This is a genomic window from Streptomyces sp. NPDC096323, assembly GCF_040302845.1.
Taxonomy (GTDB): Bacteria; Actinomycetota; Actinomycetes; order Streptomycetales; family Streptomycetaceae; genus Streptomyces.
In genome coordinates this window covers 171,748-228,269 of record NZ_JBEOSI010000004.1, presented here as the reverse complement: position 1 = coordinate 228,269, position 56,522 = coordinate 171,748, and the positions used below count along the sequence as shown (strand labels likewise).

54 protein-coding genes (2 of these 54 only partly in view) are annotated in these 56,522 nt (G+C 68.5%); 26 read left to right on the top strand and 28 right to left on the bottom strand.

The genetic code is table 11. The annotated features are described in order from the left end of the window. Positions 1–304 carry the 5' portion of a helix-turn-helix domain-containing protein gene (locus tag ABTX18_RS12370; RefSeq protein ID WP_352122673.1) on the bottom strand. 1,214 nt of this gene lie to the left of the window's left edge, so only the first 304 of its 1,518 coding nucleotides appear in the window; the start codon lies at positions 302–304; its stop codon lies beyond the left edge, outside the window. 431 nt (positions 305–735) lie between these two features. On the opposite strand from ABTX18_RS12370, the gene dnaN reads away from it, so the two are divergent. Further along, entirely contained in the window at positions 736–1,860 is a 1,125-nt protein-coding gene (dnaN, locus tag ABTX18_RS12365) for a DNA polymerase III subunit beta (RefSeq protein WP_352122672.1), read from the top strand. An 89-nt stretch (positions 1,861–1,949) separates the two neighbouring features. On the opposite strand, the gene ABTX18_RS12360 is transcribed toward dnaN, so the two are convergent. The 3 genes from ABTX18_RS12360 to ABTX18_RS12350 form a co-directional block, all read right to left on the bottom strand. Beyond that, positions 1,950–4,034 carry a serine/threonine-protein kinase gene (locus ABTX18_RS12360; RefSeq protein ID WP_352122671.1) on the bottom strand — a complete coding sequence of 695 codons (2,085 nt, stop codon included), beginning with the start codon at positions 4,032–4,034 and terminating at the stop codon, positions 1,950–1,952. Between the two features lie 131 nt (positions 4,035–4,165). Further along, positions 4,166–4,654, bottom strand: a complete 489-nt coding sequence (locus ABTX18_RS12355) for a MarR family winged helix-turn-helix transcriptional regulator (protein WP_352122670.1) — start codon at positions 4,652–4,654, stop codon at positions 4,166–4,168. Continuing rightward, a complete protein-coding gene (locus tag ABTX18_RS12350; RefSeq protein WP_352122669.1) occupies positions 4,651–5,244 on the bottom strand; it encodes a DJ-1/PfpI family protein in 594 nt (197 codons plus the stop codon). Before ABTX18_RS12350 ends, ABTX18_RS12355 begins: the two co-directional genes overlap by 4 nt. 168 nt (positions 5,245–5,412) lie before the next feature. Here ABTX18_RS12350 and ABTX18_RS12345 point away from each other — a divergent pair, with 168 nt between their 5' ends. From ABTX18_RS12345 to ABTX18_RS12335, 3 genes are all read left to right on the top strand, one after another. Next, the gene (locus tag ABTX18_RS12345; protein ID WP_352122668.1) at positions 5,413–6,774 is read left to right on the top strand and encodes an aspartate aminotransferase family protein; all 1,362 of its coding nucleotides are present in this window, start codon (positions 5,413–5,415) and stop codon (positions 6,772–6,774) included. 64 nt (positions 6,775–6,838) lie between these two features. Continuing rightward, positions 6,839–7,594 (top strand): GntR family transcriptional regulator, encoded by a 756-nt coding sequence (locus tag ABTX18_RS12340; RefSeq protein WP_352122667.1) that lies wholly within the window; start codon positions 6,839–6,841, stop codon positions 7,592–7,594. Between the two features lie 132 nt (positions 7,595–7,726). Then, complete coding sequence (locus ABTX18_RS12335; protein ID WP_352122666.1) at positions 7,727–8,377, top strand: putative DNA-mimic protein; 651 nt, start codon at positions 7,727–7,729, stop codon at positions 8,375–8,377. 83 nt (positions 8,378–8,460) lie between these two features. Here the strand turns inward: ABTX18_RS12335 and ABTX18_RS12330 are convergent, their stop codons facing one another. Next, positions 8,461–9,255, bottom strand: coding sequence for an SLATT domain-containing protein (locus tag ABTX18_RS12330; RefSeq protein ID WP_352122665.1), 795 nt, complete (start codon positions 9,253–9,255; stop codon positions 8,461–8,463). A 380-nt stretch (positions 9,256–9,635) separates the two neighbouring features. Here ABTX18_RS12330 and ABTX18_RS12325 point away from each other — a divergent pair, with 380 nt between their 5' ends. The 7 genes from ABTX18_RS12325 (at position 9,636) to ABTX18_RS12295 (ending at position 16,235) form a co-directional block, all read left to right on the top strand. Beyond that, complete coding sequence (locus tag ABTX18_RS12325) at positions 9,636–9,971, top strand: YbaB/EbfC family nucleoid-associated protein (protein ID WP_352123083.1); 336 nt, start codon at positions 9,636–9,638, stop codon at positions 9,969–9,971. A gap of 79 nt (positions 9,972–10,050) precedes the next feature. Next, positions 10,051–10,650 (top strand): recombination mediator RecR, encoded by a 600-nt coding sequence (gene recR, locus ABTX18_RS12320; RefSeq protein WP_352122664.1) that lies wholly within the window; start codon positions 10,051–10,053, stop codon positions 10,648–10,650. Between the two features lie 101 nt (positions 10,651–10,751). Continuing rightward, positions 10,752–11,411, top strand: a complete 660-nt coding sequence (locus tag ABTX18_RS12315) for a DUF5063 domain-containing protein (protein WP_352122663.1) — start codon at positions 10,752–10,754, stop codon at positions 11,409–11,411. A 249-nt stretch (positions 11,412–11,660) separates the two neighbouring features. Continuing rightward, on the top strand, positions 11,661–12,932 hold the full coding sequence (locus ABTX18_RS12310; RefSeq protein WP_352122662.1) for an aspartate kinase: 1,272 nt from the start codon (positions 11,661–11,663) through the stop codon (positions 12,930–12,932). Beyond that, entirely contained in the window at positions 12,929–13,993 is a 1,065-nt protein-coding gene (locus tag ABTX18_RS12305) for an aspartate-semialdehyde dehydrogenase (protein WP_352122661.1), read from the top strand. The genes ABTX18_RS12310 and ABTX18_RS12305 overlap by 4 nt, the downstream gene beginning before the upstream one ends. Before the next feature lie 359 nt (positions 13,994–14,352). After that, positions 14,353–14,928, top strand: a complete 576-nt coding sequence (locus ABTX18_RS12300) for a SigE family RNA polymerase sigma factor (RefSeq protein ID WP_352122660.1) — start codon at positions 14,353–14,355, stop codon at positions 14,926–14,928. 98 nt (positions 14,929–15,026) lie between these two features. Beyond that, positions 15,027–16,235, top strand: coding sequence for a hypothetical protein (locus ABTX18_RS12295; RefSeq protein WP_352122659.1), 1,209 nt, complete (start codon positions 15,027–15,029; stop codon positions 16,233–16,235). Positions 16,236–16,280: 45 nt separating this feature from the next. Here ABTX18_RS12295 and ABTX18_RS12290 read toward each other — a convergent pair whose 3' ends face one another. Then, positions 16,281–17,138, bottom strand: a complete 858-nt coding sequence (locus tag ABTX18_RS12290) for an SURF1 family protein (RefSeq protein WP_352122658.1) — start codon at positions 17,136–17,138, stop codon at positions 16,281–16,283. A gap of 82 nt (positions 17,139–17,220) precedes the next feature. Further along, positions 17,221–19,068 carry a S9 family peptidase gene (locus ABTX18_RS12285; protein WP_503061133.1) on the bottom strand — a complete coding sequence of 616 codons (1,848 nt, stop codon included), beginning with the start codon at positions 19,066–19,068 and terminating at the stop codon, positions 17,221–17,223. A gap of 62 nt (positions 19,069–19,130) precedes the next feature. Here ABTX18_RS12285 and ABTX18_RS12280 point away from each other — a divergent pair, with 62 nt between their 5' ends. After that, positions 19,131–19,970, top strand: coding sequence for a class I SAM-dependent methyltransferase (locus tag ABTX18_RS12280; RefSeq protein ID WP_352122656.1), 840 nt, complete (start codon positions 19,131–19,133; stop codon positions 19,968–19,970). Positions 19,971–20,045: 75 nt separating this feature from the next. Next, on the top strand, positions 20,046–20,459 hold the full coding sequence (locus ABTX18_RS12275; protein WP_352122655.1) for a nuclear transport factor 2 family protein: 414 nt from the start codon (positions 20,046–20,048) through the stop codon (positions 20,457–20,459). Positions 20,460–20,562: 103 nt separating this feature from the next. Here ABTX18_RS12275 and ABTX18_RS12270 read toward each other — a convergent pair whose 3' ends face one another. Both ABTX18_RS12270 and ABTX18_RS12265 read right to left on the bottom strand, forming a co-directional pair. Further along, positions 20,563–21,357: an SGNH/GDSL hydrolase family protein gene (locus tag ABTX18_RS12270; RefSeq protein ID WP_352122654.1), complete on the bottom strand. Its 795-nt coding sequence runs from the start codon at positions 21,355–21,357 to the stop codon at positions 20,563–20,565. 280 nt (positions 21,358–21,637) lie between these two features. Then, positions 21,638–22,753: a cobalt-precorrin-5B (C(1))-methyltransferase gene (locus ABTX18_RS12265; protein ID WP_352122653.1), complete on the bottom strand. Its 1,116-nt coding sequence runs from the start codon at positions 22,751–22,753 to the stop codon at positions 21,638–21,640. 11 nt (positions 22,754–22,764) lie between these two features. On the opposite strand from ABTX18_RS12265, the gene ABTX18_RS12260 reads away from it, so the two are divergent. Further along, complete coding sequence (locus tag ABTX18_RS12260; RefSeq protein ID WP_352122652.1) at positions 22,765–23,523, top strand: cobalt-precorrin-6A reductase; 759 nt, start codon at positions 22,765–22,767, stop codon at positions 23,521–23,523. A 12-nt stretch (positions 23,524–23,535) separates the two neighbouring features. On the opposite strand, the gene ABTX18_RS12255 is transcribed toward ABTX18_RS12260, so the two are convergent. After that, the gene (locus tag ABTX18_RS12255) at positions 23,536–24,162 is read right to left on the bottom strand and encodes a precorrin-8X methylmutase (RefSeq protein WP_352122651.1); all 627 of its coding nucleotides are present in this window, start codon (positions 24,160–24,162) and stop codon (positions 23,536–23,538) included. Positions 24,163–24,447: 285 nt separating this feature from the next. On the opposite strand from ABTX18_RS12255, the gene ABTX18_RS12250 reads away from it, so the two are divergent. Next, complete coding sequence (locus ABTX18_RS12250) at positions 24,448–25,479, top strand: LacI family DNA-binding transcriptional regulator (RefSeq protein WP_352123082.1); 1,032 nt, start codon at positions 24,448–24,450, stop codon at positions 25,477–25,479. A gap of 68 nt (positions 25,480–25,547) precedes the next feature. Here the strand turns inward: ABTX18_RS12250 and ABTX18_RS12245 are convergent, their stop codons facing one another. Next, positions 25,548–26,900, bottom strand: coding sequence for a cellulase family glycosylhydrolase (locus ABTX18_RS12245; RefSeq protein WP_503061132.1), 1,353 nt, complete (start codon positions 26,898–26,900; stop codon positions 25,548–25,550). Between the two features lie 490 nt (positions 26,901–27,390). Beyond that, positions 27,391–27,789, bottom strand: coding sequence for a VOC family protein (locus tag ABTX18_RS12240; RefSeq protein ID WP_352122650.1), 399 nt, complete (start codon positions 27,787–27,789; stop codon positions 27,391–27,393). A 106-nt stretch (positions 27,790–27,895) separates the two neighbouring features. Here ABTX18_RS12240 and ABTX18_RS12235 point away from each other — a divergent pair, with 106 nt between their 5' ends. Then, positions 27,896–28,927 (top strand): helix-turn-helix transcriptional regulator, encoded by a 1,032-nt coding sequence (locus tag ABTX18_RS12235; RefSeq protein ID WP_352122649.1) that lies wholly within the window; start codon positions 27,896–27,898, stop codon positions 28,925–28,927. A 3-nt stretch (positions 28,928–28,930) separates the two neighbouring features. Here ABTX18_RS12235 and ABTX18_RS12230 read toward each other — a convergent pair whose 3' ends face one another. Together ABTX18_RS12230 and ABTX18_RS12225 are read right to left on the bottom strand one after the other, a co-directional pair. Continuing rightward, on the bottom strand, positions 28,931–30,778 hold the full coding sequence (locus ABTX18_RS12230) for a DUF262 domain-containing protein (protein ID WP_352122648.1): 1,848 nt from the start codon (positions 30,776–30,778) through the stop codon (positions 28,931–28,933). A 544-nt stretch (positions 30,779–31,322) separates the two neighbouring features. After that, positions 31,323–32,045, bottom strand: a complete 723-nt coding sequence (locus tag ABTX18_RS12225; RefSeq protein WP_352122647.1) for a DUF1889 family protein — start codon at positions 32,043–32,045, stop codon at positions 31,323–31,325. A gap of 294 nt (positions 32,046–32,339) precedes the next feature. On the opposite strand from ABTX18_RS12225, the gene ABTX18_RS12220 reads away from it, so the two are divergent. Continuing rightward, positions 32,340–33,761, top strand: a complete 1,422-nt coding sequence (locus tag ABTX18_RS12220) for a hypothetical protein (protein ID WP_352122646.1) — start codon at positions 32,340–32,342, stop codon at positions 33,759–33,761. A 190-nt stretch (positions 33,762–33,951) separates the two neighbouring features. Here the strand turns inward: ABTX18_RS12220 and ABTX18_RS12215 are convergent, their stop codons facing one another. The 4 genes from ABTX18_RS12215 to ABTX18_RS12200 form a co-directional block, all read right to left on the bottom strand. Beyond that, on the bottom strand, positions 33,952–35,523 hold the full coding sequence (locus ABTX18_RS12215) for a caspase, EACC1-associated type (protein WP_352122645.1): 1,572 nt from the start codon (positions 35,521–35,523) through the stop codon (positions 33,952–33,954). Then, complete coding sequence (locus ABTX18_RS12210) at positions 35,513–35,866, bottom strand: effector-associated constant component EACC1 (protein ID WP_352122644.1); 354 nt, start codon at positions 35,864–35,866, stop codon at positions 35,513–35,515. The genes ABTX18_RS12215 and ABTX18_RS12210 overlap by 11 nt, the downstream gene beginning before the upstream one ends. A 111-nt stretch (positions 35,867–35,977) precedes the next feature. Beyond that, a complete protein-coding gene (locus tag ABTX18_RS12205; protein ID WP_352122643.1) occupies positions 35,978–36,166 on the bottom strand; it encodes a hypothetical protein in 189 nt (62 codons plus the stop codon). A 76-nt stretch (positions 36,167–36,242) separates the two neighbouring features. Continuing rightward, a complete protein-coding gene (locus ABTX18_RS12200; RefSeq protein ID WP_352122642.1) occupies positions 36,243–37,082 on the bottom strand; it encodes a GIY-YIG nuclease family protein in 840 nt (279 codons plus the stop codon). A gap of 117 nt (positions 37,083–37,199) precedes the next feature. Between ABTX18_RS12200 and ABTX18_RS12195 the strand changes: the two genes are divergently transcribed. The 6 genes from ABTX18_RS12195 to ABTX18_RS12170 all read left to right on the top strand — a co-directional run bounded on the left by ABTX18_RS12195 (position 37,200) and on the right by ABTX18_RS12170 (position 43,270). Continuing rightward, positions 37,200–38,516 carry a DNA cytosine methyltransferase gene (locus ABTX18_RS12195; RefSeq protein WP_352122641.1) on the top strand — a complete coding sequence of 439 codons (1,317 nt, stop codon included), beginning with the start codon at positions 37,200–37,202 and terminating at the stop codon, positions 38,514–38,516. Between the two features lie 140 nt (positions 38,517–38,656). After that, positions 38,657–39,301: a very short patch repair endonuclease gene (locus tag ABTX18_RS12190; RefSeq protein WP_352122640.1), complete on the top strand. Its 645-nt coding sequence runs from the start codon at positions 38,657–38,659 to the stop codon at positions 39,299–39,301. A gap of 1,276 nt (positions 39,302–40,577) precedes the next feature. Continuing rightward, on the top strand, positions 40,578–41,684 hold the full coding sequence (locus ABTX18_RS12185) for an AbeC-like domain-containing protein (protein ID WP_352122639.1): 1,107 nt from the start codon (positions 40,578–40,580) through the stop codon (positions 41,682–41,684). Then, entirely contained in the window at positions 41,684–42,082 is a 399-nt protein-coding gene (locus ABTX18_RS12180; RefSeq protein WP_352122638.1) for a hypothetical protein, read from the top strand. The genes ABTX18_RS12185 and ABTX18_RS12180 overlap by 1 nt, the downstream gene beginning before the upstream one ends. Positions 42,083–42,186: 104 nt before the next feature. After that, positions 42,187–42,606, top strand: a complete 420-nt coding sequence (locus ABTX18_RS12175) for a hypothetical protein (RefSeq protein ID WP_352122637.1) — start codon at positions 42,187–42,189, stop codon at positions 42,604–42,606. Then, entirely contained in the window at positions 42,590–43,270 is a 681-nt protein-coding gene (locus tag ABTX18_RS12170) for a hypothetical protein (protein WP_352122636.1), read from the top strand. Before ABTX18_RS12175 ends, ABTX18_RS12170 begins: the two co-directional genes overlap by 17 nt. A gap of 329 nt (positions 43,271–43,599) precedes the next feature. Here the strand turns inward: ABTX18_RS12170 and ABTX18_RS12165 are convergent, their stop codons facing one another. Beyond that, positions 43,600–44,550 carry an NAD-dependent epimerase/dehydratase family protein gene (locus tag ABTX18_RS12165; RefSeq protein ID WP_352122635.1) on the bottom strand — a complete coding sequence of 317 codons (951 nt, stop codon included), beginning with the start codon at positions 44,548–44,550 and terminating at the stop codon, positions 43,600–43,602. A gap of 14 nt (positions 44,551–44,564) precedes the next feature. Next, positions 44,565–45,860, bottom strand: coding sequence for a nucleotide sugar dehydrogenase (locus ABTX18_RS12160; RefSeq protein WP_352122634.1), 1,296 nt, complete (start codon positions 45,858–45,860; stop codon positions 44,565–44,567). A 335-nt stretch (positions 45,861–46,195) separates the two neighbouring features. Here ABTX18_RS12160 and metG point away from each other — a divergent pair, with 335 nt between their 5' ends. After that, on the top strand, positions 46,196–47,917 hold the full coding sequence (metG, locus tag ABTX18_RS12155) for a methionine--tRNA ligase (RefSeq protein WP_352122633.1): 1,722 nt from the start codon (positions 46,196–46,198) through the stop codon (positions 47,915–47,917). A gap of 32 nt (positions 47,918–47,949) precedes the next feature. On the opposite strand, the gene ABTX18_RS12150 is transcribed toward metG, so the two are convergent. From ABTX18_RS12150 to ABTX18_RS12125, 6 genes are read right to left on the bottom strand one after another with little or no spacing between them, the layout of a single operon-like run. Next, positions 47,950–48,588 (bottom strand): histidine phosphatase family protein, encoded by a 639-nt coding sequence (locus tag ABTX18_RS12150; RefSeq protein WP_352122632.1) that lies wholly within the window; start codon positions 48,586–48,588, stop codon positions 47,950–47,952. A gap of 22 nt (positions 48,589–48,610) precedes the next feature. After that, complete coding sequence (locus tag ABTX18_RS12145; protein WP_352122631.1) at positions 48,611–49,165, bottom strand: FkbM family methyltransferase; 555 nt, start codon at positions 49,163–49,165, stop codon at positions 48,611–48,613. Beyond that, complete coding sequence (locus tag ABTX18_RS12140; protein WP_352122630.1) at positions 49,117–50,712, bottom strand: hypothetical protein; 1,596 nt, start codon at positions 50,710–50,712, stop codon at positions 49,117–49,119. Before ABTX18_RS12140 ends, ABTX18_RS12145 begins: the two co-directional genes overlap by 49 nt. Before the next feature lie 6 nt (positions 50,713–50,718). After that, entirely contained in the window at positions 50,719–51,861 is a 1,143-nt protein-coding gene (locus ABTX18_RS12135; protein WP_352122629.1) for a glycosyltransferase family protein, read from the bottom strand. A gap of 13 nt (positions 51,862–51,874) precedes the next feature. Beyond that, a complete protein-coding gene (locus ABTX18_RS12130; RefSeq protein ID WP_352122628.1) occupies positions 51,875–53,191 on the bottom strand; it encodes a N,N-dimethylformamidase beta subunit family domain-containing protein in 1,317 nt (438 codons plus the stop codon). Then, positions 53,188–53,865 carry a class I SAM-dependent methyltransferase gene (locus ABTX18_RS12125; protein ID WP_503061145.1) on the bottom strand — a complete coding sequence of 226 codons (678 nt, stop codon included), beginning with the start codon at positions 53,863–53,865 and terminating at the stop codon, positions 53,188–53,190. The genes ABTX18_RS12130 and ABTX18_RS12125 overlap by 4 nt, the downstream gene beginning before the upstream one ends. Positions 53,866–54,059: 194 nt before the next feature. Between ABTX18_RS12125 and ABTX18_RS12120 the strand changes: the two genes are divergently transcribed. Then, a complete protein-coding gene (locus ABTX18_RS12120) occupies positions 54,060–55,097 on the top strand; it encodes a P-loop nucleotide/nucleoside kinase family protein (protein ID WP_352122627.1) in 1,038 nt (345 codons plus the stop codon). Continuing rightward, entirely contained in the window at positions 55,097–55,648 is a 552-nt protein-coding gene (locus tag ABTX18_RS12115) for a guanylate kinase (protein ID WP_352122626.1), read from the top strand. The genes ABTX18_RS12120 and ABTX18_RS12115 overlap by 1 nt, the downstream gene beginning before the upstream one ends. On the opposite strand, the gene ABTX18_RS12110 is transcribed toward ABTX18_RS12115, so the two are convergent. Together ABTX18_RS12110 and ABTX18_RS12105 are read right to left on the bottom strand one after the other, a co-directional pair. Next, positions 55,624–56,496 (bottom strand): DUF1932 domain-containing protein, encoded by an 873-nt coding sequence (locus ABTX18_RS12110; RefSeq protein WP_503061131.1) that lies wholly within the window; start codon positions 56,494–56,496, stop codon positions 55,624–55,626. The genes ABTX18_RS12115 and ABTX18_RS12110 overlap by 25 nt on opposite strands. Then, positions 56,493–56,522, bottom strand: partial view of an HAD family hydrolase gene (locus tag ABTX18_RS12105; protein WP_352122625.1) — the 3' portion only. It continues 639 nt past the right edge of the window; only the last 30 of its 669 coding nucleotides appear in the window; its start codon lies beyond the right edge, outside the window; its stop codon occupies positions 56,493–56,495. Before ABTX18_RS12105 ends, ABTX18_RS12110 begins: the two co-directional genes overlap by 4 nt.

Genomic DNA, 56,522 nt, shown 5'->3' with positions numbered 1-56,522 from the left:
CCAGGGAGTACAACAGCGCGGTGTGCGCGCCCTTGTCGAAGGAGGAGGAGCGGGCGCCGAGCGCGGTCAGCTCCCTGGCGCACCGGGCGGCGAGGGCGGCAGCCCCGGCACCCCCGGCAGCCTCGGCACCCCCGGCAGCCTCGGATGCGAGGGCGGCCGGTCCGGCTCCTGCGCCGCCTGATGCCCGCGCGACGCCGTGCAGCACGGTGCCGTCGCCGCCGAGCAGTCCCGCCCAGCCGTCCGCCCGACCCGACAGCCAGCGCAGCAGCTCCCGCGAGCCGCCGGAGCGGGCAAGGCCGTGCATCCGCAGGACGTCGTCCGCCCGCTCGTCGGCCCGCCTCCGCGCCTGCCCGCCGCCGCTGCCGTTCGCTGCTCCCGCCGTAATTTCCCTGCTCCTGCCGAAGATTCCAAGATTGCCCGACCGCCCGCTCCTGCCAAAAAGCGGAGTGCAGCGTACCGGTTCGACTGTGCGCACTGATACCGCTGCCCGTCCACACCGTGCGAACCGAATCTGTTCCTCACCCTCCCCCGCAACCTAGAGTCCGAACGCGGTTGCGGGCCTTTCGGGGGAGAGGTACGGGGGACGACGGCATCGGCTCACGGGGGTGGCCGCTGTCGCCGCAGCCGCGCTTCTCTTGCGGCGACAGGGGCGGGCCTTCGGCTCGCCCCATTGTCAGTGGTGCCCCGTAGCGTCGGAGACCGGAGACGGCCGGCGCACGAGGAGAGGTCACCACCATGGAGTTCCGGATCGAACGCGGCGAGTTGACGGACGCCGTGGCCTGGGCAGCCCGGGTGCTCCCGACGAGGTCGCCCGTTCCCGTGCTGGGCGGTCTGCTGCTCGAGGCGGCGGACGGCGTTCTCCGCATCTCCGGCCTGGACTACGAGGCCTCCGCCCGGATCGAGGTGCCGGCCGCGACCCTGCGGCCGGGCAGGGTGCTGGTCATGGGCCGCCGACTGCTGGACGTGTGCCGGGTGCTGCCCGAGGGGGCGGTGGAGTGCGCGGTCGAGGGGTCCCGGTTCACGGTGACGGGCAGCGGTGCCGGATTCGGCCTGTCGGTGCTGCCCCTCGACGACTATCCGGCGCTGCCGCCGCTGCCTGAGGTCCTGGGCGCGGTGGACGCCGAGGAGTTCGCGGCTGCCGTCGCCGATGTGACGGTGGCGGCGGGCCGGGACGACACGCTGCCCACGCTCACCGGGATACGGCTCGGGCTCGACGGGGACCGGATGACCCTGGCCGCCACGGACCGCTACCGTTTCGCGGTCCGCAGGCTCACCTGGAAGCCCGCCGCGGCGGACGTCTCGGCGGATGTCGTCGTCTCGGCCCGCAGGCTGTCCGAGATTTCCCGTTCCTTCGGCCGCTCCGGTCCGGTCCGGCTGGCCCTCGACAGCGGCTCGGCCGGCTTCGAGCTGGACGGCATGCGCACCACCGTCCGGCTCCTGGACGGCAGACTGCCGCGCCACGACAAGCTGTTCGCGCTGTCCGACCCGGTCACGGCGGTGACCGACCTCGGGCCCCTGGTCGAGGCCGTGAAGCGGGTCTCGGTGGTGGCGGACGGCGACAGCCCGCTCCAACTCGCCTTCGCCGCAGGCTCGGTGCTGCTCCAGGCGGGATACGAGGACGACGTGGCGTCCCAGCGACTGCCTGCCGAACTGGCGGGGACCGACGAGCTGGCGGTCGCCTTCAAGCCCTCGTACCTGATGGACGCGCTGGCCTCTTTCGACACCCCCGTCGTCCGGTTCCGGCTGATGGGTCCCGGACAGCGCGCCATGGTCACCGGGCACGCGGACCGCGAGGAGGCGGCGGGGACGGCTGAGCCGGTCCACCAGCACCTGCTCATGTCGGTCAAGCCACTGGTGTAGGTGGGCCGGTGGGTGTGCGTGCGGGCGGGCGCGGGGCGGGGCCACCCGCGCCCCGTCACGTTCGGCCCGAGGCGGAAAACCGGCGTTGCTCAGCCGGACTTCGTGTACGTGAGCTTTTCGCCGGAGTCCGTGTTCACGCGGCTCAGGGTGCCGTCGGGGAGCAGGGTGAGGGTGGTGGAGCTGCCCGGGGTGCAGGACGTCATCGGTTCGCCCTCCGTCACCGTGGACGGGCCGATGCTGACCGGTTCGCCATCGGACGGTTCGGTCGCGAGGTCCGCCTGGAAGACGCAGCGGTAGGTGCCGCCGGTGTCGAGCGGTCCTTCCGCGGTGAGGGTGAGGACGGAGTCGCCCACCTCGCCCTGCCGAATGACGAGTTGACGGCTGGAGTGGCCGGAGGCGTTGTCGATGCTGCCGGACCAGGTGCCCAGATAGGCCTCCGGGACGGGGCCTTCGCCGTCCTGTTCCTCGCCGCCGTTCCGGTCATCGGTTTCGGGGGACGAGGACGGGTCCTGGGAGCTGTCCTGCGAAGGGGAGTTGGACGCGTCAGTGGTCGGGGAGGGGTCGGCCGAGCGGGTGGGGGAGGCCGTGGTGTCCGCGCCGCGGTCGTTCATGAGCGCGTAGACGGACCCGCCCGCTCCTACGGCGACGAGCACCGCGATGACCACGAGGGCGACGGTCGAGCCGACGCCGCGGCGGGCGGGGGCGGGAGCGGGCGGCTGGGTGCCGGCCGGGTGGGGCGGGCCGTACGGGGGCGTGGGCCCGAAGCCGGGCTGCTGCGGGTAGCCGTAGGCGTAGCCCTGGTGGGGGCTCGGCTGCTGCGGAATGCCGTATCCCTGGCCGGGGTACGGCTGGGCGGGCAGTTGTTGGGGGTAGCCGTACGTGGGGGAGGGCGGCCCGGGCGGCGGGGGTTGGACCGGCGAGGTGGGGGGTGTGGGGAGAACGAGGGGTGCCGGGGGCGTGGGGGGTTCCACCCTGGTGGAGAGTCCGTCGGCGTTGCCGGCTGCGGGGGGCGCCGGGGGCGCGACTTCGGTGGGCGCCGCTGCCGCTGCCGCTGCCGGTTCCGGGGCCGCTGTCGGTTCCGGGGCCGCGTCCTGCGGGGGCGCGGGCGTCGGGACCGTACCGCTTGGCACCGCGTCGACTGGCACCCCGTCGCTCGGGACAGCGTCTTCGGGTGCGGGTGCGGGTGCGGGTGCGGGCCCCTCCGGAGCCGCGCCCACCGCACTCTCCGGCACCCCGTCCATCGGGTCCTCCGAGTCCAGCAGCCCCACGGCGTGGCGGCCGAGTTGGGCGAGGAGCGCGCCCGGCAGCCAGGGTTCCGCGGTGTCGCCCTCGTCCAGCCGCTCCAGGATCTCGTCCGTGGACGGACGCGTGCCGGGGTCCTTGCGCAGGCAGTCCTGGATCAGTTCCACGAGATCGACCGGCACCCCGGTCAGGTCCGGGTCCTCCCGCGCGATCCGGAACAGCAGCGCGGGCACCCCGCTGGCCGCCGCGCCGAACGGCAGCCGCCCGGTCGAGGCGTAGGCCAGCACCGCCCCCAGGCAGAACACGTCGCACGCCGTGGTCACGCGCTCGCCGCGCACCTGCTCGGGCGACATGAAGCCGGGCGAGCCGACCAGGGCGCCGGTGCGGGTGAGACCGCCGTCGGCGACGGTGTCGAGCGCCCGGGCAATGCCGAAGTCGATGACGCGCGGGCCGTCGATCGTCAGCATGATGTTGGACGGCTTGAGGTCGCGGTGGATGAGCCCGGCGGCGTGGATGGCCTGGAGTGCGTGGGCGAGACCGGTACCCAGGATGTGGACGGAACGGTCGGGCAGAGGGCCGTACGCCCCCGGGGCCGGGCCGGCCGAGGTGTTCGCGCGGCCGGAGACGGTGGCGTGGAGCGAAGGGCCCGCGACATAGCCGGTGGCGACCCACGGCACGGCGGCCTCGGTGTCGGCGTCCAGCACGGGCGCGGTCCACGTCGACCCCACCCGGCGGGCGGCCCGCACCTCCTGCCGGAACCGGTCGCGGAACTCCTGCTGTTCGGCGAGTTCCGCGCGGACCAGCTTGAGTGCGACCACGCGTCCCCGGTCCGAGCGGGCCAGGTACACCTGTCCCATGCCGCCCGCGCCGAGCCGGCCCAGCAGTCGGTAGGCGCCGATGCGTTGCGGATCGGCGGACCCGAGCTTTTCCATGGTGTGCAGTCCTCCCCCGTACGGCGCCACGCCGGACGGGGACGAGAATAGCCGCGCGGGTCGCCCCGGCGGAGGGCCGGTGGGCGGGGCGACGGCCGGGAGCTGATCAAACGCGGATGCGGTCCATGCCCTCAACCACCGGAGCGGCCGGGGGAGTCGGCCCGGACGGCGGGCCCCGGCAACCCCACGGCCTCCAGGGCCCGGGACAGCCGCTCCAGCACCCGTACCGTCTCCGCGAAGCCCTCGTCCCCCAGCTCCCGCGCCAGGCGCTCCGCGAACTCCGCGTGCCCCGGGTTGATCCGGGACATCGCGGCGCGGCCCTCCGCCGTGGGGCGGAGCAGCTTGGCGCGGCGGTGGGCCGGGTTGGGCAGGTACTCCGCGAGGCCCTTGCCCACCAGCAGATCGGCGATGCGCTGCACGGCCTGCCGGGTGATGCCCATCGAGCGGGCGATTCCGGAGACCGGCAGGGGCTCGGTGATCACCGCGCCGAGCACCTGCCACCACGCGGCGGTCAGTCCGGCCGGAGCGGCCAGCTTCTCGGCCACGGAGAGGAACCGGCCGTTGAGGTGGAAGACGCCGAGGGCGGTCCGGCTCAGCCGGTCCTGGTCCGCGTGGCTCATCCCTGCAGCACCTCGTACGCGCTCGCGTCCGAATCGTGGAACAGCCGGTACCAGGCGTCGAGCTTCTTCTCGTCGTACACCCCGAGACGGGCGAAGATCTCGCGGGCGAACGCGACCGGTTCGGTCGGTCCGGCGGTGATCAGGGCCCCATCGGTGACGGCGTCGGCGTCGATGTAGTGCGGGCCGCCCGCGTAACCGGTGGCCGCGAGGTAGAAGGAGACCGCGCTCGTGTGCGCCCGCTCGTCGAGCAGCCCCTCGCGTGCCAGTCCCGCCGTCGCCCCGCAGATCGCGGCGACCGGCACGCCCGCGTCAAGGAAGGTGCGCGCGGTGCGGGCGAAGGGGGCCAGCGCGTCGCCGGAGTCCCACAGCGCGGCGCCCGGCAGGATCAGCAGTGCGCTGTCGTCGGGGCGCAGCCCGGCGAGAGCGAGATCCGGACGGACGGTCAGCCCGCCCATGCTGGTGACGGGGGCCGCGGTGGGGCCGACCGTCCGGACGGTGAAGCCGTTCTGGGCGAGGTGGGCGGTCGTGTGCCCGGTCTCCCAGTCGGCGAAGGTGTCGTACACGGCGAGGTGTGCGGTCCTGCTGGTCATGACGGCCTCCTCGGCGGGAAGAAGATATATGACAACATGCTGTCGCTAAGACAGCATGTTGTCAATCCTTCCAGTGCGCCGCCGACCCGACACCCTGCCGAACCGTGCGGCCCATGGCGTACAAGATGGCCATACCGCCCGCCGTCCGCCGCCGCCTACGCTCGTCGCATGACCCCTCATCCCCCTGTCGACTCCGCTGCCGGTGCGGCCGTCAAGGCCGCCGACCGCGCGCACGTGTTCCACTCCTGGTCCGCCCAGGGCCTGATCGACCCGCTCGCCGTCGCAGGCGCCGAGGGGTCGTACTTCTGGGACTACGACGGCAACCGCTACCTGGACTTCACCAGCGGTCTCGTCTACACCAACATCGGCTATCAGCACCCCACCGTCGTCGCCGCGATCCAGGAGCAGGCGGGGAAGATGACGACCTTCGCGCCCGCCTTCGCGATCGAGGCGCGCTCGGAGGCCGCACGCCTCATCGCCGAACGCACCCCCGGTGACCTCGACAAGATCTTCTTCACCAACGGCGGCGCCGAGGCCGTCGAGAACGCCGTCCGGATGGCCCGGCTGCACACCGGCCGTACGAAGGTGCTTTCCGCCTACCGCTCGTACCACGGCGCCACCTCCACCGCGATCAACCTGACCGGCGACCCGCGCCGCTGGGCGTCCGACAACGGTTCAGCGGGTGTCGTACGGTTCTGGGCCCCGTTCCTCTACCGCTCGCCGTTCTACGCGCAGACCGAGACCGAGGAGTGCGCCCGCGCGCTCCAGCACCTGGAGGACACCCTCGCGTACGAGGGTCCGTCGACCATCGCCGCGATCATCCTGGAGACCATCCCGGGCACGGCCGGCATCATGACGCCGCCGCCCGGCTATCTCGCCGGGGTCCGGGAGATCTGTGACCGGTACGGCATCGTCTTCGTCCTCGACGAGGTCATGGCCGGCTTCGGGCGCACCGGCAAGTGGTTCGCCGCCGACCATTTCGACGTCACGCCCGACCTGATGACCTTCGCCAAGGGCGTCAACTCCGGGTACGTCCCGCTCGGCGGTGTCGCCATCTCCGCCGAGATCGCGGCCACCTTCGAGACCCGCCCCTACCCGGGCGGACTCACCTACTCCGGCCACCCGCTGGCCTGCGCCGCCGCCGTCGCCACCATCCATGTGATGGAGGACGAGAAGGTCATCGAGAACGCCGCCCACATCGGCGAGAACGTCCTCGGCCCGGGTCTGCGCGCACTCGCCGAGAACCACCCGTCGGTCGGCGAGGTCCGCGGCCTCGGCGCGTTCTGGGCGCTGGAGCTGGTCCGCAACAAGGAGACCCGCGAGCCGCTGGTCCCGTACAACGCGACGGGCGAGGCCAACGCGCCGATGGCCGCCTTCGGCGCCGCCGCCAAGAAAAACGGCCTGTGGCCCTTCATCAACATGAACCGCACACATGCCGTTCCTGCCTGCAACGTCACCGAGTCCGAGGCCAAGGAGGGCCTGGCCGCTCTGGACGCCGCGCTGTCCGTGGCCGACGAGCACACCGCGTAACGCTGCGGCGCCCCTCCCCACGGTCGGTCTAAGGTGACCCGAGGCCGAAACAGGGAGGGGCGCCATGCGCGCGAGCGGAGCTGTCACCCGCAGTACGCTGCGGCAGCAGATCGCGGACGCGCTGCGTGACGAGGTGCTCGCCGGGCGTTTGCAGCCGGGTCGGGAGTTCACGGTCAAGCAGATCGCCGAGCAGTACGGGGTCTCCGCGACGCCCGTCCGCGAGGCGCTCTTCGACCTCTCCGCGCAGGGGCTGCTCGAATCCGACCAGCACCGCGGATTCCGCGTCTACGAGTTCACCGTCGCGGACTACCGGGCGATGGTGGAGGCCCGCTCCCTGGTCATGGACGGGGTCATCCGGGAGGTCTTCACGGGGCCGCCCCCCGCGCAGGCCCCCCACCAGGCCGCGCTCGTCTCCGTACGCCGCCGGGCCGAGGAGGCCTCCCGGGCGGCGCGCGGCGGCGACCTGGACATCCTCATCGGCTACGACCTGCGCTTCTGGCGCGAGCTGGGCGCACTCGTCGGCAACAGCTACATCACGGACTTCCTCCACCGGCTGCGCGTCCAGGCCTGGGTCTTCGCCGTGCCGTATCTGCGCGGCGACGCCGACGTACGGGAGTGGCTGTGGAACGGGCACCCCGAACTCGTCGCCGCGATCACCCACCGCGACCGCGCGGCCCTGCTGAGCGCCGTCGAGGACTACAACAGCCATGCGCTGAGCTGGGCGGCCCGGCTCGAGGCCGGAGACCCGGCCCCTCCGGGACAGGCGCCCGGGCCGGACCGGCCGGACCTCCCCGCGGACCCGGCCCGCCCGAAGCCCTGAGCGCCCGGACCGGTGGACGTCCCCAGGCGCCGGCACGTCCCGGGCCACTGTCCGCGACGTCCCGGCCGCATTACGCTGTCCCGACCATCGCACCACCGCACGCATCCCATCCCCGCATGAGAGCGAGACTTCGTGGCCTGTGACCTGTGGCTGGTCCCCCTCGTCGATGTGCTGTGCCACAGCCCCGACAACCCCTTCGCCGAAGAGATAGCCGTCTACGACAGAGCGCTCGGCGAGGCAGGGCTGCCGCCCGTGCCCGTCTACGCCTACATGCCCGGGCTGACCGGTGACGTGGCGCCGGTCGCCGGCTTCGACTACGACGCGCTGCACTTCCTGCGCCGCGCCTATCTCCTGTGTCTCAGCGGCCTGGCCGTCACCCCGGTCGACGAACTGGGCGGGGACTACGAGCAGTTGCTGGAGATGTTCGAGCCGACCGCCCAGCAGTCCCACCTGGTGTGGCACTACGACCACGCGGGCGCGTACGTCCCCGTGGACTTCGCGGCGCCGTTGTCCACCGACGCCCTGCTGGAGGGCGGCGGTCCGCTCGGCTCGTCGCACGGCCTGCTGCGGGAGCTGCAGTTCGTCGCCCCGTCCATCGGCATCGACCCGGCCAACCCGCCGCCCGCCCCGCTGCCGCCCGCCGCGCCCACCTCGCTGGAGGAACCGGCGGGGCCGATCCCGTACGACGACAACCCGTTCGCCCGGGAACGGCACGTCTGGCTCGGCCTGCACGCGGCGGTCACCCGCAGCCTCGCCCAGGGCTCGATGATCATCTTCAGCTGAGAGGCCGACTGAGAGGCCGACGGCGTGCGTCGGACCCGCCGCTCCCCGCGGTGCTCACCGGTGACCGGAGGACCGGAGGCCGGTCACCGCGGGGACTCCGGCGGCCGCTGCCGCGGCATGTTCGGCCGGCCCATCGACTGCAGCGGGAACCTGCCGGGCAGGGCCCCCTGCTCCGCGCGCCCGCCGCCCGCGCCGCCGGAGACCAGGGCCTGCATCCCCATCGGTGCGGGACCGGCCCGGAACTCCACCATCCAGTCCGCCGTCTCCGACCGTACGAGCTCCGTGATGTCCTCCGAGAAGCGCCGCAGCACCCCCAGACACCGCTCGGCCGCCTCGCTCGCCGTCCCCTCGGCCGGGCCGAGCACCTCGCGCACGCACTCCGACGCCCAGTCGAACTGGAGCACCTGGAGGCGCCGCTGCACGGCCTGCGCCGTGGCCAGATTCCTTATCCACCCCGAGGTCAGCCCGAAATACCGGTCGCACGCCATGCACGCTGCGCCCAGCAGCAACGACAGATATCCCCAGCCCGCAGCGCCGTGCAGCGCGCCCGTCAGGTCCAGCAGCGGCAGCGCGGCGCCCGCGACCGCCCCGGCAGCGGTGCCCATCCGCAGCGCCCTGGCACCGCGCCGCTTCCACACCCGGTCGCCCAGATACCAGTCGGCGGTGCGCAGCGCGTCCGCCTCGACCCACCGGTACAGCTCGTCGAGCCGTTGGGCGGGCTCGCCCCAGTCGCCGAGCGGGAAGGGGGTCCCGGTCAGGTCCCTGCCCTGCGCCTCACGGCTCCGGGCGCCGGAGCCCCCACCCGAGGAGACGGCCGGACCGGGCACACCGGATTCGTTGCGGGGCGGCCCCTCGGGCTGCATCTCCGGCTGACTCACCGGGGCACTCCTCTGCATGCTGCATAGCGACGCGTGGTGTCGACCGCGTACTCGACGATGGGCGGATCTCTGCTCTCGGTGCACTCGCTGCTCACCGGCCCTCGGTGCGACCCGCAGTCCCCCGTACGTAACCTTGCGTGACGGGTGATGCGTGCGCGTGTACCGGGACGCCCCCCTTTCCTACCGCCGAATGGTGGGCCATGGGGTCGAAATCGCGGTATTTCTGGGTGCACAGGGCCTCTGGTCAGGTATAGGAGCCCTGGCACGGTTCGCCAGAACTCACTCGAAAGGGTTGCTCGCCAGTGGGTGGGGCGCGTCGCCCGGGGAGCACGTAGGCTCGGCTTACCGAAACATTTGTCGTCGAAATGCCTGGAGTGACCGTGATTCCCGGTGGTGGTCAGCCCAACATGCAGCAGCTGCTGCAGCAGGCCCAGAAGATGCAGCAGGACCTCGCGGAGGCTCAGGAGGAGCTCGCCAGGACCGAGGTGGACGGCCAGGCGGGCGGCGGCCTGGTGAAGGCGACGGTCACCGGCTCCGGCGAACTGCGCGGCCTGGTGATCGATCCGAAGGCGGTGGACCCGGAGGACACCGAGACGCTCGCGGACCTCGTCGTGGCGGCGGTCCAGGCGGCGAACGAGAACGCCCAGCAGCTCCAGCAGCAGAAGCTGGGCCCGCTGACCCAGGGCCTGGGCGGCATGCCCGGCCTCCCCTTCTGATCCCGCACATATCCAATACCGTGCGTACCCCCTACGGTACGTACCACGACGCAGCCGACCCGGCTCGAAAGGCGTTCCGTTGTACGAAGGCGTGGTTCAGGAACTCATCGACGAGTTGGGCAGGCTGCCCGGCGTCGGTCCCAAGAGCGCGCAGCGGATCGCCTTCCACATCCTGCAGGCCGAGCCCACGGACGTGCGCCGTCTCGCCCATGCCCTGCTGGAGGTCAAGGACAAGGTCCGCTTCTGCACCGTCTGCGGCAACGTGGCCCAGCAGGAGGAGTGCGGGATCTGCCGCGACCCGCGCCGCGACCGGACGGTCATCTGCGTGGTCGAGGAGCCGAAGGACGTCGTGGCGGTCGAGCGGACCCGTGAGTTCCGGGGCCGTTACCACGTCCTGGGCGGTGCGATCAGCCCGATCGAGGGCGTCGGCCCGGACGATCTGCGCATCCGCGAACTGCTGGCCCGTCTCGCCGACGGTTCCATCACCGAACTGATCCTGGCGACCGACCCCAACCTGGAGGGCGAGGCCACCGCGACGTACCTGGCGCGGATGGTCAAGCCGATGGGCCTGCGCGTCACCCGGCTGGCCAGCGGCCTGCCGGTGGGCGGCGACCTGGAGTACGCGGACGAGGTCACTCTCGGCCGCGCCTTCGAGGGGAGGCGGCTGCTCGATGTCTGACCGGCTTCCGGCCGCCGAGCGGCGGTCTCACGACGGCTTTACGTTCAGCGCCGCTATGTTCTACACACCGTCTCCGACCGCGCCCACGGGAGGTCACCTCGATGTCTGACGCCACGCTGAACACTGTCACTCAGGACCCGGACGACTTCGCGGTCCAGATCGCCGACCAGATCAAGACGTTCGTCGTCGCGGTCACCGAGGTGTCCCACGTCGAGGAGCCCGAGGAGGCCGTTCCGGTCCTGCTCCTCCAGGTCTCCCAGCTTCTGCTGGCCGGCGGCCGGCTGGGCGCGTACGAGGACATCCTTCCCGACGAGCGCTACGAGCCGGACCTGGGCGCCGAGCCGGACGCGGACGGCCTGCGCGAGCGCTTCGCGGCCCTGCTGGAGCCGATCGACGTCTACTCCGAGGTGTTCGACCCGTACGAGCCCCGCAAGGCCCCGGTCCCCGCCCGCATCTCCGACGATCTGGCCGACCTGGTCACGGACCTGCGCCACGGCCTCGCCCACTACGAGGAGGACCGCACCACGGAGGCGATGTGGTGGTGGCAGTTCTCCTACTTCTCCAACTGGGGCGCCACCGCCTCCGCCACCCTGCGCGCGCTCCAGTCCCTGATCGCCCACATCCGCCTGAACCAGCCCCTGCAGGAACTCGACGGCCTGGACACCGACCAGGAAGCGGCCGACGACGACCTCGCCGAGGAGGCGGGCCGCGTCATGCTCGAGGAGATCGCGGGCCCGCTGGGGCTGCGGCCGGTCAAGTAGCGGACCGGCCGGCACCGGGCGCGGGCGCTCACCGGCTCCGGACTTCGGAGCCCGGCCGGGTGTGGACTGGGCCACATCAGGGAGTGAGCCGGAGATCGGCGGGCAGCAGCCTCGTACGAGCAGACCGGAGCGACACGCCGACGATCACTTGGTGAGCGGGACATCTCAACAGGTGATATCAGCGGGGCGTTTCCGGCCTGCTCGTTAAACTGAGCCGACCGCGATAAATGGATTGAGCGAGGAGCGCACGTGGGCCTTGTCGTGCAGAAGTACGGAGGCTCCTCCGTAGCCGATGCCGAAGGCATCAAGCGGGTCGCCAAGCGAGTCGTCGACGCCAAGAAGAACGGCAACCAGGTGGTTGTCGTGGTGTCAGCGATGGGCGACACGACGGACGAGTTGATCGATCTCGCCGAGCAGGTATCTCCGATGCCGGCCGGGCGTGAGTTCGACATGCTGCTGACCGCCGGAGAGCGGATCTCCATGGCCCTGCTGGCGATGGCGATCAAAAACCTGGGCCACGAGGCCCAGTCGTTCACGGGCAGTCAGGCCGGTGTCATCACCGACTCGGTCCACAACAAAGCGCGCATCATCGATGTCACGCCGGGCCGCATCCGGACCTCGATCGACGAGGGCAACATCGCCATCGTCGCCGGGTTCCAGGGCGTCAGCCAGGAGGGCAAGAACATTACGACCCTCGGCCGCGGCGGGTCCGACACCACCGCGGTGGCGCTCGCGGCGGCGCTGGACGCCGAGGTCTGTGAGATCTACACCGATGTGGACGGTGTCTTCACCGCCGACCCGCGGGTCGTCAAGAAGGCCCAGAAGATCGACTGGATCTCCTTCGAGGACATGCTGGAACTGGCCGCGTCCGGTTCCAAGGTGCTGCTGCACCGCTGTGTGGAGTACGCACGCCGCTACAACATCCCGATCCACGTCCGCTCGTCCTTCTCGGGGCTGCGCGGGACCTGGGTCAGCAACGAGCCGCAAGGGGACCAGCAGGTGGAGCACGCCATCATCTCCGGAGTCGCCCACGACGTCTCCGAGGCCAAGGTCACGGTCGTCGGCGTGCCCGACAAGCCGGGCGAGGCAGCAGCGATCTTCCGCGCCATCGCGGACGCCGAGATCAACATGGACATGGTCGTGCAGAACGTGTCCGCCGCGGCCACCGGTCTGACCGACATCACCTTCACGCTCCCCAAGGCGGAGGGCCGCAAGGCCATCGACGCCCTGGAGCGCAACCGGGCCGGCATCGGCTTCGAGTCGCTGCGCTACGACGACCAGATCGCGAAGATCTCCCTGGTCGGCGCGGGCATGAAGACCAACCCGGGCGTCACCGCGGGCTTCTTCGAGGCGCTCTCCGACGTCGGCGTGAACATCGAGCTGATCTCGACGTCCGAGATCCGCATCTCGGTGGTCACCCGCGCCGACGACGTCAACGAGGCCGTACGCGCCGTGCACACCGCCTTCGGTCTCGACAGCGACTCCGACGAGGCAGTCGTGTACGGGGGCACCGGCCGATGACCGCACGCCGCCCTTCGCTCGCGGTCGTCGGCGCGACCGGGGCGATCGGCGGCGTCATGCTCCAGATCCTCTCGCAGCACGCGGATGTCTGGGGCGAGGTGAAACTCATCGCCTCACCGCGCGTCGTCGGCCGCAAGCTGGTCGTGCGCGGTGAGGAGGCCGAGGTCCTGGCGCTCACCGAGGACGTCTTCGACGACGTCGACGTGGCACTCTTCCTGGTGCCCGACGAGGTGTCCGCACGCTGGGCGCCGCTCGCCGCGTCCAAGGGCGCCGTCGTCATCGACGACTCCGCCGCCTTCCGGATGGCGGGCGACGTCCCGCTGGTCGTGCCCGAGATCAACCCCCATGCCGTACGGATCAGGCCGCGGGGCATCGTCGCGAGCCCGAACTGCACGACGCTGTCGCTGATCGTCGCGGTCGGCGCCCTGCACGCCGAATTCGGGCTGCGGGAGCTCGTCGTCTCCTCCTACCAGGCGGTGAGCGGAGCCGGGCGCGACGGCGTCGCCGTACTGCGCGAGCAGCTCTCGCTGGTGGCCGGCACCGAACTCGGCACGAAGCCGGGCGACGTACGCCGGGTCGTGGGCGATACGGACGGCGGCCCGTTCGCCGCGCCCATCGCGCTCAACGTCGTGCCGTGGGCCGGTACCGACGCGGGCGACGGCTGGTCGTCCGAAGAGCTGGCGATCCGCGGCGAGTGCCGCAAGATCCTCGATCTGCCTTCCCTGAGGGTCTCGGTGACCTGCGTGTACGTGCCCGTGATCGGCACGCACTCGATGTCCGTGCACGCCCGGTTCGAGAACGAGGTCGCGGTCGACCGGGCCCACGAGATCCTGGCCACCGCGCCGGGGGTGGTGCTCTACGACAACCCCGGTGCGGGCGATTTCCCCACCCCGTCCGATGTGGTGGGCACCGATCCGACCTGGGTCGGCCGGGTACGCCGCTCACTGGACGACCCCCAGGCCCTGGAGCTCTTCGTATGCGGCGACAACCTCCGTAAGGGGGCGGCGCTGAACGTGGCGCAGATCGCCGAAGCGGTGGCTGCCGAATTTCCCCGGTCCTGATCGAACCTGTTTTGTACGCTCTGTGGATGCCCTGTGAGCAAGTTGCTGGTCTGAACCTCTTGAGCTGCGGTATCGCGGTGGCCGACGATGACCTTTCGGCCCGTCGCAACCGCCGGCCGGGTGGCAGGCGTCTCAGCGGTCACTTCTTGCATGACGGGGCGCACATTCGGGGCATTTGGGGAAGAGCGGGTACGTATGAGGGCCTATCGCATGGTGTCAAACGCGGTGCCGTATGCGTACAACCCTGACGGGGGGAAACGTGTCCAACTGGCGTGGCAGAGGTTCTCGATATCACAGTGGTGGGCCCCCTGCGCGGCGCTTCGGTGCGGCCGCTCAGACGGCCCCGCGCGTCCGGTGGTATGCCGGTGATCGCGCCCATGCCCGCCGCGCGGCCTGCGGGGCTGCCGTCCCAGCGCGTGGGCGCTGAGGAGAGCGTGGCAGCCGGAACCACGGTCGACCACCTCACCGAGACCTACCGCGCCCACTACCGTTCGCTGCTCGGCCTCGCCGCCCTGCTGCTGGACGACACGGCGTCCTGTGAGGACGTCGTGCAGGAGGCGTTCATCCGCGTTCACTCGGCGCGCAACCGGGTACGGGAACCCGACAAGACGCTCGCGTACCTGCGCCAGACCGTCGTCAACCTCTCCCGCTCCGCGCTGCGCCGGCGCATCCTCGGGCTGAAGCTGCTCTCCAAGCCGATGCCGGACATGGCGAGCGCGGAGGAGGGGGCGTACGACCAGCTGGAGCGGGACGCGCTGATCAAGGCGATGCGGGGGCTGCAACGGCGCCAGCGGGAGGTGCTGGTGCTGCGCTACTTCGCCGACATGACCGAGGCGCAGGTCGCCGACACGCTGGGGATATCCCTGGGCTCGGTGAAGGCGTACGGCTCCCGCGGCATCGCGGCGCTGCGTGTGGTGATGGAGGCGCAGGCATGAGCGGGCGCCACGACGACGACCACGGGCGCGACGACGGGAACGGGGACGGGCGCCGGCCTGCTCGCGGACATTGGAATGACCGGACTGGGAACGGAATTGTGAACCACGGGCCGGAGAACACCCCGCACGCGGACCGGGACTCCCCGCACACGGACAACGACTCGGGTCAGGAGCCGCAGGCGGACCCGGGCGACGCCGCTGGTACGGAAGGCGGCGCCGCCTCCGGCGGTGTCTCCAGCCTCTTCGGCCCGGGTTCCGGCTCCCTCGGCGATGACCCCTTCGACGAGGCCGCGCTGCGCCGGATGATGCTCGGCGCCGTACAGGGCCTCGAACCGAGCGACGGCACCCTGGACCACCTGTACCGTGCGGTGCCCGCACGACGAGCGCGTCGTCGGCAGGCGCTGGTGGGAGCCGCGGCGGCCGCGCTGCTCATCGGCACCGCGGTTCCCGCGTTCGTCCACGTCGCCACCTCCGAGACCTCGAGCACCGCCAGCCCCGCCATCGCCGGTCACGGCGAGCAGGCACAGGGCGGCAACGGCGAGGAGCCCGGTGCGAAATCCGGCAGCGGGGGCGGCACCGGCGGCAGCGACGAAGGGCAGCAGAGCGGCGACCACGGCACTCCCCAGAGCACGGTCAGTCCCTCCGGCAGCAGCGGCCGGGGCGCGGACGAGAAGACGGACGGCGGCTCCGCGGACGACCCGGCCGTCAGTGCGCCGGCCGTCATGCCGGCCTGCGCCCCCGATCAGCTCGGGGTCGCCTCGGCCGCCACGAGCGCGGCCGGTGCCGACGGCACGGTGTACGGGACCTTCCGCATCGCCAATGTGTCCGGCAAGAACTGCTCGGTGAGCAGCAGCGGCACCGTGGGCTTCACGACGACGGGTGCGGCGGACCCGGCCAGGATCGTGGTCGTCCGGCACACCCAGGGGGACCCGGCGTCGGGGCTGCCCGATCCCTCCCAGGAGGAGGCCTCGGTGCTCCTGGAGCCGGAGATGTCCTACGAGGTGCAGTTCGCCTGGGTGCCCGAGGAGACCTGCCCGACCACCGGCAGTTCGCCCTCCCCGACGCCCACGGACGGAGCGGCCGGCAGCACCGGGGGCGCGGCCGGGTCCACTACGGGCACGGGGACCGGGGACGGCGAGGCGGGTACGGAGACGCAGTTCGGCAGCGACGAGGGCGACGGGGCGGCCAAGGGCACCGTGTCCGTGGTGCACACGCCGGAACCGGGCGCGCCGGTCGCCGAGGCGACGATCCCCAACGCCTGCGCGGGCACGATCTACCGGACGGGCGTGCTCGAACCCACGCCGTGAGGCGTGACGCCGTCGTGAGGCGGGGGAGCGGGGCGCGCGGGCGCTTCAGCTCGCTGCGGAGTCCTCGTCGGCGATCAGGCCGAGCTTCAGGTCCCGGGCGGCTTCGGCCTCGCGCCGGAGCAGCCGGAACCACATGAAGACGACGAACGCGGCGAAGACGAACCACTCACCCGTGTAGCCGAGGTTCTGGAACGCTTTCAGGTCGAGCCCGCTGCCCTGGGGCGCGGCGGCCGGTACGGGACGCAGCGCGGCGTCACCCCGGTCCCGGGCACCGGTGGTGAGGGCCGCGTCGGCGGTCCCGGACGCGCCGCTCCCCGACGCGCCCGCGCGGGTGCCGGTGTCCTGGAGGGTCACCCAGGCGTCGTAGACGTCGTACGGGACGAGGTTGACCAGGGACGCGGCGCTGATCATGCCGACCTGGCCGTCCGGCAGGCCGCCCTTCGCGTCGACGCCGTCAGTGCCCGTGTTCTCCGAGGCCTGGAGGTCACCGGTCACGGTGACCCGGCCGGCGGGCGCTGCCGGGACAGGAGTCTTTCCGGCCTTTCCGGGCAGCCAGCCGCGTACCACCGGCAGAGCCTTGCCGCTGTCGGTGCGCAGCATGTCCAGCACGTAGAAGCCGCTGCGGTCGTCCAGCTTCCGGCCGGGCACCAGGAACTGGTCGGCGTACCGGCCGCTCGCGGTCGCGGGACGGCCGGAGGTGACCGTGTCGACGGGCAGCAGCTCGTCGAGCGGCTCCGCGGCCATCGTGCCCGGTGCGGGCCGCTCCTCGGCGGCCTCGTGCGTCTGCACGCGGTCCTCGAAGCGGCCGAGCTGCCAGGTGCCCATGAAGACGCAGAACGGGATGGCCAGCGCGACGAAGAGGTTGATCCCCCACCATCGCGGGGTCAGCAGGAACCGGTACACCCCTCCACGGTACGGTCCCCGCTCCGGCCCTCCGGAGCGGGGGCACCCCGTACGCCGCCTTTTATCCGGCCCCTACGCCCCGTCAGGCGCCCTCCGCCGGGTCCCCCAGGTGGCGTCGGGCGAAGTCGAGTTCCAGGCGCACCTGCTTGATGCGCTCCTCCACGACGAGCGAGCCGTGGCCCGCGTCGTACCGGTAGACCTCGTGCACGGCGTCGCGGCCCTTCAGCCGGTCGACGTAGTTCTCCACCTGGCGGATCGGGCAGCGCGGGTCGTTGACGCCCGCCGAGATGTAGACGGGCGCCCGCACGGCGTCGACGTACGTGAGGGGCGACGAGGCCTCGAAGCGCTCGGGCACCTCCTGCGGAGTCCCGCCCAGCAGGGTGCGGTCCATCGCCTTCAGGGCCTCCATCTCGTCGTGGTACGCCGTGACGTAGTCCGCGACCGGGACCGCTGCCAGGCCCACGGCCCAGTCGCCCGGCTGCGTGCCGAGACCGAGCAGCGTGAGATAACCGCCCCAGGATCCGCCGGCCAGAACCAGCTTCGCCGGGTCCGCGAGGCCGGACTTCACCGCCCACTCCCGCACGGCCGCGATGTCCTCCAGCTCGATCAGACCGACCCGGTGCTTGAGCGCGTCCGTCCACGCCCGCCCGTAGCCGGTCGAGCCGCGGTAGTTGACCCGGACGACGGCATAGCCGTGGTCCACCCAGGCGGCCGGTCCGGCCGCGAAGGCGTCGCTGTCGTGCCAGGTCGGTCCGCCGTGGATCTCGAAGACGGTCGGGAACGGGCCCGTGGCCGGACCGGCGGGCCGCTGGACGAGCGCGTGGATCCGGCCCCCGGGCCCGTCCACCCACACGTCCTCGACCGGGACCGACGCCGGGGCCTTCGCGCCGGGCGGATCCAGCACCACCGCACCGGTCGTGGAGCGGACTACGGGCGGCTCGGCGGCCGACGACCACAGGTACTCGACGGTGCCGTCCGGCCGGGCCGTGGCGCCCGAGACCGAACCGGCGGGCGTCTCCACCCGGACGAGGGCCCCGTCGGCCGCGACCGGCTCGTACCGCCACAGTTCGCTGCGGGCCTCGAAGCCGTGCTCGACGAGCAGCGCGGAACCGTCCGCGTACCACTCGGCGCCCACATCGCCGGGCAGATCGATGGCGAGGTCCGTCTCCGTGCCCGCCACCGGGTCCCAGATCATCGGCTCCCAGCGGCCGCGCCTCTGGTGCCCGACCAGCAGCCGGGTGTCCCCGGCGACCGGCGCGAAGCCGAGGACCGCGAGACCCAGCTCCTTCGTGCCGCCCTCGGTGTCGTCCAGCTCGGCGACCGTCGTGCCGTCGGGCCGCACCACACGCAGCGCGGAGTGCATCGCGTCGCCGTGCTCGGTGTGCTCCAGCGCGATCAGCGAGCCGTCGTGCGACAGGTCGCCGACCCCCGCCGACTCCCGGTGCCGGTAGATCTCCACGGGCGCCGAGCCGGGCCGCACGACGTGGACCGTCGTGCCGTCCTCGTCCGTCGAACGGCCGATCACCGCGGTCCCGTCGCGTCCGATGGCGAGCCCCGCCGGGTAGGAGGGCTCAAGGCCGGGAGCCGCGGGCTCGTCCACCGCTCCCGCGCTCCCGGCGTGGAACGGCTGCCGCATCCACACCCCGAATTCGTCCCCGTCGGTGTCGCTGAACCACCAGACGGCCTCGCCGTCGGGTGTGAGCACGCCGTCCGTCGTCCCGTTCGGCCGGTCGGTCACCTGGCGCTGCTCGCCCGTGGCCCGGTCCCACGCGTACAGCTCGTAGGTCCCCGTCGCGTTGGAGACGAACAGCGCGCGGTCCGGCGCGTCCTCCGCCCAGTCGGGCAGCGACACCCGGGGGGCGCGGAAGCGCTGCTCCCACGCCGGGACGGAACCGTCTTTCGAACCAGTGCTCTCAGTCATGCTCCCCATTCTGCGCCGGACCGCCGACAATCCGTTCGCGTCGTCCGCAGCCTGTGGATAACCTCGCCGACATGCCTGCTCCGATACCCGCCGACTGGCGCGAGGCCAACCGCGCGATGTGGGATGAGCGTGTGCCCATCCACGCCGAAAGCGACTTCTACGACCTCGACTCCTTCCGCGCGGGCAAGGACGCCCTGCGGGACTTCGAACTGGCGGAGGTCGGGGACGTCACCGGCCGGACGCTGCTGCACCTGCAGTGCCACATCGGCCTCGACACCCTCTCCTGGGCCCGGCACGGCGCCGCCCAGGTCGTCGGCCTGGACTTCTCCGAGCCGGCCGTCGAGACCGCCCGCTCGCTCGCCGAGGAGCTGGGTCTGGGTCCGGACCGGGCGGCGTTCGTCGCCGCGGACGTCCATGACGCCGCGGAGGCCGTGCCGGACTCCTCGTACGACATCGTCTACACGGGCATCGGCGCGCTGAACTGGCTGCCCGACATCGACCGCTGGGCGGAGACCGCGGCCTCGCTCGTCGCGCCCGGCGGGTTCCTCTACCTGGCGGAGTTCCACCCGCTGACCGACTGTCTCGACGACGCGACCGGTTCACGCGTCGTGCACGACTACTTCAGCCGCGACGCGTGGGTGGACGAGACGCCGGGCACGTACGCCGACTTCGACGCGCCGACCGTCCACAACCGCAGCGTCGAATGGCAGCACCCGGTAGGCAGCGTGGTCTCCGCGCTGGCCGCGGCCGGGCTGCGGATCGAGTTCCTGCACGAGCACGACGCCTCGCTCTTCGCCCGCTTCCCGGTGCTGGAGCGCGGGGCGGACGACTTCTACCGCTTCCCGCCGGAGCGGCCGCGGATCCCGCTGATGTACTCGGTCAAGGCGAGCCGGCCGGACAGCCACCGGTAGCGCAACCGAGCGGTCCGGCGGGGCCGTCCACCGGGGCCGCGGCCGATTGTCAGTGGCGGGGTCCAGACTCGGAGCATGACCACGACTGCTGATTCGACCGCGGATACGACCGCAGATCTGCGCGCCACGGTCGAGAACTACTGGACCGCGGCCGACGTCCGCGACTGGGACACCTTCGCGGCGACACTCGCCGACGACGTGCTGTACGACCTGCCGCAGACTCGCGAGCGCATTCGCGGCAAGGAGCGGTATCTGGTGTTCAACCGGGAGTACCCGGGGGACTGGCGGGTGCGCGTCGAGCGGATCGTGGCCGATGGGGGCGGGCGGCAGGCCGCTGTCCGGACCCTGTTCACGGACGGCGGGCGGGAGTCGCGCGCCGTCCACTTCTTCACGTTCGACGCGCAGGCGCGGATCAACGGCATCACCGACTTCTGGCCCGAGCCGTACGAACCCCCGGCGGGCCGGGAGCACCTGGTCGAGCGGTACTAGTGCCTCCCCCGGAGGTCCCGGGTGCCCGGGTACGGGAGAGGCGCGGCACCGCTCCGGAGCCGGGAACTCCCAAGCGAGGCCGCGCCTTCGCCACCGTCCGTACCTACGCGGCCGAACGGAAGGCGGGCAGATAGCCGTTCGACTGTCCCACGGCCTTGGGGTGGTACGAGTTCTCGACCGGGATCGAGACACTGTGCAGCCACGCGTCACCGGAGCACAGTTCATGCCCGGTGAACTCGTCGACGACGCCGGAGAAGGCGAATCCGGCATTCGCCGCCTGCTTGGCGAGGACCCCGTTCAGCACATCGGACGCGTCATTGATCGCCGTGCGTTCCTTCTCCGTGAGACCGGCGACGCAGCTGCCGCCGATCTTGTAGAAGCGGGGGTAGCCCAGCACGACGACGTGCGCCTGCGGGGCCTTCGAGTGGATCGACGCGTAGAGCGAACCCAGCCGGGACGGCAGCGTGTTGTTCATCCGGCCCACGGCCGCGTTCACACCGGCGAGGCAGGTGGACTCGCTGGACAGCACGCAGTCCTGCATGACATCGGCGAACCCGACGTCATTGCCGCCGGCGGTGACGCTGACCAGCGAGGTGGACGAGGTCAGCGAGCCGAGCTGGCCGCTCGACACGGAGCTCGTGGTGGCGCCCGAACAGGCGACGAAGGCGAACGACGAAGGCGAGTTGGCCGCCGCCCACAGGTAGGGGTAGGCCTTGGTGCTGCGGCGGCAGTCACCGCTGTCGGACAGATAGCTCCCGGCGCCGACGCCGGACGAGTACGAGTCGCCCAGGGCGACGTACCCGCCGGCGGCGGCCGAGGCCGGATGGGCCACGCCGAGAGCAGTCGCGGCGGCGAGGATCAGAGTGGTTGCGGACGCCCAGAATCTCCGTACTGACATGGCTGTCAGCCCTCCGAGGTGTGGGGGGAAGTGCGGGGAGTTGATGGAGCGTCACCTGTGTAGCAGCTTCGCGAACCCGCCAGTAGGGGCCTGGCGGAAACCTGCCGGATTTGCCCGAATGATCAGTTGGGAGTCATAGCTCCGCGCGTAGATAAACCTGCAACTCACCCTGAAACGAAGGTTTGAGGACCATCCGCTCATCACTTCGCAGGCGATGGCGTCAGGGCGCGTACGGGCGCTCGCGGCGAGGGATACCGGGGCCCGGGACCCGGGCGGAGCCTCAGCGCACGCTGCTGCGGCCGACCACCACACCCGCCCGGTCGATGCAGAGGACGTCGACGGTGACCGGCGCGCCCCGCAGCACCGACAGCGCCTCGTCCCTGGCCGCCGACGCCACCAGGTCCCCGAGCGCGACGCCGCGCGCCAGGCAGGAGCGGAGCGCCGCCAGTCCGGTGTTCGCCGCGGCCACCTCGGCGGCCAACGCCTCGTCGGCTCCGCCCAGCCGGGCCAGCCCGGCCAGGAACGACGGATCGACCTGGGACCGTCCGGAGTGCAGATCGAGATGGCCGGCGGCCAGCTTCGACAGCTTGGCGAACCCTCCGCAGACGGTGAGCCGCGCCACCGGGTGACGGCGTACGTACTTGAGCACCGCGCCCGCGAAGTCGCCCATGTCCAGCAGGGCGATCTCGGGCAGCCCGTACTCGGCCACCACGGTCTTCTCCGAGGTGGAGCCGGTGCACCCCGCCACATGGGTCTGTCCGGCGGCCAGCGCCACGTCCACACCGCGGCGGATCGAGTCGATCCACGCCGAGCAGGAGTACGGCACCACCACACCGGTCGTGCCGAGGATCGACAGCCCGCCCAGGATGCCCAGGCGAGGGTTCCACGTGGAACGGGCGATCTCCTCGCCGTCGTCCACGGACAGCGTGATCTCCACATCCCCCGCGCCACCGTGCTCCGCCGCGACCTGCCCGATGTGTTCGCGCATCATCCGGCGCGGCACGGGATTGACCGCGGGCTCGCCGACATCGAGCGGCAGGCCGGGCAGCGTGACCGTGCCCACGCCCGGCCCTGCCTTGAACACCACGCCGGAACCGGGCGGCAGGACCCGCACGGTGGCCCGTACCAGAGCCCCGTGCGTGACATCGGGGTCGTCGCCCGCGTCCTTGACGATGCCGGCCGTGGCCCGCCCGTCGAGCAGCTCCTCCACCGCGAGCGCGAAGGCGGGGGTCTGACCGCCGGGCAGGGAGACGGTCACCGGGTCGGGGAACTCGCCGGTCAGCAGCGCCGTGTACGCGGCCGTGGCGGCGGCGGTCGCGCAGGCGCCGGTGGTCCAGCCCGGCCGCAGACCGGTGTGTTTGAGTTGGGCGCCGCGTCCACCCGTCGCCTCACCCATGGAGGGCTCCGATGCATGTGCTCGTACTCGGCGGCACGACGGAAGCCCGTCGGCTGGCCGGGCTGCTGGTGGCGGAGCTGCCCGAGGGGGCCCGGGTGACCAGTTCGCTGGCCGGGCGGGTCGCCGGACCGCGGCTGCCGCCCGGTGAGGTGCGCATCGGTGGCTTCGGCGGAGCCGGGGGCCTGGCCGCATGGCTGCGTACGCACCGGGTGGATGCGCTCATCGACGCCACCCATCCTTTCGCCGGGACGATCAGTTTCCACGCGGCCGCCGGTGCCGCTGCCGCCCATGTTCCTCTGCTGGCTCTGCGCCGCCCCGGCTGGGTGCCCGCCGCGGGCGACGACTGGCACCCGGTCGCCTCCCTGGAGGAGGCCGCGGCGGTGCTCCCCGCCCTGGGCCGGCGGGTGTTCCTCACGACGGGGCGCCTCGGCCTCGCCGCCTTCGCGGGGCTGGACGGGCTGTGGTTCCTGGCGCGGTCGGTGGACGCACCCGAACCGCCTTACCCGGCGCGGATGGAGACGCTGCTGGACCGGGGGCCGTTCACTCTCGACGGGGAGCGCGAGCTGATCCGCCGCCACCGCGTCGACGTCCTCGTCACGAAGGACAGCGGCGGCGCCGCCACCGCCCCCAAGCTCGCCGCGGCCCGCGAGGCGCGGATCCCGGTGGTCGTGGTGCGCAGGCCGCCGGTCCCGGAGGGTGTGGCGGTGGCCGCTACACCGGAAGAGGCCGTCAGCCTGCTGCGCGAGCTCCTCGGCCACGGCCTCCGCTGACCAGCGGCCGGCTCACTCCTCCTCGCTCGCGAGGGCGTTGACGGCCGAGGCCGCCATGGCGCTGCCGCCCCGACGGCCCCGCACGATCAGATAGTCGAGCCCCGACGGGTGTGCGGCCAGGGCGTCCTTGGACTCGGCGGCGCCCACGAAACCGACCGGCACACCGATGACGGCGGCCGGACGCGGCGCCCCCTCCTCGATCAGTTCGAGCAGCCGGAACAGCGCGGTGGGCGCGTTCCCGACGGCGACGACCGCGCCGTCCAGCCGGTCGCGCCACAGTTCCAGAGCGGCGGCGCTGCGGGTCGTACCGAGCTTCGCCGCGAGCGCGGGCACCGACGGGTCGGACAGGGTGCACACCACCTCGTTGTCCGCGGGCAGCCGCCGCCGGGTGATGCCGCTGGCCACCATCGCCACATCGCACAGGATCGGCGCCCCGCCGCGCAGCGCCGCACGGGCGCGGCTCGCCACGTCCGGGCTGAAGGCGAGATCGCGTACCAGGTCGACCATGCCGCAGGCGTGGATCATCCGGACCGCCACCTGGCTCACATCGGCCGGCAGTCCCGTGAGATCCGCCTCTGCCCGGATAGTGGCGAAGGACTGGCGATAGATGGCCGGTCCGTCCTTCTCGTACTGGTGCACAGTTCTGTCGCTCTTCTCGTCTCTGCGTCTCTGCGTCGGGCACGGCTGTACGGGGACGGCCGTACCGGCCACGAACCGCACCGGCAGTATCCCCGGAGCGGCGGCTCAGCGTTCCGGGGGGCCCGTCCCAGGGATGAATCAGGCAGCCGGGGCCGGGGCGGGCAGGGGCGATACAGTCGGCGTCGTGGTAAGCGAGCACGATCTCCCGAGACACCTCCTCCTTCAAGCCGGCCGCCTCACCGGGAACGCCGCGGCGTGGCTGCCGTTCTTCCGCGCGGACGCGAGGTGAACGGTCCCGCACGTGTGACGATCAAGGATGTCGCCGCCCGGGCCGGCGTGTCCAAAGGGGCCGTCTCCCTGGCGTTCAACCAGAAGCCGGGCGTCTCGGAAGCCACCCGGCAGAGGATCTTCGAGGCCGCCAAGGAACTGGGATGGTCCCCGAACCTGACCGCGCGCAGCCTCTCCAGCCAGCGGGTCGACATCGTCGGCCTCGCCCTGTGCCGCCCTGCCCGGCTGCTCGGGCTCGAACCCTTCTACATGGACTTCATCTCCGGCATCGAGAGCGTCCTGGCCGACCGGCAGTACTCGCTGCTCCTGAGGCTGGTGCGGGATCTCGACGAGGAGACGGAGCTGTACCGGTCCTGGTGGCGCAGCCAGACGATCGCCGGTGCGATCCTGGTCGACTTCCACGAGGACGATCCAAGGGTTCCGTCGCTGCAGTCCCTCGGGCTGCCGGCGGTGGCCGTCGGGCATCCGTCCCTCACCGGTTCGTTTCCCGCGGTGTGGACGGACGACGCCACCGCCGCGGGCGAGGCCGTCCGCTACCTGGCGGCGCTCGGCCACCGGCGCATCGCCCGCGTCGGCGGTCCGGTCGGCCTCGGGCACAGTGCCATCCGGGCCGCGGCGTTCGCGGCCACGCTGCGGGAGCTGGGTCTTGAGGAGGGCCGGCAGATCGCGACCGGCTTCGACGGAAGCGAGGGGGCCCGGGCCACCCGCTCGCTCCTGATGTCGGCCGACCGCCCGACGGCCATCGTCTACGACAACGACATCATGGCCGTGGCAGGAGCGGGGGTCGCCGCGGAGATGGGCTTCGTGGTCCCCGACGACCTGTCGCTGCTCGCCTGGGACGACTCGCAGCTGTGCCGGATCACCCATCCCACGCTGTCGGCGATGAGCCACGACGTGCACAGCTTCGGGGCGCAGGTGGCCCGTACGCTGTTCGCCGTCATAGAGGGGCAGCACACCGGCTCCGTACAGGTGCCGACCCCGTCCCTCACCCCGCGCGGCTCCACCACGCACGCCCCCACGCGTAGTTGAGGGCCTCCCTGCCCGGCCGGGCAGGGAGGCCCTCTTCTCCTCGTACGGTGTGGAGCGTGCCGATCCGGTCAGCCCTTGGTGCAGGACGTGCCGTTGAGCGTGAAGGCGCCGGGTGCGCTGTTGGCCGACGTGGAGGAGCCGTTGAGGCCGAAGCTCACCGAACCCCCCGCCGGAATGGTCTCGGTCCAGGACTCGTTCGTGGCCGTGACCGCCTTGCCCTGCTGGCTCAGCCTGGCGTTCCAGGCGGAGTTGACCCTCTGGTCACCCGGAAAGGAGAACTGGAGCTTCCAGCCCTTGACCGCGGTGGTGCCGGTGTTGCGGATGGTGACGTCCGCGTTGAAGGTGCTGCCCCAGTCGCTGAGCCGGTAGTTCACCTGGCAGGGGCTGGTTCCGCCGCTTCCGTCGCCGCCGCCTCCGTCGCTACTGCCGTACACGCTGGCCTCGTGCGAGGTCGCCTTGATCCCGTTGGCGCCGTTGAAGAGGCGCTGGCCCCACGTCGTCAGTTGGCCGGCGTCGAAGCCGGTGGCCAGGTCCAGGTACTCGACCCCGCCGCCGTTGCCGCTCCAGGACCAGCCCATGTAGCCGAGACCCAGCTGCTGGGCCGTGGCCATGATCGCGTCTTCGTCGGGGTTGCCGTCCGAATGTGCGTCACCGAATTCACCGACGACGATCGGCAGCTTGCGCGAAACAAACCGGTTCAGATAATCCTGCACTTCGGCGGCCGTGTCATAGACGCCGTACATGTGGATCGAGAAGACCGTGTTCTTGTCGGGGTCGGCGGCGAAAACACCCGCCGCATTGTCCCGCATGGTGAAGGACCAGTCCTGGCCCCAGTTCGGGGCGTCCACCATGATGGTGTGCTTGAACCCGGCGGCGCGCATGCTCTTGATGGCGTCGCTGGTGCCGGACGTCCAGTTCGCGTAGCCGGTGTTTCCGTACGGCTCGTTGCCCAGGTTCAGGATGATGTACTTCTCCTGGCCCTCGACCGCGCTCTTGATGCCCTTCCAGTAGTCCACCGCGCGGGAGAGCGGAACCGCGGCGCCGGCCTCGCCGTACCCGGTGGTGTCGTGGGCCTCGAGCACGCAGACCAGACGGCTGGCCTTGCACTGGCCGACGACGGCCGCGACGTCGGCGGTGTCGTTCTTGGTCCACTGGTCGCCGGTGCTGAGCACGACGCGCGCCGAGTTGGCGCCGAGGGCCTTGATGTCCTTGAGAGCCTGCGGAGTCCTGGCCGAGTACCAGGTGTGTGCGTGGTTGACCCCGCGCAGGACGAAGTCCTTGTTGTTGGCGTCGAGCAGGCGCCCGTCGCTGACGTGGAACCCCGTGGACGCGTCGGCGGCCTGGGCCGCGTGGGGTGCGGTGAGCACGGCGGCGGTGACGGCCAGCAGCGCTCCCGCGGCGGTGGCCAGCATCCTTCTCATATGTCGCTCCCAGTGTGGTGGCGTTCGGTGGCGTGACACGGAACGGAACGCATGGCCGTCCGGCGCCTCACGCTCTGCCGTATATGGCGGTTGTCCCCCACCCCGGGCACGCCGCGAAAGGCGCGACGGGCGTGCGACTTCCGAGGTGCATTCCGCATTCCGCATTCTGCGGCGAAAGGAAATGCTGTCGGGGTGGGAGGAATACTCGTCGGCCGGATGGTCATTGCGGCTCTCGCCGGCCGACGAGGCTATTGATCGCCAAGGAACGGCCAACCGAACGCCCCTGTGACGCCTGCTCACATGGGTGGGTGAACGCAGGGGAGTTCATCGTCCGTTCAGGCGACTGGAAGAGAGATTAGGGGCACACGAAGAGCGAGACAACCGTTGGAACCAAACCGGTTAAGTTTAGCTGCGGTTTAATAGTCGGCGCGCACCGGAATGGCCGAATCGCCCGGTTCCCCGGGCACCGAGCACCGCCCGGGCCGCCCGGTCACCGGGCCATCCTCTCGATGGCGGACGTCGTGACGGGGGCGAAGAAGTTGACGAGGTTGCCGTCGGGGTCGCGGAGCAGCAGCGCGCGGTTCCCCCACGGCATCGTGGTGGGCTCGTTGACGAAGTCCTCCACGAAACCGCTCAGCCTCTCGTACACGCCGTCGACGTCGTCGACGCGGAACTCGAGGATCACGCTGTGGTTCTCGGCCGGACGGGCGGAGCCGGGCGCGAAGAGCGCGACGGTGCGGGTACTGCCGATCGCGAGGGTGGCCGAGGCGGTCCTGAGCTCGGCGAAGTCCTCGGTGGCCCAGTGGGCGGATACGCCGGTGGCGCGCTCGTAGAAGGCGACGAGGCGGGCGATGTCGCCGGTGATGATGCGGACAGACGCGAAATCCATGGTTCTTCTCTTCTCCTGATCGGTGCAGGTGCTTCTGTGCTTCTGAACGCACGCTACGAGCAATACCGGGCGGAACCTGCCCGGTATACGCGGCAGACTTATGCCCATGCCCCGCCCCATCGCCCGCGTCCTCACCCTGCTGGAGCTCCTGCAGTCGGGCGGCATCCGCACCGTGCCCGAACTGGCCGACCGGCTCGGCGTCGACGAACGCACCGTGCGCCGCTACGCCGGCCACCTCATCGACCTCGACGTGCCCGTCGAGTCGGTGCGAGGCCGCTACGGCGGCTACCGGCTCGCCCCCGGGTACCGCATGCCCCCGCTCATGCTGAACGACGACGAAGCGCTCGCCGTCCTGCTCGGCCTGGTGGCGGGCCGCCGGTCCGGCCTGACGACGGCCATGGGCACTGCGGGCGAAACGGCGGCGGCCAAGATCCGGCGCGTGCTGCCCGAACGGCTGGGACGCGCACTCGACGCCGTACTCGAATCCCTCGCCTTCACGGATCCGCCAGGCGAGGCGGAGCCCCCGGACTCCGCGGTGCTGCTCACGATCGCCGACGCGGTGACCCACGACCGGCCGGTCTCCGTCCGGTACACCGCCGCCGACGGCCGGTGCAGCGAACGCACCCTGCACCCGCACGGGATCGTCGCCCACTCGGGGAAGTGGTACGTCACGGCCACGGACCCGGCGGCCGGGGAGGACCGGACCTTCCGGCTGGACCGCATCACCGCAGTGAGGACCCTGCCCGGCTCGTTCGCACCTTCCACCGGCCCGGACCCGGCCGAGCGCGTCCTCACGGGGCTCGCCACGGCCCCGTACCGCCATGAGGTGACCCTGCGCATACAGGGCACGGCCGACCAGATCCGCACCCGCCTGCCCGCAGGCCTCGCGATCGTGGAGGAGCTACCACCCGCGGAGGACGCCACCCCGGACGGCACTGCCCCGGACGAGACCGCCCAGGAACCCGAACGCTGGTCCCGCGTCGACCTCCGCGTGGAGCAGCTCGACTGGCTGCCGGCCGTTCTCGCCTCGCTGGACCGCCCCTTCGTCATCGACCGCCCGAACGAGCTCCGCGCCCTCGTCGAAGCCTTCGCCGAACGGCTCGCGGATTCAGCCCGCCGGAACCCGCCACACACGTGAGTGTCACTCGTGATGTCCGGCAGACAGCGGGACGGCGCGCAGAGCGTCGGCGTGTGGCCAGATGGCTGAAGACAGGGAGGCGAGGTACGTGCCGCGTGCGCGGATGCGATGCTCGTCCCAGGTGGCGGCCCAGTCGCTGACGTCCGTGTTCGGTGGCGCACTGAGCAGAGTGCCGTGGGTGAGGCGCAGCAGGCTGTGCTGGCTGAGCCACTGCCGCTTGTCATCCCAGGCCATGTTGCCCAGAGTGGGGTTCAGGCGGGCGGTGACCAGGGTCAGGTTACCGAGTGTGTGGACAAGTTCGTCCCGGTCGTCACCTTCGGACGGATCGCCATCGAGGAGCGGCCAGTTGTCGCGCCAGCTCTGTGGCATGACGTGCTCAATGGTCAACTTCGTGCCGGCCTGGTCGCCGACGGGAAGCGTGAGTTGTTCGGTGTGGTCGGTGCGCAACTCGTCCTCCAATGCCTCCAGGAGGATCCGTACGCTCCGGCGGACGAGGCGCGCGTAGATGGGGGTCTGTTCCAATGAGGCTCGGAACTCTTGATCACTCGGCCAATGACGGTGGTGGCCCTGCATGGCGTCGAGGGCCTCGATGACAGATTCGTCCGCGCGGTCGGGTTGCCGGGCCACGGCCACCACTAGATCGCGGAAGACGTTGTTGTAATCACGAGTGCTGAGATTGAGTACTGCCCGGCGAACGAGGTAGCTGTCGATGGCGCGGATGGCCCGCCGTCGGCGCTGCGGGGGCAGCACGGACTCGTCCAGACCGTAGAGGAAGAGGAGCAGGGGCATCGGGGTGGAGGTCTGGAGGACCTTCATCCGGTACAGGAACCGTCCCTCGGTGCCGTTCAGCGGATGGTCGTCGATGAGGTCATAGATTTCGGCGTATCGCGTCAGCTCGGCGAAGACGTCTTCCGTGCGGACAGCGGACGAGAGCAGCCAGCGCTCAAACTCCGCGAATAGGGTGGAGGCAGTGAACTCACGCTGCGTCCGCATCGTGAGCCAGTGGGTCAAGAACACGTCGAGCCGGCTGCGCGTAATGCGGCCGGTTGTCTGCTCCATGCGCCACGCGTCTTGGTCGAAGGGCGCCCAATAGGTCTTGTAGAGGCGGTCGACATCTGAACCGGCACGCTCGGCGATGCGGAACAGCAGGTTTTTGATCAGATCCGCGTGCTCCAGTGGTGTGCCGCGACTGTTCAATGTTTCGAAGACGATCTGCGCATCGTCGTGCTCTTCCAAGTCGATGATGACCAGACGCAACTGTTCCCGCAGTGTCTGTACCAGCACACCCAGCCGCTCGCGCGGCTCCACCGCGTCGGCCAGCCATGCATCGATCTGCTGCTGAAAGTAGATGACGGCTTCGGAGAGCCGTCCATTCCCCCGCTTGCCGAGCATGACCGCGCGGAACTCGTCGCGGTCCGCATTGGTCGGCCAGACCTTGTAGAGGTGGTCGGGGTTATGAGCGCGGTCGAACAGGTCCTCGTCGTTCTCCAGGAACTTGCTCAGTAGTCGTACAGACCGCTCGTGGTTGTGAGTCGCCGCCGACAGACGGGCGGCGTACAGGAACAACTGCAGTGTTGTCAGACGCTGCTGCCCGTCGATGATCTGCCGCGTTTCCAGGCTTGACGAGGGGTAGGGCGTCTCGGCGAAGACAACCGCACCAAGAAAGTGCGGTGCCACCGTCTCCCCCGTCAGCGATGCCTGCTCGGCCCGCACGACGGTGCGGCGGATGTCCTCCCAGAGCGCTGACCAGTTGTCGTCCCGGTCCCATACGTAGGGTCTCTGGAACAGCGGCACCGTGTACCGAACGTCCTTGCCGAAGATCCGCCTCAGGTCGACCGTGTCCGCTCGCATGGATTCGGGATCCCCTCCCTCACGTAAGACCATTACCGTAGCGATCTTCACCACGTCCCATTGGCCTGATCCAGGAATTACGGCAGGAAGGCAGCGAGTAAATGGGTAGAGCCCGCTGGACCCACCGGAGGGGACCGTCCCGGTGCGACAGCCCGCTTGATGGAGCACGGGGGCTTTGACTGGCTCCCAGCCGTTGCCAAGCGTCTCGGTGCGGCAGCTCATCGACGGCTCTCCGGGAGCCGGGGATCCCGCGCTCGGCTCCCGAATCGAAACGCCCCCGGAAACCACTCAGGGGCTTGATCCACTTAGTGGATCAAGCCCCTGACCTGGTCTTACGGCTGTCGGGGTGGCGGGATTTGAACCCACGACCTCTTCGTCCCGAATGAGGGCCGGTTACCGATCTCGCTAGCGTCGATGGTGTTCTCCCTGGTCAGAGCGTCGGTCTGTCGTGGTGTCGGGTGGTCCCGAAAGGACTTGGGGAGCGGGTTGGCTCCCTGATGGCTCCCAAGAGCCCTGCTGCTAGGACGGGGGTCAGTCTGCGGTCCTATGTGTTGTCCGCAGCCCGGCGCCGAAGGCTGTCGACGTAGTCCGGGCGGAGCATGGGGCGGCATCGCGGACGCTTCCCTGCGTTGATGTCCTCCACATACCTGGCGAGGCGCTCGGGGTTCTTGCCCGACCATCCATGTGCGAGAGCCCACCCCTGCATGGCTTCATCATCCATCGGGATGCCGGCGTCGTGCACTGCGAGCAGGCAGCTCACGACCATGTTCTTCTCGTAACCGGCCGAGATGGTGTTGTTGTGGTTGATGGCCAGCGTCAGGCTCTTCAGGGCTTCGACGACGACGGGGTCGAGCTCTGGCGTCAACTCTTCCCACACTGAGCCGTCGCCCAGGATCGATGGCCTCACGGCCGTCACCCACGGCCTGATCTCGTCTTCGTTCCACGTGATGACGCAAAGCGCCCGGATGCGGTTGCCGCCGTACTGCAGCAGCTTCCCGATGTCTGCCATGTCCGGCCACGCCATGAGCACCGGACCGTTTCCACGGATGAACCCGCCGCCCCTACCGGTGACGTGCTCGACGTTGGAGTGTCGGGACACGAGCTGTTTCAATTTTGAGCTATTCTGCAGGTTGGACTTGAGGGCGGTCCATACGGTGAGCGTGTGGCCGTCCTCCACATGTTCGCAGCACCAGTCGATGGCCGCGTCCACCCCTTCGGTGTCGTTGCTGGCGACAGCGCACGGATAGTTCACGTTGCGATCGAACATCCCGGCTCCCTGTTCTCGGTCGGACCAGGCTCACGCTACGCGCAGGCACTGACAGAGCCACTCGCGAGCTCATCAGCCCCCCGATACCGGCCCTTCGCGCCCGTTGGCATTTGCTCCGGTCAGGGGGGCGCCATTTCCTGGTTTTGGGTCCTTCAAGGGGGTTTTGGGAGCGAGTTAGCTCCCGGAAGGCTCCCAGTGCCGTCGGGCAGGCGGCACTCATGTTCCCGGCGCTTCGGGAGGCGACCACCCGTATGAGTCATTGCACCAGGCTCGGCACGGGGGTGAGCTGTCGCTATGCATCGCTGGTCTCCCCTGAACGAACGACAGCTCGCCCTGCTCGGCCGACTCGCGAACGGCAAGGAGCCCGAGGAGCCCTGGGCCTCCGGTGAGTGGCGTACCGCCTACGCGCTGCGGGACCGCGGCTTGGCGACGTTCAAGCGCAGCGGGGGTGAGGTGGACGCGCGGGTCACCGAGGCAGGCACCTTTTACATTCAACACGGCCACCATCCGGACGACCCCGCGCACGCTGGGGAGCAGAGGATCACAAAGCAGTCAGGAGCAGGCAGCACGCGGTCCGTGTCTTACGCCGACAGGCCAGTCGCACTCGCCCGTCGAACCAAAGCGCAGAAACTGATCGAGCGACTCGTTGCGGACAGGCGGGTCACCATTACCGAGCCCGACGACGCCACGGTGACGGAGTGGCGACGCGTGATCGACTACGCGAAGCGCCACAACCTTCTCCCTGAGGGCAAACGCATCGAGAGCCTCCGTATGTGGAATCACGACTTGCAGATCTCTCTCGTCGAGGGGCCACACCCCAACTCACGGAGACAGAGCTTGGACAAGGCGGCGCTTGTTCACGTACCCACTCAGTTGCGCTCTCCGCATCCGGTCGTGGCTGCATTGAGAGACGACGAGGGCCGACTCGTCATGCCCGCTCCACTGCGTCGTCGAGCGTTGCTGCTTCTCCAGGGCCTCGTCGCCGAGGCGGTTCGTCGCGGGCACAAGGTGAAGGAACTCGACGTCCCCGGCCGACACCGGAGCCATGCATACACGCATAACGGGCGTCACTACCCTTCCAGTTACTCGCGCCGGGAGGGCGAACTGGGCATGGTGGTAGATGGCTTCAACTACACCGTCACTATCCAGCAGGAGTCTCCTCAGGTCACCGACCCCGAACGCTCCAAGAGCCTATTGATTGAACTCGGCTACAGCCGATCCAGCCGGCAGTCCCGCTGGGCAGATCGCAAACGCTGGGTGCTGGAGGACATCCTGGGGGCTGTTCTCCGGGAGATTGAAACCCGCGCCGTGGAGGACGCTCAGCGGAAGGCCGACGAGGGGCAGGCGAAGGCCGATCGCGAAATCCGCTGGCGGGCGGCCATGGCGAAGGCAAAGGAACTGGCCGCTCAGGAGCAGCTTGCCGAGGTACTCCGAACGCAGGCCCGCCAGTGGCAGGAGGCAGAGTGCCTTAACGCGTACTGCGACGCCCTGGAGCGCCGGCTGGAAGAGATGCCCGGAGAAGAGGGTGAGGCGGCGGTGGCCTCGGCGCAACGATGGCTCGCATGGGCGCGTCGATACGGTCAGAACCTCGACCCACTGACCCGCCTGCCGGCCATGCCCACCGCTCGCGAACCGAAGTCGGAGGAGCTAGCGCAATACCTGGACGGCTGGAGCCCACACGGTCCCGAGGCGCCCCGAGGATGGGGAGCTCGCTGAGAGAAGAGCAGCAACTGCGAGAGGGAAGCTGCCAATCGCAAGCAAGCCGGCCTCGCGCATTGGGAGGGGCCGGACACGCGCACGCTTAGAGGCTTAAGCCTCTGGGGCGGCTTCTTCGGCTGCGGTGTCCGGCTTGGTCCTCTCCGCCCAGTGCCTCAGCGATGGCCTCCGTAGCAAGGCGGCCCGGAAGTTACGTGCCAAAGAGCTCGGGGGTGCTATCCCACACTCTCGTGCCGCAGTAGTACCGGGTTGCGCTTGGGTACCCGATATCCCGCTCCCGATACATCACGACATAACCCGACAGCGCAGTGACCTGCCAGTCCATTCCCAGCGCTGCCGCCAGTAGGCGGAATGCTTCATCTGCGGAAATGCCCCCCTCGGGAAGGTCCACCGAGGCGGTTTCGATCTCGCGTCCTTGGTAGGCAAACCTGAAAAGATAGGGAAGCCTTCCCTTGATCAGGGTAGCGAGCTCGAGTGCCGTCATCCGCTCACTTGGGCCATCATTTCGAACGACCCAGTCGAGATCGATGGGGTGTAGAGCATCGAAATGCTGAAACTTGAGTGCCGTACGGTCGCGGTTCCGGCCAGGATCCGAGTTCCCGAAGCCATTCATATGCCAAGGTATACCCTCCCCTCGATCACGCAAGTGGTTAACGAGCAGGCGCGCAGGATTTACTACGGACAGGTCGTCCTCTACATACAACCGCGTGAAGGACATCTCGTTGACATCTATATTGAGGCGTCCGCTAATTTTAATTAGCTGCCCATGAAGTCGCTGCCGCAACGAACGGTCGGATTGCCCTACATATACAATCGCACCACCATGGCCCGCCTGGCTGCGATACAGCTGGTAGATCCCCGGCGAATCTTCGAGCGTGGCCAGATTCTCGTGCGTGAGGTCGATCGGATATTGCTTTTCCATGAGTTGAATCAGCGACTCCTCGGCATCCGGAGTGATCAGCCTGACCGTCAGATCTCCAGTCCCCTTGTCCGCCATGCGGGTAGGGGGACGAAACGCCATATTCCGAGTGAAGGTGTACAGGTTGGCTGTGTCCGTACCTCGTTGATTCGGCTCCGGGAGGCCCCGAGACTGTACCAGCGAGCGAAGTTCGCGATAAATGTCCCCCAACGTAAGCGCCGAAGGGCCGTTATGAATCCCTTCGCGCACGACATCCAGGAGTGCATGTGTGAAGGAGGTAGGGACAGTTGCCTGCTCCGCCAGCGATGCAACGTGCGCCGTACCGTCTGCAGCGGTCAAGATATAAGCGCCACTCACGGCGGTGGCATTCGCGAAGTGACTGTCGTCGCCGGCTGACAGTGCTTGGATGACGCGCCCGGAGTAACAACAGTCAAGGATGACAATCTTTACTTGCGCCGGACTCCCCATCACGATGTGCCGGATTTTGGGATATTCCAGTCCTGTCAGATCTGGATCGCGCAAGTCTGTGCCATGGACCGCAAGGCAAACATCACCTAGGTCGGATATTACACCGTGCCCCACAAAGTAGACCAATAGTGTATCGCTGGTCTGCTCGGCAATCCGGCGAAGTTGCTGTGCGAGTGCGGCGGCATTCTCGGGGTTCTCGATGATGGTTACGCGGTCCTCTGGCCACCCGCAAAGTTCAGGATCGGTGAGCATGTCAAACATGCCGCGCACGCTATTGAGTGCGGCCGGCACTTCGGGAAACAAGGTGTCCCGGTAAGTCGAGACACCTATGAGTACCGCATGTGATTCACCGTGACTTATACCTTCAGTCTCCACTGGGACCACCCATGAAACGCTTGATCAGTTCCTCTGCCTCGTCCGCGTTACTGGCCTCAATCTCCAGTGTTCGGTCCGCTCGCGTGATCGTGATTCGCAGTTTCGGGTCACTGCGACGGCTCTGCAGCCAGGTCGCCACAGTTCCAGCAAGTACGGTGGCAATTCCACCGGACCCCAGGGTCACGGAAAGCACTTCGAACGCACCGCCCAGCTGTCCGGGCTCAGGATTGCTCCGCACTTGCTGGACTCGCCCCTGCAGACGGCGCTCGCCCCGAAGCCATCCAGACAGCCCGATGAGGTCGTCGACTGTCTTCGATGACTGCAGCCTGAGTTCTACGTTCATGTCTACCTGGCCCCCCTATCCCCTTGCTGCATGGCCATCTGCCAGCAGGGATCTACCCTATGGTCCCCCTCAGGAGGAGCGGATCATCGGGTGACGCCCGCGGCGCGGGTCTCAGAGCGTGCCGTTCTCCACGAGGTCTCGGATCGCGTCGGCTTTGCGGCGGACTACGATTCGACCGTCCCCGTCGCTGTAGATGAGGACAGCGGCGCCTGGCGGTAGGCCAGCCTCCGCGAGCAGCCCCAAGGGAATCTGGACGGTGCCAACGTCCGTCACAACGGCTTCAGCGGGTTCCCTGATCACGCCGCCAGTCTGTCACCTGTCGTCACGCTGGTAGTTCGCTTCGAGTCAGAAGGCGTGCGATGGCGCGTTGGTTCGATTAGTCACCAAAGATCGGCTGTTCCACTTCGATAACTCCTGCGGGCTCGGCCTCCGGAACCGCGTTGAGCGGCTCGCCGGCGCGGTAGTACCGCCAGGCGCTCTTGTACGCACTGGGGCTGTCGTCGTACATGATCACGTAGCCCATGAGGGCGGTGACCTGCCACTTGGCCGGTATCTCCGCCGAGACCAGTTGGAAGACCTCGTCGGCTGTCATCTTTGCCGCTGGCACGTGGACACGTTGGGTCTTGAACTCCGCTGACTTCCCGTATCGAAAGTTGTATGGGAGCCCGGCCTTGGTTGCCTCCAGTAGTTCCTGCAGCGTCATCCCGCCAGGCTGCAGGCCCTCGATGGGCCGGTCCAGATCGATGGGGAAGAGGACGTCGAAGTGGTTCCGCTTCAGGACGGTGCTGTCCCGCTGGCGGCCGGGGTCCTTGTTGCCGAAGCCGTTGTTGTTCCAGGGGATTTCGCCGTTGTCCTTGTAGTGGGTGATCAGCAACTGCTCCGGGGCGAGGGCGGAGAAGTCCTCTGCTACGTACAGACACGAGAAGGCCATCTCGGCGAGGGAGATGTTGCGGCGCCCAGAGATCTTGCGCAGGTGGTTGCGGAGGCGGGCCGGCAGCGACTTGTCGGCCTTTCCGACGTAGACGAACTCATCGTTGAGGTAGAGCTGGTAGACCCCAGGTTTCTCTTTGAGTCGCGCAAGGTTCTCCTCGGCGAGAGGTGCCCGGTCCAGCCCTTCCAGGGCCTTCGCTAGCTGGTCCCCCAGCGCCCTGGTGATGCTGAGCGTGAAGTCCTTGTGGTACTGCGTCCCGTCGTCGGAGCCCACCACCGGTGTCATCCGTCCCACTCCCCTTGTCAGCGTGATCTCGGGAAGCCTATCGGCGGCCTGTACGCGTGGATGAACTTTCAGCTCGATGTGGCTTGAAGATCTGCAACTCCGCGGTATGCTTTCGAAATGGCTGAGCTGCAAGAAGGATCAAAGAAGGACCGCACGGGTGTCGAGCTCTTCGCTGGCGCCGGCGGTCTGGCCATGGCCGTCCACCGTGCCGGATTCCGTCCCCTGCTCTTCAATGAGTTCGCCAAGCGGGCGTGCGAGACCTTGGAGGTCAATGGGGCAGAGCGGGTCCCCGACGGTCAGAGGCCGACTCGAGCCCCAGGGCCCGACGAGAAGGTGCCCCTCGTCGCGGGCGATGTTCAAGAGCTCGACATGGACTACCTGTCGGGCAAAGTGGACGTACTTGCCGGCGGCCCTCCTTGCCAGCCGTTCAGTCTCGGTGGCGTCGCCAAGGGCGACGAGGACAAGCGGAACATGTTTCCGCAGATGTTTAGGGCCGTCCGGGAGATTCAGCCGAAGGCCGTGATCTGCGAGAACGTGCGCGGCCTGCTCAGGCCCTCGTTCCGCCGCTACTTCGACTACATCCAGCGCGAGCTGGAGCTGCCTTTCGAGGAGCGAGCCGAAGGCACTGACTGGGAGCAGCACTACGAATACCTGTTGAAGCGGCGCGAAAAGGAGCTGGACGACCCCAGGAAGCGGTACGACATCGTCATGATGCCGGTAAACGCCGCCGACTACGGGGTGCCCCAGATCCGTAATCGCGTCATCATCGTCGCGTTCCGCCGCGACCTGAACGTCGACATCGAACTGTTCAAGAAGCTCGCGAAACCGACGCACTCCGAGACCGCCCTCTTCCGGTCCATGGAAGACGGGACCTACTGGGAGCGGCACGCACATGTGCCCGACCACGTGCGCGAGTGGGTCATGGCCCGCCTCCCGAAGACCATGCCGATGGACGACGGGCTGCTGCCCTGGCACACCCTGCGCGACGCGATCGCCGGCATCGGCGACAACAAGCCACTGCCAGAAGTGCCGGACGAGTGGCTGGACCGCACCGAGCACTTTCTCGGCGGGTTCACGGAACACATCGGCTGGCCTGGCGCCCGCATTTACGACGGGCACACCCCCAACGAACTCGACCGCCCGGCGAAGACTGTCAAGGCCGGCGTGCACGGTGTTCCGGGCGGCGAGTCGGTCATGCTCCTGGACGAGCTAGTGGCTGATAAGGCCGCTCAAGGTGGCGTCCGGTACAAGTACAGGTATATGACGGTCCGCGAAACCGCTCGCGTTATGACGTTCCCCGACGCGTGGGAGCTTAAGGGCCCGCGAGGGGAGAAGATGCGTCAGCTGGGCAACGCCGTACCCGTCGCCCTTGGCGAGGTCTTCGCGAAGGCTGTCGCCGCCGTCCTGGATGAGACGGAGGAGCGTCAGAAGTGACAGGGCCCACCAGTAGGGCACAGAGCGGCTGGAAGCATGATTCGCCGCTGGACCGGGCGTGGAAGGGGCGACCAGGCAGGGCCCGAACTGCCATCGCGGCCGAACAGGACCGGGCTGCCGGAGGTCGTCACCGACGCTCCGTGGACCTTGGCGAGGGACGATTCGCCCGGGCTTCAGTGGAGCTGAAGGTGCTTCCAGGCACACGACGCATTCGCGCTTACCTGCGCTGGTCCGACGGGGGGAAGTCTCCGGCCCGGTACCTTGGGCAAGTCGAGCACGAGACGCGGGCCGCGAACCTCGCCGAGGGCTGGAAGGCGGCGTGGGAGAAGGGGCTTCTCACTGAGGAACCGCCGGTGGAGGGTTCGTGGGCTTCCTCGTCAGCGGTACGCGCCGTGATGCGGGGCAATCGAAACAAGGACACCCAGCCTGAGCTGCGGCTCCGGTCCTTGTTGCACAAGCAGGGCCTCCGCTATCGCGTGGCCGCGCGGCCGCTGCCCGAACTCCGGCGAACCGCCGACGTACTCTTCCCCAAGCCGAAGGTCGCGGTCTTCGTCGATGGCTGTTATTGGCACGGATGCCCGGAGCACCTTCGGGAGTCACGCAAGAACGCCGAGTTCTGGCACAGCAAGATCGAGGGCAATCGCGCTCGGGACGCGGAGACAGATCGGTTGCTCGGCGAGGCGGGATGGACCGTCGTCCGCGTCTGGGAGCACGAGGATCCCGTGGTCGCCTGCGCTCGAATCGAGAGAATCGTACGACAAGCAGCGACGATCATGCCCAACTGACTAAGTCAATCGCTCCCAGGTAGGGCGTAGCCGGGCTCCTCTCAAATGAGCCTGCGGCCATTGGGAAGTGCCGGTACCGCGCTGCGGCCTTTCCCTGCGGATCGCCCGGGAAGCCGCAGTCTGCGAGGTGCTTCTCGCCTCGCCGTTCGGCATCGGGAAAACGCCGGCGCGGGCGAAGTCCCTCTCTCTCCGCAACTGCACCGACGCCGAGACCGCACGACGTGCGAAGGCGGTATGGAAGCTCTGCCTGGGGTGCCGGTACGAGATCGGTCCCTCGGCGGAGCAGGTGCGGGTCTGGCGTCGCGAAGTGCACTCGGTCATTCCCTGCTGAGCACCCGAGCACCCTCATCCCGGCGGTAGCCGATGCAAGGGAGTCGACTCACGCAACTGTCTCCCGAAGGCTGCCGCGTCCTCATGAGGGGGTGCGGCGAGAGACTCAGCGCTAGAGACTCCGGTGGCGCCAGGGGCACGGCCTGAATGCCGTGCAAAACGGGAGCGGTTTCGGCCAATCCCTGGCTGTCCAGCAAGGTTGTGCGCATTGTCGCTTTTGTGGTCTGGCGGCTATCAGTATCCGTCGTAAGGATGCCCGCTTGCGGATGATCGGGGGAGCGGGATGGCGGTTGGGTGGGGCGTGCGCACTCAGGGGAGAGCGGGCACGGAAGGGGCGCAGTGGCCAGCTGTCCCGATTCAGGCGAACCCTGTCACCTCTGGGGCCAACCGCCAGGCGGAGGTGGACCCCACGTCGTCCGAAGTGACGCGGTTGCTTTGCCAGGCGGTCTACGCGCGGCCTGACCGAGTGAAGGCAGTCAAGGCGTGGTGGCGAAAAGTTCGGGGCAAGACGGGAAGGGCCAAGAAGCCTAGGCGCAGCACCAGGCGGGCGATTTACCTGGAAGGCAGTGATGACTGTCCGCCCCTGGGAGAAGCGACTGCGCAATGGGTCGCAGACCATGTGCTGAACGGTCCGCCGCTGCCTGTGCCGTCGTACGGTTTCGATCTTGTTCCGGTGGTGGCACACGGACTTCGTGCCCGACGGCGCCGGTGGATTCGGCGCACATGCATTCTGGTCCTGTGTGGGCTGACCGCCTACGCGGTGCCGTGGGCTTTCGGAATCTGGGCGGTTGCCGTCGTCGCCGCTTTGTTCCTGCGGTGGGCTGCTTTCCGCGCGATCCGCAGGTCCGGCCTAACGCGGTGGGCGCCTTCGCGACGTCTGGCGTATGCCGTGCTGCCCACGCCGTGGCTGCTCGCACTCCTGCCGTACAGGCCCGTGGGTGGCGACATGTTCGAGCTGCGCCTTGAACTGGCCCTACTGCCCTTCGGGCTGGTGGCTGTCGTCGCACTGGCGTACGTGGGGGACCGGCTTGCGGCACGGGCTGCGCTGGGTGCTTTGGTGCAGGAAGGGGTGTCGTCCGATGATCTGCCGTGGGTTGCTGCCAAGGCTGCGCGCAGGATGTCGGACATCAGTAAGGACCAGTCGCAGCTGGCGCTGCCCTACGACGCCTCAGAGCAGTTCGTTGGTGCCGGGCGCGATGTTTGGGGGCCGGCTCGCATCAGCATCCCTCTCAAGCCCAAGGACGCCGAGGAGTCGGTCAGGCCGTTTGGGGAGGCGGAGCTTCTCCGACGCGTAGGCACCGCCCTCAACGAACTGGGCCGCGGCGCCCGGGAGATCACGGATCCGCTTCCTGGGTTCTCGATGGAGCGCGTACTCGGCCTTCCGGCTGCCCGATGGCTGCAGCGCACCCGTGAGACGAAGGTGGAGCTGGCCGACCTGAGCGGCCTGGGACGTAGATCTCCTTCCGGGGTGCCAGACCGGCTGTACCTGCGAGCCCAGTGCATCAGCTGGAACGGACAGATCGTGGTGAGCGTGTTCGTGCATGCCGCGCTGGAGGCCGGCGAGCTGCGGCTGACTATTCGCCCGCACGTAATGACACCGCTCTACAACGAGCTGCGGGCCACCGCCACACCCGCCCGGATGCGCGGAGCACACCTGCTCGGGTGGCTTGGCTCGCAGGCGCTCTTGGACACACTCATGGGCCCGTTGGCTGTGTGGCGCCTGGTCACACGCCTCGGCGAGAAGACCGAGGTGCGCGGGGAGGAAGAAGACCCAGTGAGCCTGCGCGACCGGTACTCCACCCAGGAAGTCACCGACATGCACCAGAGCGACGACGCCAAGCGCCACGTGGTCCTGATCCAGTCCTGCGTCTTCCGCACTGTCGCCGAGTTCCTCGATGAGCAGGGAATCGACCTGGCAGCGTACGAACGGCAGGTCGCCACCGTGACCAACAACATCCTCATCTACGGGGACAACAACGCGCCCATCCAGAACGTCGTCGGCAACGGCATCAGTGGCGTCGGCCAGGACAACAAGAATCAGGGAGGCAAGTAATGGTTGTGGGACGGCGTCGCCCCGAACCTGACCCGGGCCATGGCTCGGGCATCAGCATCGGCGGTAACAACAGCGCACCCCTGCAGAACGTCGTGGGGCACGACATCTCCCACATCCACCAGTCCGCCGCGGTGCACAGTGCGGTCGACATCGACGCTGTGCGCGGCCTCCTCGCCGCCTTCCGTGCGGACGTTGACCACAACGCGGCGGACCTGCAGAACGTCACAGTGCTGCGCGCGATGGCGGACACCGTTGACGCCTCGCTCGTGTCCCCCGACGCGCCGGAGATCGGCACACTGCGCGGGATCGCGACGGCATTGCCCGCGTTGGTGCTGGGCACTGCGGTACAGCAAGGAGGCGAGTCGCTTGCCAACGCCATTGGTGGGCTGCTGAGTTGAGATTGCACACCCTTGAGCTGTCCTGGGATGCGGGATGAACTGTTTCAGCTGCCGACTGTGGCGAACGTGGATACAGTACTGCGACCAGTTGGGGGGAATGCGAAGTGGATGAAGCGACGTTCGCGGCGACGACCGTGGCCGCGGCCTTCCTCACCCAAGCGACCCAGGAGGGGTACCAGCGGGTCCGTGAGGTCATCGGCCGCATGATCCGACGCAGCGGACAAGAGGGCGAGGCGGCGGCTGAGCTTGAGCTTATGGACCGAGGCTGGACCGCAGTGGCACAGGTTCCTGCGGGTGACCGTGAAGCTGCAGTGCAGGCCGCTGCGGTTGCGTGGGCTCCCGCCCTCGTACGGCTTGCAGAGTCAGAACCAGCTGCGTACGCAGAATTGTTGGCCCTGGCCGGGCAGAACCACCCGCCCTCCGTGATCAACCAGCACAACCACGGAACGGGTACCTTCATCAATGGAAACGTCGGAGGCGGCCTGACCATCAATCACGGCGCGGGGCATGGCCGACACGCCTGATCCCCAGAACCAGGGCGGGCAGCACAACCGGGGGCCCGGTGTGTTCGTCGCGGGCAACGTGTACGGAGACGTCAGCAACCGTCAAACGCCTCAGGCGAACCACGGACAGGATTACGAGCCCCAGAAACCCGGGGAAAAGCAGCGCAAAGAGAGAGTCTGTCCTGACGGAAATCAACCGGAGGGAGAGAACGAATTTGGGCCCGGCGGGGCGCTGCTCGGCTGGACCTGGCTCACTGTCACGCTCTTCGGGATGTCCGGCTACTGCGCCGTTGGGGCTTTCATCGCCGTGACGTCGGTAGGAGATCGTGTCGGAGCAGTTCTTGTTGCCCTGGGTTCAGCCTTCGGCGGGGTGATGGCCCTGGCCTTCGCTTTCGCAGCTCTCACAGAGGTCTGCGCCGCAGGTACGGCCAATGCTGCTGACTCCGCGAGGAAGCGAGGGAGGCAGGGGCAGCGAGCCGCAGCCCGTTTGAATCTTCGGTACGCGGTCTCAGTCGCTCGTGTCGCAGACTTGAGCGCATTCCTGGCCGGGTTAATCGCGGGGCTCTTTGGCTTCCTGGCCATCGGTAAGAAGGCTGCGGACCGGGCCCACGAGGCTCGCGAATACGCCGAGTCCGAGATCGTCAAGACGCGCTCTGCACTGGGGGATGAGTTCGGCGAGGAATAGCCTCGCGTTCGGGAACCGTTTGGGAGCTGGCTTCCGAAGCTGACTCCCAGGGTGGCTCCGGAAACCACTCAGGGACCCGGCCTATCAAGCGGATCAGGCCCCTGACCCAGCGTTCATTCGGCGAGGTGGCGGAACTGACCCCGTGAGCTCTTCGCAAGGGCACCGCGGCCGCCGAGCCTGTGGGTCACCACTCGCTCTGCTGTTAACCCGCTGACGGGTGCGTGGTCGTGTGGCCTGCTCTGCGATCTGGCCGTGCCGTCTCAGTGCGTTCGTGCTGGGTGGGGCGGCGAACGAGGTCGCCCACCCTCGATTTCATCTGCCCGGTAAGTTCAGCTTGAAGCCGCCCTTATGACCGAGGTGCGAAGCCAGTCCACTGTCGCGGAGACGCCTTCCTCAAGCGCCACAGGCGCCGCTGTCGGGAAGAGCGCTCGTAGGCGGCCGCTGTCGGCTTGGGAGTGCGGGACGTCGCCAGCGCGACTGGGTAGGTGCTTTCGCCTGATTTGGCCACCAGCAGCGGTCTCGATCACTGGAATCAGGTCCAGCAGGGATATACGGGTTCCAAAGGCCAGGTTCACGGGGCGCGGCTCGACGACCCGGCGGAGGAGTGTGTCGGTGAGGACGCGGCAGACAGTGCCCACGTACGTGAAGTCTCTCGTCTGAGTGCCGTCGCCGTGCACAGTGACAGGGTGGCCGGCGAGCATGGCGCTGATCCACTTAGGGATGACTGCGGCGTAAGGATGGTCAGCGCGCTGACCCGGGCCGTACACGTTGAAGAAGCGGAACGGCAGGACCGGCAGACCGTAGCTGTGGTGGTACGCCCCCAGGTACGCCTCGGTGGCGAGCTTGGTGACTGCGTACGGGCTCATCGGGGCGGTGGCCAGGCCCTCATGTTTCGGCAGGCATGGATTCGAGCCGTAGACCGAGGATGAGGAAGCCGCGATCACGTGCACGTTGCCGGCACGGCGGGCGGCTTCGAGGACCTGGAGCGTTCCCGTCGCGTTGGCATGATGGCTGGCCAGCGGATCTTTCACGGAGCGAGGGACGGATGGCAGAGCGGCGAGGTGAACGATGGCGTCCGCGCCGTGGAGCGCCTCGTCCAGGAGAGCGGCGTCCTGGATGTCACCTTCGAAGAAGTCGACGTCCAGGTCCGCGAGGTTCTGCTTCGACCCGGTGCTGAGGTTGTCGATCACTCGGATTTGGCTGATCGCAGGGTCGTTCGCCAGGGTCCGGGCGAGGTTGCTGCCGATGAATCCGGCGCCGCCGGTGATCACGATGTTCACGAGGAGGCTTCCCTTCAGAGAGCGTCGATGTGGGCGCCGGCCAGCCGGCGGCGGCAGTCGAGTACGTACGGGGCGTGAGCGGTGATCGCGGCGTAGTCGAAGGCGTCGTGGTCGGCCAGAAGAACGACTGCGTCGGCTGCGGCGAGGTGCTCCGGGGTGGTATCGACACGCTGGAGGTTCTGCAGAGCGGCAGCACGGGGGTGGGCATCGTCGTTCACGTGAGGGTCCGCGGCCTGGACCTCGGCGCCCATGCCTGTCAGTAGTTCCGCGATGCGAGCCGCTGGGGTTTCTCGGGCGTCGCCGGTGTTGGCCTTGTAGGCCAGGCCCAGCAGCAGAATGCGGGAGCCGTTGAGCGACTTCCTGCGCTTGTTGAGTGCGTCCACGAGGCGACGGACCACGTAGTCAGGCATGTGGTTGTTGACATCGTTGGCCAGTTCGACGAAGCGGAAGCTGCGGCCCAGAGTCCGCTGGACCTGCCAGGAGAGGTAGGACGGGTCGATGGGCAGGCAGTGACCGCCGACGCCAGGTCCTGGCGTGAAGCGCATGAAGCCGAAGGGCTTGGTGGCCGCGGCGTCGATCGCGGCCCAGATATCGATGCCCAGGTCGTGGGCGAACATTGCCAGCTCGTTGGCCAGGGCGATGTTCACGTGCCGGAAGGTGTTCTCCAGCAGCTTCGCCAGCTCTGCCTCCTTGCAGTTGGAGACCTGGACGATCGTGTCGACGAGCGAGCTGTAGAAGTCCTGGATGGCCGCTGCCGATGCGGCGTTGATGCCGGAGACGACCTTGGGAGTGTTCTCCAGCCGCCATTCCCGGTTGCCGGGATCGATGCGCTCGGGGCTGTAGCCGAGCTGGAAGTCACGGCCGGCGGTCAGGCCGGAAGCTCGTTCGAGGATCGGGCCGAAGAGCTCCTCGGTCGTGCCAGGGTACGTAGTGGACTCAAGGACGACGGTCGCCCCAGCCTTGAGGTGACGACCGAGCATCCACGCAGCGTCTTCGACGTGCGAGAGGTCGGGGGCTCCATCCCGGAGTGGCGTGGGGACAGTGACGATCGCGAGATCGAAGTCCGTGCAGTCAGCCGTGTCGAGGCTGGCGCGATAGGCCCCGGAGGCCAGGAGCGGAACTAACCTCGCGTCCGGAACGTCCTCGACGTACGACTCGCCAGCCATCAACCGCTTCACACGCTCGGCGGCGACGTCGAAGCCGACGACGCGGTGCCCCACCTCAGCAGCCCGGACAGCGAGGGGGAGCCCGACGTACCCCTGCCCCACGATGAGTACGCGCAGCGGCTTAACCTCGCTCTTCGTGATCATGCGGACCACCTCTTTGGAGTGGGTTGAGGACAGTGCGTGCAGAACTGCCGGGGCGCGGTTGTCCTAAAATGAGGAATGCCTCGGCCGTACGAGACTCGCTTGGCCGCCTGTCTCGGACGGCCGAGCGCCTTTTCCACGCGGGCTCGTCCGAGGGATAAACAGCTCGCCGGGGGGATGCCCAGGTTCGATACGATGGCGGTGGCCTGCAGACCCGACCCGTCACCGTGCGTCACCCGACTGAGCGACCTGAGTGGTCGCGCCTGCTGCAGCCTCCCGACTTGGGCCCGCCGCGGCACCGCCGCCGGCGCCTTACGTACGAAATGGAGCATCCAAGGATGGCTCGACACCTGGTAACCAGCGCGCTTCCCTACATCAACGGGATCAAGCACCTGGGCAACATGGTCGGGTCGATGCTTCCGGCGGATGTGTACTCCCGGTACCTCCGCCAGCGTGGTCACGACGTCCTGTACATCTGCGCGACCGACGAGCACGGGACACCGGCCGAGCTGGCGGCCAAGGCGGCCGGAGTGTCGGTGGCGGAGTTCTGCGGGCAGGCCCACGACGCGCAGAAGGCCGTGTACGACGGCTTCCAGCTCGCCTTCGACTACTTCGGACGCAGTTCTTCGCAGCAGAACGTCGAGATCACGCAGCACTTCGCGCGCCAACTGCACAAGAACGGCTTCATCGAGGAACGGGCGATCCGGCAGGTGTACTCGCCGGTCGATGGCCGCTTCCTGCCGGACCGGTACGTCGAGGGCACGTGCCCGCACTGCGGCTACGACAAGGCCCGCGGTGACCAGTGCGAGAACTGCACCCGCGTACTCGACCCGACCGACCTGCTGAACCCCCGCTCGGCGATCAGCGGCTCCACAGAGCTGCAGGTCCGCGAGACCAAGCACCTGTTCCTGCTGCAGTCCAAGCTTCAGCACGAGGTCGAGGCGTGGGTCGCGCGGCACGAGGAGCAGTGGCCGCAGCTGTCCTCCTCCATCGCCCGCAAGTGGCTTACCGAGGGTCTGCACGACCGGGCGATTACCCGCGACCTGGACTGGGGCGTCCCGGTTCCGGCCGACACCTGGCCGGAGCTCGCGGCCGAGGGGAAGGTCTTCTACGTCTGGTTCGACGCCCCGATCGAGTACATCGGCGCGACGAAGGAGTGGTCGGACGCTGCACCGGATGGCGAGCTGCGGGACTGGAAGTCGTGGTGGTACGAGGCCGACGACACCGTGCGCTACACCCAGTTCATGGCCAAGGACAATGTCCCGTTCCACACGGTGATGTTCCCGGCCACGGAGCTCGGTGTCCGCGAGCCGTGGAAGAAGGTCGACGTCGTCAAGGGCTTCAACTGGCTCACGTACTACGGCGGCAAGTTCTCCACCTCCCAGAAGCGAGGCATCTTCACTGACGCCGCGCTGGAGATGCTGCCGGCGGACTACTGGCGCTACTTCCTGATCGCCAACGCCCCCGAGTCTGACGACTCCTCCTTCACCTGGGAGCACTTCGCCGCCACGGTCAACAAGGACCTCGCCGACACTCTCGGCAACTTCGTCAACCGCGTGCTGTCCTTCTCCCGCAAGCGCTTCGGGGACGACGTCCCTGCGGGCAACGCAGCCGGCGAGGTGGAGGCGAGGCTGGGAGACGAGATCGCGCGCCTGCTGGCCGAGTACGAGGAGCACATGGAGGCCCTCCAGTACCGCAAGGCCGGGGCCGCGCTGCGCGCCCTGTGGTCGGCGGGCAACTCCTACCTGGAGGAGAAGGCCCCCTGGCTGGAGATCAAGAGCGACCCGGAGGGTGCGGCCCTGACCCTGCGTACGGCGATGAACCTCATCCACCTCTACGCGGTCGTCTCCGAGCCGTTCATCCCGGCTTCGGCCGCCGCCATGCGCGGTGCCTTCGCCCTGGAAGGCGACACAGCAACCTGGGTGACCGCCGAGCAGGCCAAGTCCCTGGACGCCGTTCCGGCCGGTACGGCCTTCACTGTGCCGCCAGTGCTCTTCGCGAAGATCTCGGAGGGGGACCTGGAGTCCTACCGGACCCGCTTCGGCGGCGCCGACGTCTGACGAGGCCCCGTGCGCCCGTACCGGCCCCGGCCTCATCGGGCGGTACGGGCGTCGAGGCGCCCGGCCAGTTCGGAGGGCGGCACGTTCATGAGCTGGATTCGAGGGATACCTTCGTCGATCTCGATCCACGTCACGCCTCCGGAGCCGGGCACATACTCGAGGTAGTGCTCGAAGCCGTGTTGCGTGAGCTTCAGCAGGAGGCAGGCGATCCCACCGCCGTGTCCGACCAGCACGGTCGTGCGGTGCGGTCCGGTGGATAGTTCGTCCCACAGATGTGAGTAGCGGGCTTGTACGTCTTCGGATGATTCGCCGCCCGGCGTGCGGAGCTGGTAGATGGGGACACCTTGACGGTCGGCTTCTGCCGCCGCGAGGTCTCTGGGCCGGCCACCAAGATGGCCGCTGTTCTTCGCTGCCAGTCGATCGTCCACGCGTGCGTCGGTCGGCGTGAGCGGGGCCGTAAGGAGTGCGGCCGACTCACTACATCTGGACATCGGGCTGACGAGCATCTGGTCGGCCACGAGTCCGGTTGCGGCCAGGGTGCGGCCAACGGTGCGGATGTCGTCGCGTCCGCGCTCGCTGAGCGTGCCGCCGACAGCTCTGCCTTGGTGGATACCGCGGGCGTTTTCCTCGGTCTCACCGTGCTTGACCAGGTAGATGTGTTTCGTGCTCATGGTGGTCCGTCTCCCTTCTCGGTCAGTCCCAGTCGCGGACGTCGACGATGGCGGATACGGCGGTGACGAGCTGGTCGTGGTCGGCTCGCGACATGGCCGGGAAGCGGTCGTAGTGCCACTCGACGTAGAGGACGGAGATGAGGCCGATCGTCCCGTCGGCGACCAGCTTCGTGAGCACCGGGTACTCGGCACCCTCGATGTCCATCTTCACGACGACGTGATCGTCCGGGGCGACGGTCTGGCGCAGCCAGGCGCTGAAGTCGATGGCGGGCACCGGGACCGGTGAGTCGTAGTCGATCTGCTGGTCGTACACCGGCGGGACGCGTTTGCCGGGCATCACGGTGGAGCTCTCGTGGTGGCCGAGGAACAGATCGATCACCCCGTCGTGCGTCCATACGGCGCCGTGAGAGACCTCGACACGGGGTGAGTGGGCCGCCCGTTCGACTTCGCGGTGAATGGCGGGCAGCAGGTCCTTGTTGGGTTCGAACGCATAGAAGTCGTGGTCGGGGAGCTCGTGGATGAAGCGGCTCAGCACGATTCCGAGGTTGGTTCCGCAGTCGATGAAGACTTTGCGCATGAAGGACTCCCGTGGTCGGTTGTAATGGCGGGTAGGTGGATTTCCTGCACGACGCGGTCGGCGAGCAGGGCAAAGTCGCCGGTTTCCGGGCGGTAGCAGCGTTCCTGGTAGCGGATGGTGATGCGGCGCACCGGTTCCGCACCGCGGTAGGGAGGCAGGTTGCCCCAGTGGTAGAGCTGACCGCCGGGGGCCTTGAGCCGGCGCAGCCGCCGGGGCAGTGGGCCCTTCGGCGTACCGGCGTTGAGCTCGGTGAACATCGCGGTCAGGAAGGCGATGTGCTCGCTTGCCTGTTCGTCGTCCGCTTGCGCTCGGCCATAGGTCTGCTTGAGACGCCGGAGTTCGGCGGGATCGCCTACTGCGCCGAGGAGGCGGTCGCGCAGTCCTCGGTCCCAGACGATGCCGAGGTGGCCGTGGAGGATGGGCTCGCTGGTGAGGAAGTAGCCCAGGACGCGACCGAACTCGCGCTCGTACGGGCACATGAAGTCGTTGTAGAGCCCGAGCTTCGCGCCGGAGGCCGTCTCCACCTGCCAGTTGACGCGTGCGGTGAACGGTGAGTCCCACCAGCCGAGGTGCCACGGCTGCCACAGCAGGTCAGCCGTGCTGAGGACGAAGACCAGGAGTGCGATGACGACGGCCGGCCAGCCGAACGTTGGGGTGTACTCCGGATCAGGGAGCAACGCCATGGTCAGCGCGAGTGCCGCGTTGGTGCAGATGTTCTCCCAGAAGAAGATGCCGGAGGCCAAGACGACTGCGAGGTTGAAAACGGCCGTCGCGGCCAACACGACGACAAGAAGACGGCGGTCGTGGAAAGCGATGAGGCCAGCGGCTTCGACCAGCACCGTCAGGATGTTGAGGGGGCGGTCCACAACGCGTGCACGGCGCAGAATGCCGGTCACGGTCTCAGGGGGCAGGAAGCGTGCCCATCCCCAGGAGTAGGCGGAAGCTGTGAGGTAGTGGGTGCGGTTGTGCCAGGCCCAGGACCAGGGGCGCGGCCCGAGGCGGGCCTTGCTCCACGCCGGCTTGACGTAGTGGGAGAGCGAGACGCAGCCGAGAACCAGTACGAGGGCGGTTGAGGATTCTGGCGTACTGAGGACCGTCGCCACGAAGACCCAAGCGAGGTACGCCTTGATCAGCCGCAACGGCATCATCGCGTGGTGCTTCCAACCGCGCAGTCGGCCGCAGTAGACAGCGAGCCACGGCAGCAGGGCTGGTGCCCAGAAGCAGGAAGACACCGCGAGGAGCAGCAGCACCACTTTGGCCCGGCGCTGTGGGGCGATGGGCTGGGTCACGTCGTAGTCGCTCGTGGCGCCCTGCCAGGTCAGCAGAGCGACCACGAATACGACGAACCAGCGGAAGAGGCCGGGGGCGGGTGTGGGGAGGAAGGCGAGCAAGGCGGAGGGAGCGGCAGTCGCGAGCGTCGCTCGCCAGACCGTCGGCCGAGAGGCCAGTGTCCGCACGGTTGGAGAGATGGCGAAGCGGTAGCAGAGCACGACGGCCGCCACGACCACGGCGGTGGTCACGTACACGGGCAGTGAAGGCAGTTCCATGGCCGCCTACCGGGTGGAGGGGGTAGGGACCCGCCCACCGGCTGCGGGCAGGGTCTCCAGGTAGGAGGCGATTCGCTCGCGGGGGTCTTGGGTGAGGTGTTGGTCCCGATGGCGTTCGACGTTGGCGCGAAGCTCCCGGGCCCGGTTGAGGAAGTCGAGTATCGCCCCGCGTTCGATCCGTGGAGCGCTGGTGCCGAGTTCCGCCTCGTGGACCACCTTGGCGCACCAGTGCTGGTCGTACGTGGGCAGCGGCACCAGGTGGACCGGTTTGCCGAGGACGAAAGCTTCGCTGATGAGGTTGAAGCCGGCGTTGGAGAAGACGGCCTCGGAGCGCGCCAGGTCGGAGATGAACGACTGGCGGTCGAACGGGCAGATCTCGATCTTGTCGTCGGCGTACTGGCGCAGGTTCTCGACCTCGTCCGAGTGCGCGTAGATCCGTAGGGTCCGGTCTGGGACGTACTGGCGGAAGACGTCTGCGAGGGTGCGGACGGAGTCCTCGGGGCCGTGATCGAAGTACCGCGAGAAGTAGGCCGTGGTCATCGTCCCGATCGTGACCTGGGCGGAACGGACGAGGTCCGGAACGACGGGGGCGATGAACTCCAGCCTCCGGTCGTCGGCCTCCAGGGGGACGTACGAGCAGATGAAGGATCGGTCGGCCCGAGGGGCGAAGTAGCGCAGCCGCTGCTCGTCGGCCGTGCGCGCGTACCGGCCGACCGGCGGCAGGTCGAGGTGCCGGTACTTGCTCTGCTGGTCCACCGAGATGAGGGGTCTGCCGAAGTGGTAAGCCAGTCGCGGTGTGTTGGGCTCGTAGTCCGTGATGAACACATCCGGGACGCCGGTTTCCCTGATGGCCCGGCGCAGCCGCAGGTGTCGGCTGATGCCGGCGGGAGTCTGCCGGATGTTGGTGCGTAAGACGTCGGCTGTGTGGATGCGGTCGTCACGGGCAAGGAGCGTCGGCATCCACCCGTCCCACGCGGGGAATCCGAGGTCGCGAAAGTACTCGACTCGCGTGCTCCCGTTGGTGATGATCCGTACCTGGTGGCCGCGGTCGCGCAGGTACTGGGCGATCACGCTCTGCCTGACGGAATGCCCCATGCCGATGCCGTTGACGCCGATGATCACGCTGAGCGGCTGTGTGAGTGCGGACACGACGATCCCTTCGTCAGGCGAGTCGGGTGATGACGTTGTGGGTGATGGCCGCGACCTGGGGGTCGGTGGCGAGCAGTCGGGACCAGTCAGTGGTGGCGGCGGTGAAGACGGTGCCGGTCGCCCTGTAGAGACCAAGGGTCGCCGCGCGGGGGCTGGGCATGGGCTCGCGGGCTGCGAAGTTCCAGTCGGAGGGCAGTGGGGCGATGCCGAGGATCTTGAAGTTCTTCGGCGTTCCGTCCTGGCCGGTGGGCTGCGGGCTTCTCTGCCCGTCGATTTCGTATGCGGCGCCGTCGCATTCGTAGCCGACGAGCGCATTGTCCTGGCCGAAGGTGCCACCGGTCTTGAGACCCGTCCCGGAGAACACCCAGTGGTCCGCGTCGGTGACGGTGTATCCGAGGGGCGGGCGCGGGCCGTCCCAGTGCCCGCCGCCGTTCCGGTAGCTCACTCCCAGGAGGGTGTTCTCAGGCTCCGACTCCCACCAGTGGTCGGGGCAGCCGTACGAGCTGTCCGGGTCCGTTCCGGCAGGGGCGTCGGGAGGGAATTTCCCGCACTCAAGGGCCGAGCGATCCTCGTCGGGCCTCACTCGCCACCAGCAGGTGTTGGCACCGAAGTTGGCGATGTTGCCGCCTGTGTCGCGGAAGGCGGTCACGTTCCGACGGGTCTGGGCGGTCCAGTATTCGTCGTGCCCGGAGGAGGCCAGGAGGCGATATCCGTCGCCGAGGAGCCGGCCTTCGTCGAGGTCGAGGTCCGTGCAGTAGTCGCTCTGGATTCCGTTCTCCTCCATCCAGGAGATGAAGGGAGCATCCCAGTGCGCGAACGTCTGCCGAGGCGACGAGGTGTCGTACGGGTCTGGCAGGCCCTTGACCGGACCGCCGACGCCGCCTCCGGGGCGGCGCAGCGTCACCCTGGAGGCGCTGTACAGGCTTCCACCCCCCGCCGTGTTGTACGCGTGGTAGGTGAAAACAGGGATCTTGTAGAGGACCTTGCGACCCGAGGGAACTGCGGGCGTGACGACCAGAAGGAATCTGGCCTCGCGAGCGTCCATGACCGGTTGGCTCGGACAGACTCCCGTGCTCAGGACTCCGATGTAGACACCGGACCGCCAGTCTCGCGGAACGAGGAAGTCGTAGGCCGGCCACTGCCAGTCCTCATCGTGCAGTCCGGGCACGGCGTCCTGTCCAGGCCACTCGACGTGCCCCGTGTGCTTGAGTGCCGAGCCCCAGCGGTAGAAGTCGAGCCGGAAGCGATCTGCGGAGGTGGCGATGTGAAGTCGGATGCTGCGGCCGGCGCGGATCGAGGGGGACGCCGGGTATCCGTTGATGCCGGTCATGAGTGGGCCTGCGGTCGGGCGACTCCGATGTAGTGGTAGCGATCGACCTGCTCGACGTGAGACTCCCAACCCAGGGCGTCCAGCCGTTTCGTGAGCCCGCCGGCGTCGTAAAGCACCTTGACGGTCAGGTGCTGACTTCCGTCGGAGAGCCTCCGGCGCACCGTCGGAACCGCACGTCCCTCGATCGTCTGCTCGATCTCCGCCTTTGCGCGGGAGTCGTCGAGGAAGACCACGCAGCCACCGGGCTTCAGAGCCTTCCGCAGGGCCTTCCAGAAGGGTTCCAGGTACGCGGGCGGCACATGGCTGAGCCAGAAGGCGAAGAACACGGTGTCGTACTGGCGATCAGAGATCTGGCTGAAGATGTCCGCCTCGATGAAGCGAGTCGTCGAGCCCTCCAGGCGGCTTTTCGCGATGGCCAGCATCTCGGGCGCGGCGTCCACTGCGGTCAGGCTGCGGGAGCGCCCGGAGAGCAGGTGGGTCCACTGGCCCGTGCCGCACGCCAGCTCCAGGACGTCTCCGCTGATGGGCAGGCGATCGAGCACGTGCGAGAGCTGGGGCATCCCCATACGGTCCGCGTATGCGGTGTCGTACTCATCAGCCCTTGCGCGGTAGTAGGCGATCTGCTGCTCCGACCGTTCAGCCGATGCGCTGTGCTGCTCTCCGATCTCGAGCATCCTCAGCTCCTTCATGAACCAGTAGCGTTCGACCGCCAGTTGGGAACTCGGCGGGCTGACAAGGTCCATGACAGCGGGGCGCAGGTCATCCGTGTATCACGGCGGGCTAGTGAGGCCGTTCATCGGCGAGCACCCCGACTTTTCAACATCTGCTTACACACGACTTCGCACGGGGCAGACTTACAGTCCCGATCATGTTGACCGATGGGCAGGCGGTAACTGACGTGTCGAGGAGCCGTGCGGGATGGCGCCCGGACAAGCTCCGCGAGGTGCGCGAGGCACACGGATTAACCCTCGAGCGTGCCGGCGAGCGTTTGCGCGAAGTGGCCACAAGGGCCGCTATCACGGTGCCCGCAGCCAACTTCCAGACGCTCTGGCAGCACGAGCAGGGCGAGGTATACCCGGGTCCGCACTATCGGCGCGCGTACTGCCTTCTGTACCGCGGTACGGAACCCGAGCTCGGATTCCGCCACCCCTTGCCCGACGAGGCCACGCACCTGAACCTCACGCCGACGACGGAGTCCCGCAACGGGGCCCACGTTGTCGCTGTCGAGCGGGCGCTCTCTCAGATCACGCCAGGCACGGATGCCAGCGGCGATCTCGACGTTCAACAGCGGATCATCGACGCGTGGAAGCGTCGGCACACGGGCGGAGATCCTCATCGCCCGTCTCTGCTCATCGTCGGCGGCTTCGCAGGCAGCGGGAAGTCGGAGTTCTCCCGCTTCATCTCCCAGCTCACGGGCTGGCCGGTCCTCGACAAGGACCCCATCACGCGTCCCCTGGTCGAGCGACTTCTGGTAGAGATGGGCAGCGAGCCCAACGACCGGCACTCCGAGCTCTACCGCGAGCAGGTGCGGCCCCTTGAGTACCAGTGCCTGCTTGAGACCGCCTACGCCAACATCGACTGCTCCATCAGTACGGTGCTGACGGCACCGTTCATCTCGGAAGTGATGGATGTCCGCTGGATCCAACGGCTGACCAACCGATGCGAGGCCCGAGGTGTCAGCGTCTCCATAGTCTGGATCAAGTGCGATGTGGAAACGATGCGTGAGTACATCAGCTTCCGGTCCGCCGCCCGCGACAGCTGGAAGCTTCAGCACTGGGACGAGTACGTGAAATCCGTCGACGTCGAACTGCGCCCTGCCGTCGCCCACATGGTGGTGGACAACCGGCTCGGCGCGGCGATATCCCTCACTGATCAAGTACGACAGGTGTTGGGAACGGTGTTCTGATGAACCAGGGAATCCTGCTGTACGGGCCGCCTGCCGCCGGCAAGGACACAGTGACGGCGGCTCTCGCCGAACTCGACTCGCGCTATGTCCTCTTCAGCCGACTCAAAATCGGCAGCGGCAAGTCTGCGGGATACCGGATGGGTACCCCGGATCAGCTGGCGGAGCTGGAGAGGCGAGGCGGCCTCATCTACCGCAATGACCGATACGGAAACACCTACGTTGTCGACCGCCAGGGCCTCGGGCTGGCCATGGAGGGTGGGCGCATTCCCATCCTCCACCTCGGCCAGGTCGCAGGCGTGGAGGCGGTGACCGCCAAGTACCTCGCCGCCTGGTCGACGGTGTTGATGTGGTGCTCTCGGGAGGCCACGGCCATCCGCTCGGCTAGCCGAGGCGATCACGATACGGAGGCCCGGCTCGCCGCATGGGATGCGACGGAGAAGGATCTCGCCACCAACGATCACCCTGCCTGGGATCTCCGTGTGGACACCGAGGTCTCCTCGCCTGGAGACGCGGCAGTACTCATTGATCAGCTCGTACGCGCGTCTGTGTGACGAGCCTCCACTGAACTCAGCAGTTCGAGAGCACGGGAGACAGTGACGGGCCTGTCGTGGACCTCGTCCCAGCGGTGAAGGGCAGCGGCAATCTCCCGCATGAAGTGGTCCGGCAGTCCCGACTCGGCGAGCAGGTCTGCGGCGTCTTCCAGTTCGGGCGCCCACCGCCAGGCGCGAGCGGCCGTCTTGGGAATGTAGTCCGTCTCCGTCAGATAGCTGCCGGTGCGCTTGGAAGCGATCTGTACGAGCTCGTCCGCGACGCCGTTCGCGTCGGCCAGCCCGTATGCCACGGCGGCCAGGACGCGGGACGCCTTCTGATAGCTGGAGTACGCGAGCTTCAGAGCGGAAGCCTGCCCGATCTCAGTTCCCAGGGAACGTGTGTGCACGTCGGTCCCCTCAAAGAGGTCGGCAACCAGCGCGACGTGCCGCGTAGGGCCTGAGAGGTAAAGCGTTGGCTGCTTTCCCCCTACCGGAGGAGAGCCGATGACAGAACCGTCGATAACGGCTGCGTCAGGCAGGCAGGCGGCGACAGCTCGGACCCTTTGCGGAGTGATTGCGTTCGCCTCGACGTACGTCCCGTCCCGGAAACCGTGCTCGGCCACAGCTGCTGCGACCTCCTCGGCGGCTGCCGGCGGGCACAAGGAGACGACCAGGTCGACGCGTCGTAGGAGCTGCCCGAGATCCTCGACTGCTTCCATGCCTGCCTGCTCCGCACGTTGCCTGGAAGCGTTGCTGCGGCCGGCAGAGCACCAGAGGACGGTCGTGCCTCGGGCTCGGAGCTGGGTTGCGAAAGCCGCGCCCATGCTGCCTGGATGCAGCAGCCCCACCGCAGCGATGTCGGACTTCACGTAGTCACACTCCTCGAACGGTCATC

Bases quoted from the DNA above. Each gene is read 5' to 3' on its own strand.
- dnaN (WP_352122672.1), top strand. From the start codon at position 736: ATGGAGTTCCGGATCGAACGCGGCGAGTTGACGGACGCCGTGGCCTGG.
- ABTX18_RS12360 (WP_352122671.1), bottom strand. From the start codon at position 4,034: ATGGAAAAGCTCGGGTCCGCCGATCCGCAACGCATCGGCGCCTACCGA.
- ABTX18_RS12355 (WP_352122670.1), bottom strand. From the start codon at position 4,654: ATGAGCCACGCGGACCAGGACCGGCTGAGCCGGACCGCCCTCGGCGTC.
- ABTX18_RS12350 (WP_352122669.1), bottom strand. From the start codon at position 5,244: ATGACCAGCAGGACCGCACACCTCGCCGTGTACGACACCTTCGCCGAC.
- ABTX18_RS12345 (WP_352122668.1), top strand. From the start codon at position 5,413: ATGACCCCTCATCCCCCTGTCGACTCCGCTGCCGGTGCGGCCGTCAAG.
- ABTX18_RS12340 (WP_352122667.1), top strand. From the start codon at position 6,839: ATGCGCGCGAGCGGAGCTGTCACCCGCAGTACGCTGCGGCAGCAGATC.
- ABTX18_RS12315 (WP_352122663.1), top strand. From the start codon at position 10,752: ATGTCTGACGCCACGCTGAACACTGTCACTCAGGACCCGGACGACTTC.
- ABTX18_RS12305 (WP_352122661.1), top strand. From the start codon at position 12,929: ATGACCGCACGCCGCCCTTCGCTCGCGGTCGTCGGCGCGACCGGGGCG.
- ABTX18_RS12300 (WP_352122660.1), top strand. From the start codon at position 14,353: ATGCCGGTGATCGCGCCCATGCCCGCCGCGCGGCCTGCGGGGCTGCCG.
- ABTX18_RS12285 (WP_503061133.1), bottom strand. From the start codon at position 19,068: ATGGGGAGCATGACTGAGAGCACTGGTTCGAAAGACGGTTCCGTCCCG.
- ABTX18_RS12280 (WP_352122656.1), top strand. From the start codon at position 19,131: ATGCCTGCTCCGATACCCGCCGACTGGCGCGAGGCCAACCGCGCGATG.
- ABTX18_RS12275 (WP_352122655.1), top strand. From the start codon at position 20,046: ATGACCACGACTGCTGATTCGACCGCGGATACGACCGCAGATCTGCGC.
- ABTX18_RS12270 (WP_352122654.1), bottom strand. From the start codon at position 21,357: ATGTCAGTACGGAGATTCTGGGCGTCCGCAACCACTCTGATCCTCGCC.
- ABTX18_RS12265 (WP_352122653.1), bottom strand. From the start codon at position 22,753: ATGGGTGAGGCGACGGGTGGACGCGGCGCCCAACTCAAACACACCGGT.
- ABTX18_RS12260 (WP_352122652.1), top strand. From the start codon at position 22,765: ATGCATGTGCTCGTACTCGGCGGCACGACGGAAGCCCGTCGGCTGGCC.
- ABTX18_RS12245 (WP_503061132.1), bottom strand. From the start codon at position 26,900: ATGAGAAGGATGCTGGCCACCGCCGCGGGAGCGCTGCTGGCCGTCACC.
- ABTX18_RS12240 (WP_352122650.1), bottom strand. From the start codon at position 27,789: ATGGATTTCGCGTCTGTCCGCATCATCACCGGCGACATCGCCCGCCTC.
- ABTX18_RS12235 (WP_352122649.1), top strand. From the start codon at position 27,896: ATGCCCCGCCCCATCGCCCGCGTCCTCACCCTGCTGGAGCTCCTGCAG.
- ABTX18_RS12230 (WP_352122648.1), bottom strand. From the start codon at position 30,778: ATGCGAGCGGACACGGTCGACCTGAGGCGGATCTTCGGCAAGGACGTT.
- ABTX18_RS12225 (WP_352122647.1), bottom strand. From the start codon at position 32,045: ATGTTCGATCGCAACGTGAACTATCCGTGCGCTGTCGCCAGCAACGAC.
- ABTX18_RS12220 (WP_352122646.1), top strand. From the start codon at position 32,340: ATGCATCGCTGGTCTCCCCTGAACGAACGACAGCTCGCCCTGCTCGGC.
- ABTX18_RS12210 (WP_352122644.1), bottom strand. From the start codon at position 35,866: ATGAACGTAGAACTCAGGCTGCAGTCATCGAAGACAGTCGACGACCTC.
- ABTX18_RS12200 (WP_352122642.1), bottom strand. From the start codon at position 37,082: ATGACACCGGTGGTGGGCTCCGACGACGGGACGCAGTACCACAAGGAC.
- ABTX18_RS12195 (WP_352122641.1), top strand. From the start codon at position 37,200: ATGGCTGAGCTGCAAGAAGGATCAAAGAAGGACCGCACGGGTGTCGAG.
- ABTX18_RS12185 (WP_352122639.1), top strand. From the start codon at position 40,578: ATGTTCGAGCTGCGCCTTGAACTGGCCCTACTGCCCTTCGGGCTGGTG.
- ABTX18_RS12180 (WP_352122638.1), top strand. From the start codon at position 41,684: ATGGTTGTGGGACGGCGTCGCCCCGAACCTGACCCGGGCCATGGCTCG.
- ABTX18_RS12170 (WP_352122636.1), top strand. From the start codon at position 42,590: ATGGCCGACACGCCTGATCCCCAGAACCAGGGCGGGCAGCACAACCGG.
- ABTX18_RS12160 (WP_352122634.1), bottom strand. From the start codon at position 45,860: ATGATCACGAAGAGCGAGGTTAAGCCGCTGCGCGTACTCATCGTGGGG.
- metG (WP_352122633.1), top strand. From the start codon at position 46,196: ATGGCTCGACACCTGGTAACCAGCGCGCTTCCCTACATCAACGGGATC.
- ABTX18_RS12150 (WP_352122632.1), bottom strand. From the start codon at position 48,588: ATGAGCACGAAACACATCTACCTGGTCAAGCACGGTGAGACCGAGGAA.
- ABTX18_RS12145 (WP_352122631.1), bottom strand. From the start codon at position 49,165: ATGCGCAAAGTCTTCATCGACTGCGGAACCAACCTCGGAATCGTGCTG.
- ABTX18_RS12140 (WP_352122630.1), bottom strand. From the start codon at position 50,712: ATGGAACTGCCTTCACTGCCCGTGTACGTGACCACCGCCGTGGTCGTG.
- ABTX18_RS12130 (WP_352122628.1), bottom strand. From the start codon at position 53,191: ATGACCGGCATCAACGGATACCCGGCGTCCCCCTCGATCCGCGCCGGC.
- ABTX18_RS12125 (WP_503061145.1), bottom strand. From the start codon at position 53,865: ATGCTCGAGATCGGAGAGCAGCACAGCGCATCGGCTGAACGGTCGGAG.
- ABTX18_RS12120 (WP_352122627.1), top strand. From the start codon at position 54,060: ATGTTGACCGATGGGCAGGCGGTAACTGACGTGTCGAGGAGCCGTGCG.
- ABTX18_RS12115 (WP_352122626.1), top strand. From the start codon at position 55,097: ATGAACCAGGGAATCCTGCTGTACGGGCCGCCTGCCGCCGGCAAGGAC.